General features: G+C 43.5%; 35 protein-coding genes. 5 read left to right on the forward strand and 30 right to left on the reverse strand.

The annotated features are described in order from the left end of the window. The 26 genes from ACTRWI_RS11080 to ACTRWI_RS11205 all read right to left on the reverse strand — a co-directional run. Nucleotides 1–156: DUF3291 domain-containing protein (locus ACTRWI_RS11080; RefSeq protein WP_499131394.1), on the reverse strand; the 156-nt coding region annotated here is incomplete at its 3' end. A gap of 56 nt (nucleotides 157–212) precedes the next feature. Beyond that, on the reverse strand, nucleotides 213–1,163 hold the full coding sequence (locus tag ACTRWI_RS11085) for a GNAT family N-acetyltransferase (RefSeq protein WP_499131334.1): 951 nt from the start codon (nucleotides 1,161–1,163) through the stop codon (nucleotides 213–215). Nucleotides 1,164–1,194: 31 nt separating this feature from the next. Beyond that, nucleotides 1,195–1,659: a cupin domain-containing protein gene (locus tag ACTRWI_RS11090; RefSeq protein ID WP_499131336.1), complete on the reverse strand. Its 465-nt coding sequence runs from the start codon at nucleotides 1,657–1,659 to the stop codon at nucleotides 1,195–1,197. A 294-nt stretch (nucleotides 1,660–1,953) separates the two neighbouring features. After that, a complete protein-coding gene (locus ACTRWI_RS11095; protein ID WP_499131338.1) occupies nucleotides 1,954–2,721 on the reverse strand; it encodes an alpha/beta hydrolase family protein in 768 nt (255 codons plus the stop codon). A gap of 44 nt (nucleotides 2,722–2,765) precedes the next feature. Next, nucleotides 2,766–3,191 (reverse strand): GNAT family N-acetyltransferase, encoded by a 426-nt coding sequence (locus ACTRWI_RS11100; protein ID WP_499131340.1) that lies wholly within the window; start codon nucleotides 3,189–3,191, stop codon nucleotides 2,766–2,768. 50 nt (nucleotides 3,192–3,241) lie between these two features. Beyond that, nucleotides 3,242–3,826 (reverse strand): nucleotidyltransferase domain-containing protein, encoded by a 585-nt coding sequence (locus tag ACTRWI_RS11105; protein WP_499131342.1) that lies wholly within the window; start codon nucleotides 3,824–3,826, stop codon nucleotides 3,242–3,244. Between the two features lie 73 nt (nucleotides 3,827–3,899). Beyond that, on the reverse strand, nucleotides 3,900–4,049 hold the full coding sequence (locus ACTRWI_RS11110) for a hypothetical protein (protein ID WP_499131345.1): 150 nt from the start codon (nucleotides 4,047–4,049) through the stop codon (nucleotides 3,900–3,902). A gap of 155 nt (nucleotides 4,050–4,204) precedes the next feature. Then, complete coding sequence (locus tag ACTRWI_RS11115) at nucleotides 4,205–5,083, reverse strand: transglutaminase-like domain-containing protein (protein WP_499131348.1); 879 nt, start codon at nucleotides 5,081–5,083, stop codon at nucleotides 4,205–4,207. 769 nt (nucleotides 5,084–5,852) lie between these two features. Next, the gene (locus ACTRWI_RS11120; protein WP_499131350.1) at nucleotides 5,853–10,304 is read right to left on the reverse strand and encodes a S41 family peptidase; all 4,452 of its coding nucleotides are present in this window, start codon (nucleotides 10,302–10,304) and stop codon (nucleotides 5,853–5,855) included. Nucleotides 10,305–10,880: 576 nt separating this feature from the next. Beyond that, nucleotides 10,881–11,402, reverse strand: coding sequence for an HAD family hydrolase (locus tag ACTRWI_RS11125; RefSeq protein WP_499131352.1), 522 nt, complete (start codon nucleotides 11,400–11,402; stop codon nucleotides 10,881–10,883). A 42-nt stretch (nucleotides 11,403–11,444) separates the two neighbouring features. Beyond that, nucleotides 11,445–11,945 carry a GNAT family N-acetyltransferase gene (locus ACTRWI_RS11130; RefSeq protein ID WP_499131353.1) on the reverse strand — a complete coding sequence of 167 codons (501 nt, stop codon included), beginning with the start codon at nucleotides 11,943–11,945 and terminating at the stop codon, nucleotides 11,445–11,447. Between the two features lie 31 nt (nucleotides 11,946–11,976). Then, on the reverse strand, nucleotides 11,977–12,927 hold the full coding sequence (locus tag ACTRWI_RS11135) for a D-2-hydroxyacid dehydrogenase family protein (protein ID WP_499131356.1): 951 nt from the start codon (nucleotides 12,925–12,927) through the stop codon (nucleotides 11,977–11,979). Between the two features lie 97 nt (nucleotides 12,928–13,024). Further along, the gene (locus ACTRWI_RS11140; RefSeq protein WP_499131360.1) at nucleotides 13,025–13,489 is read right to left on the reverse strand and encodes an ASCH domain-containing protein; all 465 of its coding nucleotides are present in this window, start codon (nucleotides 13,487–13,489) and stop codon (nucleotides 13,025–13,027) included. A 223-nt stretch (nucleotides 13,490–13,712) separates the two neighbouring features. Next, nucleotides 13,713–14,768 (reverse strand): glycerophosphodiester phosphodiesterase, encoded by a 1,056-nt coding sequence (gene glpQ / locus ACTRWI_RS11145; protein WP_499131362.1) that lies wholly within the window; start codon nucleotides 14,766–14,768, stop codon nucleotides 13,713–13,715. 82 nt (nucleotides 14,769–14,850) lie between these two features. Then, a complete protein-coding gene (glpT, locus tag ACTRWI_RS11150; protein ID WP_499131364.1) occupies nucleotides 14,851–16,215 on the reverse strand; it encodes a glycerol-3-phosphate transporter in 1,365 nt (454 codons plus the stop codon). A 444-nt stretch (nucleotides 16,216–16,659) separates the two neighbouring features. After that, nucleotides 16,660–16,914 (reverse strand): DUF3297 family protein, encoded by a 255-nt coding sequence (locus ACTRWI_RS11155; RefSeq protein ID WP_004739610.1) that lies wholly within the window; start codon nucleotides 16,912–16,914, stop codon nucleotides 16,660–16,662. A 157-nt stretch (nucleotides 16,915–17,071) separates the two neighbouring features. Beyond that, nucleotides 17,072–18,355, reverse strand: coding sequence for a lysine N(6)-hydroxylase/L-ornithine N(5)-oxygenase family protein (locus ACTRWI_RS11160; protein ID WP_499131365.1), 1,284 nt, complete (start codon nucleotides 18,353–18,355; stop codon nucleotides 17,072–17,074). A 75-nt stretch (nucleotides 18,356–18,430) separates the two neighbouring features. Then, complete coding sequence (locus tag ACTRWI_RS11165) at nucleotides 18,431–19,408, reverse strand: GNAT family N-acetyltransferase (RefSeq protein WP_499131367.1); 978 nt, start codon at nucleotides 19,406–19,408, stop codon at nucleotides 18,431–18,433. Then, nucleotides 19,398–21,605 carry a TonB-dependent siderophore receptor gene (locus ACTRWI_RS11170; RefSeq protein ID WP_499131369.1) on the reverse strand — a complete coding sequence of 736 codons (2,208 nt, stop codon included), beginning with the start codon at nucleotides 21,603–21,605 and terminating at the stop codon, nucleotides 19,398–19,400. Before ACTRWI_RS11170 ends, ACTRWI_RS11165 begins: the two co-directional genes overlap by 11 nt. A gap of 145 nt (nucleotides 21,606–21,750) precedes the next feature. Beyond that, nucleotides 21,751–27,318: a non-ribosomal peptide synthetase gene (locus ACTRWI_RS11175; protein WP_499131370.1), complete on the reverse strand. Its 5,568-nt coding sequence runs from the start codon at nucleotides 27,316–27,318 to the stop codon at nucleotides 21,751–21,753. Next, nucleotides 27,315–38,330 (reverse strand): amino acid adenylation domain-containing protein, encoded by an 11,016-nt coding sequence (locus tag ACTRWI_RS11180; RefSeq protein ID WP_499131372.1) that lies wholly within the window; start codon nucleotides 38,328–38,330, stop codon nucleotides 27,315–27,317. Before ACTRWI_RS11180 ends, ACTRWI_RS11175 begins: the two co-directional genes overlap by 4 nt. A 92-nt stretch (nucleotides 38,331–38,422) precedes the next feature. Then, nucleotides 38,423–38,635: an MbtH family protein gene (locus tag ACTRWI_RS11185; protein ID WP_063523278.1), complete on the reverse strand. Its 213-nt coding sequence runs from the start codon at nucleotides 38,633–38,635 to the stop codon at nucleotides 38,423–38,425. 59 nt (nucleotides 38,636–38,694) lie between these two features. Beyond that, complete coding sequence (locus ACTRWI_RS11190) at nucleotides 38,695–40,350, reverse strand: multidrug ABC transporter permease/ATP-binding protein (protein WP_499131374.1); 1,656 nt, start codon at nucleotides 40,348–40,350, stop codon at nucleotides 38,695–38,697. A 191-nt stretch (nucleotides 40,351–40,541) separates the two neighbouring features. Continuing rightward, nucleotides 40,542–42,518 (reverse strand): Fe(3+)-hydroxamate ABC transporter permease FhuB, encoded by a 1,977-nt coding sequence (gene fhuB, locus ACTRWI_RS11195; RefSeq protein ID WP_499131376.1) that lies wholly within the window; start codon nucleotides 42,516–42,518, stop codon nucleotides 40,542–40,544. Next, nucleotides 42,515–43,453, reverse strand: a complete 939-nt coding sequence (locus ACTRWI_RS11200; protein WP_499131378.1) for an ABC transporter substrate-binding protein — start codon at nucleotides 43,451–43,453, stop codon at nucleotides 42,515–42,517. Before ACTRWI_RS11200 ends, fhuB begins: the two co-directional genes overlap by 4 nt. Continuing rightward, nucleotides 43,450–44,229: an ABC transporter ATP-binding protein gene (locus tag ACTRWI_RS11205; protein WP_499131379.1), complete on the reverse strand. Its 780-nt coding sequence runs from the start codon at nucleotides 44,227–44,229 to the stop codon at nucleotides 43,450–43,452. The genes ACTRWI_RS11200 and ACTRWI_RS11205 overlap by 4 nt, the downstream gene beginning before the upstream one ends. 238 nt (nucleotides 44,230–44,467) lie before the next feature. Between ACTRWI_RS11205 and ACTRWI_RS11210 the strand changes: the two genes are divergently transcribed. Beyond that, nucleotides 44,468–45,268: a 4'-phosphopantetheinyl transferase family protein gene (locus tag ACTRWI_RS11210; RefSeq protein ID WP_499131381.1), complete on the forward strand. Its 801-nt coding sequence runs from the start codon at nucleotides 44,468–44,470 to the stop codon at nucleotides 45,266–45,268. A 36-nt stretch (nucleotides 45,269–45,304) separates the two neighbouring features. Here ACTRWI_RS11210 and ACTRWI_RS11215 read toward each other — a convergent pair whose 3' ends face one another. Continuing rightward, the gene (locus ACTRWI_RS11215; protein ID WP_499131395.1) at nucleotides 45,305–45,748 is read right to left on the reverse strand and encodes a GNAT family N-acetyltransferase; all 444 of its coding nucleotides are present in this window, start codon (nucleotides 45,746–45,748) and stop codon (nucleotides 45,305–45,307) included. A gap of 518 nt (nucleotides 45,749–46,266) precedes the next feature. Here ACTRWI_RS11215 and ACTRWI_RS11220 point away from each other — a divergent pair. From ACTRWI_RS11220 to ACTRWI_RS11235, 4 genes are all read left to right on the forward strand, one after another. Continuing rightward, the gene (locus ACTRWI_RS11220) at nucleotides 46,267–46,644 is read left to right on the forward strand and encodes a universal stress protein (protein WP_499131383.1); all 378 of its coding nucleotides are present in this window, start codon (nucleotides 46,267–46,269) and stop codon (nucleotides 46,642–46,644) included. 247 nt (nucleotides 46,645–46,891) lie between these two features. Further along, on the forward strand, nucleotides 46,892–48,250 hold the full coding sequence (locus tag ACTRWI_RS11225) for a DASH family cryptochrome (RefSeq protein ID WP_499131385.1): 1,359 nt from the start codon (nucleotides 46,892–46,894) through the stop codon (nucleotides 48,248–48,250). Then, complete coding sequence (locus tag ACTRWI_RS11230) at nucleotides 48,247–49,806, forward strand: cryptochrome/photolyase family protein (protein ID WP_499131386.1); 1,560 nt, start codon at nucleotides 48,247–48,249, stop codon at nucleotides 49,804–49,806. Before ACTRWI_RS11225 ends, ACTRWI_RS11230 begins: the two co-directional genes overlap by 4 nt. Next, nucleotides 49,806–50,546, forward strand: coding sequence for an SDR family oxidoreductase (locus ACTRWI_RS11235; protein ID WP_499131387.1), 741 nt, complete (start codon nucleotides 49,806–49,808; stop codon nucleotides 50,544–50,546). Before ACTRWI_RS11230 ends, ACTRWI_RS11235 begins: the two co-directional genes overlap by 1 nt. Before the next feature lie 597 nt (nucleotides 50,547–51,143). On the opposite strand, the gene ACTRWI_RS11240 is transcribed toward ACTRWI_RS11235, so the two are convergent. From ACTRWI_RS11240 to sbcD, 3 genes are all read right to left on the reverse strand, one after another. Continuing rightward, nucleotides 51,144–51,287 carry a DUF2256 domain-containing protein gene (locus tag ACTRWI_RS11240; protein WP_499131389.1) on the reverse strand — a complete coding sequence of 48 codons (144 nt, stop codon included), beginning with the start codon at nucleotides 51,285–51,287 and terminating at the stop codon, nucleotides 51,144–51,146. A gap of 306 nt (nucleotides 51,288–51,593) precedes the next feature. Beyond that, complete coding sequence (locus ACTRWI_RS11245) at nucleotides 51,594–55,310, reverse strand: AAA family ATPase (RefSeq protein WP_499131391.1); 3,717 nt, start codon at nucleotides 55,308–55,310, stop codon at nucleotides 51,594–51,596. 5 nt (nucleotides 55,311–55,315) lie between these two features. After that, nucleotides 55,316–56,569, reverse strand: a complete 1,254-nt coding sequence (sbcD, locus tag ACTRWI_RS11250) for an exonuclease subunit SbcD (RefSeq protein ID WP_499131392.1) — start codon at nucleotides 56,567–56,569, stop codon at nucleotides 55,316–55,318. Nucleotides 56,570–56,684: the final 115 nt, after the last annotated feature.

Here is a 56,684-nt window from a genome sequence, read left to right on the forward strand (position 1 = left end):
GGTTTCATCACCAGATTCATCTTTAAGACACCACACAAACCCTTCACTACTTTCAGCAATGCTATTTACTAAATCCAAATTATCGACAAAGTCTTTTATCTCTGGAGCATCTAAAGGGTACTTCGCGAGAGCGACGTTTAATTGAGCGAGTTTCACAATGCTTGTCCCTTTTATAATTATGATGAAAATGCAATCGCTTCAATGAGCAATATCTAAGGCGATTCGCTCACCTTAACTTGTCTCTGATACTTCACACTCCAATACGGCAACGACCTGGTCGTTCTGCTATTAATTGTGGTACATAAACGTGTTATGTAGTCGCTAATAAGTTCTGTCGATTCGAATAAAGGGCTAACTGGAAGGGTGAGACTTAATCGTTCTATATCTGCTGCATCACGGCCCTTCAGTCTCGCAAATTCACTCCAAGAACATTTATCGACTTTTTCAATAACGTTTGATTCAAATAAGAGTTGAGCAAACTGTTCTGGGCTATACCCCTTAGTTTCTGCAATAAAGTGCTGCGTTTCCGAAGTTGGGTTTAAGACCAAAAGTAAATAAAATTTGGCGATATCATAAACGTGCACGTATTGATTGTACTCTGTCGACGGAACAGCAACTTGAACCGTTTGTTCAGTAAGAGAATCGACAATTCGCTTTGATTGGCAATTGTCACCGCCATACACCAAGCTCGGGCAGTACACAATATTCCAGTTAGAACTTGCGTTACTAGAGGTTATCTCTTGAAAGCCCAACGTCTTCAACACCGAAGCGCTTTTGTGATTCCAAGAGTGAACACCAGCCCAAATGTCGCCTTGATAGCCGGAACTCTGAACCTGTGATAATAATGCTTTGCACATTTGCGTAGCAATGCCTTTACCCCAACATTTGGAACTAATCCAATAAGATAACGCAAAACAATTTTCCAAAGGGAGTAACGTGACCTGACCAATAACTTGCGAATCGTTTAAATGCCGACAACTCCAAACATAGCACTTACCCTCTTCCCACTCTAAAGCACGTTGTTTGAGCGTTTTGATGTCTGCTAAAGGAAGCGACTTAGGGAACAAATCTGAACCTACAGATTTGAACAAGTAAAGGGCGTCATCAACGACCACTGGCCTAAATGTAAGGTCTAAGCATTCGAATTCTCTTGTGAGTGTCAAAATTCCCTTCCATCTACTAATATGAAAAATGCTAATAGCGCGTGCCGTCCTTTCTGCATGCCACCCAATTACCAGAACTTACTTCTACCCACTTAAAATCGTCGTCCGGATAATGAGCTTTATCGCCTGCTACGCGGCTACCTATTACAATAAACTTTGCTTGTTTGTCACTTCGGTTTACTAAATGATGCCCATTCTCGACACCACCGGGAAAACCAACGCACATTCCTCGCTTCAAAACTTGCTCACCGCCATCCATGATTAAGCACAGCTCACCTTCAAGCAAATATAGGAACTCGTCGGATTTTGTGTGCCAATGTCTTAAAGCTGATTGCGCCTTGGGTTCAAGTATCTCTAGGTTCACTCCAAACTGGGTTAAGCCAAATAGGTCTCCCAGTCCCTTACATTCAGAGTCCCCCAGGATTGATTTGTATGGCTCTGGAAACGGGTTAAAAGTGTCACCTATTAAGCTTGCAGTATCTTTTACTTTCGTCATATTTTCCCTCAGTGGGATGTGATGCAAAGCTCGACAGCGAAGATTAATATGCTTCTCTAGCCTCAAGACTTAGCGAACTGTTAAAATGCTTTTAATCGGAATCCCTCAAGCTTGCATATTGAATCGATAAATCACTCTTTACATTAGATTTTTTTGTACTTTGCCGATTTTTAAAAACACATTGCCTTGAAATATTCCAAACTGAACCCTTCACCGGAAACAGAATCACCAAGCCTTATGAATCAGGATGGGGACAGTTGTTAGCTGTTTTTCGTTCCAGATATAAGTGGTAGTTTACAGATATTTATTCAACCAACATATCGTATGATCACGCATATCATTCGAAAAATAATGTGATTCGTCAGCCAAATTGAACGCAATTTCAGTATTATTTTTATCGTATTTACTCTTAACCTTTTCAAAAAAGTCTTTCGCGAACTTGGCTGGAACCCAATCATCTCTCTCGCCATTTATAATTAGCATTGGGCGACTTTCATTTTCAAGAAGATACAAACATGGATCGATCTCTTTCATATACCTAATTGCTAACTTTTCGTCTTCGTTGAAAGTCTTATTGTCCGAATCTGCTTTTAATGCGAACTTCTCCAAACCGACGAAATCAGGAGAACCAAGAATAGGCACCGCAACTTTAATCTGGTTATTTTGAGTCAGCGAATAGAATGTAGACAGTGCCCCCATTGAAATGCCGACAAGAGCTATCCTTGATGGGTCAATCCGAATATCTTCTTGATAATGCTTAATAAGTGTATCAATGTCGTTTGCGTTCTGCTTGATAACCTGTGTCACCCTTTTAATAAAACGCGCGTGGCTATCCATGCTCTGAGCATTGCCATCATTCCTCTCACCGTGGCTATCTGAATCAAAACAGATGACTGAATAACCCTGGAGAGCTAGGTTTAACGCCAAATTAGAACCTTCATACTTATCATTGTTCCAACCATGACAGATGATGACTAAAGGGCTTTTCAGCAACTCTTTATTGCTATAAAGCAAATGTACAATCTCACCTAAATCAACTTTTTCGACAAAAACACCTTCCATGATTCCTCTTGCCCTTAGTTATAAGTCACTTACGCTTCCATTTGTTAGTCGTTTATTAATGCTTTTTGATAAAAGATTTTGTCTACTCCTTCTTTCAAATAATCCTTATAACGACCTACCTCCTTAAAACCATGAGACTCATAAAAGTCGGGGGCTTGGAACGTATAAGTGTCAACTGCAATACTACTTATTTCTCGCTCTTTACAATACATCTCTATCTTTCGTATTAGTGCAGCTCCATACCCCTGACTTCTTTCCTTTTCTGTTAACCACAAAAATCTAATTTGAACTGAAGTCATATAGATATAACCAGTTAAACCTCCGAGAATTTCTCCTGATTTATCGCGAACAAAAATTGCAAAAGACTCATCTGTGATTTCTGGTAGGAATCTTCGATTGAAATCACCTAGCCCTTGGTAAATCTGATCGATATCTTGAGGGCTCGGCGAGTGAGTAAAAGTGATATCCAATGATTTTTCCTTAATTTGGTTGAAAAAATAATACTCTCGCAAAGAATAAACTATCGTTCTTTTTTTAATGCAGTCGGTTCAAGTTTATCGACAAGCTTCTTTAAATGGTTCTTAGCCAACTCATGGTTCCCTCGACTCATCCACTTAATGCAATTAAAAAGTTCCCAAGTAAGGCCTTTATCACCATTCGTATAGGCAGGAGAATCCTCATGTTTTGGAGCGGGTTCACTGGTTACCCTTTGTTCGATGATGCCTGTTTTATCGAATAGAACTTTGAATGGCTTTGAAATACTGAACGGTTCACTCAAATCTAAGCAGTGAACTTCGATACTCGTTAAATCATTGAAGATATACTTTTTAAAGTAAGCATTATCATTGTGAAAGCCGTCAAGTAGGTAAAATATTTCCTTGTCGTGTTCAAAAAATGAGAAGCACTTATTGGCAGATTTATGGAAGTTGTTCTTCGTAAAAATAAGAATATCAGTATCCGAAACTCGGTCACCTTTCCCTGCTGCTAATGAGCCTAATAGCACAGCCGCTACTACGTTACTTTCTACCATAAAGGCTGAGCAAACAGAGCGAATAAGTTCACTTTGAAGGGGAAGATGCTTTAAATCTAGCTTTTCTGTTCTCAAAGTTACCTCCATTTTGATAGCAAAATATTTTCATTAAACAAAGCCGTCAAACCTGATCTTGAGGATAGATATTTCAGCCAGATCTCAGACTCAAATACGGAGTTCGCTTCTCTTCTGCTGATATGCAATATCCCAAAGTAAGACGAATAATCTCTTCAGGTGACCAACGAACGACGACATTGCCGATGTCGAAAACAATATTTTTTATCCTTTCAGAACTCACTATTTACTCCTTTAAAATGAATTAAATGGCTCAAAAATTCACCAGGCACCAAACTAAAATACTCTCAGAACAGTGTTCACCTATCACCTTTCAACGACTGATAAAATCACTGGAATATGAATCAAGTTTTATTTCTTTGCTTTCGTAGGCCATAGCTACAGTGAAGCATAGAGCTCACTCAATGTAGGAAACTGAGAACAATCCCAGCCGCTTGGAAGCCTTATTTCATTACACGACTTCACTAACTCAAGAGCTTTAACACTATCTGAAGAACAACTGACCTCTGCAAGTTCATCTAGCAGAGTTAATTCCCAATCTCCAGAAATAGGGGTTATAAATTTAGGCAGTATGCCCCAACCGGTATCCCACGTATGCATTTCAAATTTTGATAATGCATATAAGTCTCGAATTAGGCTCCCTTTGATAAAGGCTAATCCTTTGAAATCTCGAAAACCAAAATTTTCATCAGACTCAGCGTTTTGACGGCATAGCTTCCAAGCCCGCCCAGCTAGGATAAAGCTTGATGACGGTACATCACACGGATCAAATTCAAAGTTCAAGACTTGGCGATGAATATCGTCTAACTGAGCATCGACGGCTATCCACCCTTTTTCTTTGTTCCAATACTCACATACCCAGTGATCTTCAAAATGGTTTTGAGCTAAATAAGTCGCAAAGCCACTCCTTAGTCTCGCTGGTATTCCTTTTGCTCTCAATACTGCGCAAACTAATAGTGAAAAGTCTCTACAAATACTGATCACTCTATGGTTTGGTTTCTTGAAAACGTGTGAAGGCTCACCTGATTTCGACATTGCTAAAGAGACTAAATCTTTAGCATACCGAGTCTGCATTTCGGTCAGCTTGTTTAACGGATCAGCCTCAACACCGTAGTGCTCTAACCAATATGCGTGAATAAGATTCCCTTGAACAAACTTACATATACCCACTATATCATCAGATATTTTACGGATGTCTAACAGGTCATTAGTTAGCTCTGTAAACTCCGTGTTTTCGGTATAGTCATTGATAAACATCTGTTTCTAATCCTTTGTAGATATCTGTACGCATAGGTTGAAACGAGATTTACAGAAACAACCTCAAATTGAACGTAACCCGGTTCAGAGTAAAAATACCAAGCGTTGTGAATCACCCTTAAACGTTTGCCATTCACGTTCTAGCTTACATGCTACATTATTCTTTTTGCAACTTGCTCAGGTGTAACGTTAGAGTTATCAATTTCAATAGTGTTAAGTGTCATTATCGGAACCTATTCACATTACTCCAAATAGGATGAGAGCCGGTTAGCACAGGATATTTTGTGTGTGGGTATACGTTCTTCAGATTCCACACGAAGAAGCAACTCTGATTTGGCTGGTGACAAATGTGCAGGGTAAAAATCATTAGCTTAAGGTATAAACACATCTTGTCATGTGATCAAATGGTTTCGCCAAAAATCAATAACCAAACAACAAGATATGAGAACTCGATATTTTACACGACTCTCCTTACCAATTCTGCCCTGAATTACACTTAAGACGACTCAATAGCTTAACGCTGGTAAGACAGTTCTGGAACCAGTTTATCCTCAAATTAGTTCTTATTGTCAGCTAAAAATCGGCCAGATCAGATCATAGTGCAAGGCTTTGAACCAAAGGTTGAGATTCATAGATAAACAACATTGCTCAATATTCCTATGCGAGTTAAAGAGAAGGTACAAATATCTGAGCAAGGGTTGCTACTCAAGCCCAGTCAGGCAATCACCTTGCCATAACTCTTTCTGTCACGAAGTGTTCGTTCACATTTTTACAACCATGGCGGTATAGCATTCAGTTTGTAGAAAGTCTTTTGGTTATGAGCACCGCTGAGCGTTGACGAGATGATGAATTTATCCAAGGTTTGGATATCAGTTGCGTTTGACCCAGCGTTAACACATTGATTTTGGCTCATGATGTTTAAGGCATTGCTGATCATCGGTTCATCTGGGGTACCTAAAAGGAAGTTTAAGTCATCGCCAACAGGGCAACCTTGCACTTGATGTGAGAGGCCCATCTCAGAGGTTTCAGTTTCGACAGGCGCTAAGCCATAAGTGTAATCACCGTAACCTTTCTCATTTTGGCCAACAAACTGCACAAAATAGTAAACCATGCCACAGTTCATATCGGGTAAGAAGCCGTACGGTTTACCATAGGTTTGCTCACCAATCAGTATAACTTCGACATCAATGCCTCTTAACCCGTTGATGAGAGATTCACTGGCGGAGGCGGTAGATCCCGTCGCAAGTATAAAGACTCGATCTAGATTAAGCGTTGGTAAAATGTTGTTAGTAATAACGCCTTGATCCCAATCGATTTCTCGATTAATGAAGTACATGTCTAGGTTTTTATGCGTGTTTTTGTCGTTGTAAATAAGTGATTCAAAGACTCGATTGAGTGAACTATCGCCAGCAATCATGTAAGCAAGTTGCGAGGCCATGTAAAGCAAACCGCCTTGGTTGTATCTCAAATCGATAATCAAATCACTGATACCGTTTAGAGAAAAGTCGTTGAAAGCGCTGATGAGTGGCGCTTGAGCAGAAGCGTGAAATTCATTGAACATAAAGTAACCGACTCGATTATCTGCAAGGGACAGCTGTTTGACATGCATTACTGGCGAAACGGTTTCATTACTAGGTCTAAGCAGTAGCGTTTTTAGTTCTCCACTGGGAGATTGGAATTGAAATTGGTAGAGAATGTCTCTGGGATTAAATAAAGTTTCATTGATGTAATAAAGCTCCTCGTAAACATTGGTATTGACGACATCGATGCTGTTAATTTTGATTAACTTATCACCACGAGCGACTCCGGCCATGCTGGCAACGGAGTTTTCATCCACATAACTGAGCACAAAGTTACGCGGCGCAGTGGCAGAGAGAAAAGACCAATTGAATCCGAATCCATACACCACTCTTTCGATAAAGCCAGACATATATTGTTCGTAGGTTTGGCTAAAATGGAAACGATCTTTTGCAAGATTATTGTCCAAGGTGGCTGGCGTTTTTAGGCTACTAAAATAACTCAGAGTGGAAGGATAACTATTGGGGTCTGTATCGTTGATTTCATCGTACCAAAGATATTCCTCATGCTGGATTGATCTCAGATACAGTTTTTCATGTAACGACGAGCCCAACATATCCGGATAATTTTGGTTAGTGAAAGGGTCTATGCCTTCTCTTGGCGTAGCACAATAATTCTTATATAAATCCGATGGGAAAAAGACGCCTTCATTCCATACTTTTGGGTTGGAAGACGTGTCGCTTACTGCATTGTCTATGTTGAAGATGAGTTCTTGTAACGCTTCAATATTCTCAATTGTGTTTTGCTCAAATAAGCGCTCTTTATATTTTTCAATGTTACCTTCTATATATTGAAAATCAATTAAGTCGGCAAAGGTATCAGACGTAATGTCTGAAAATTCACTGTTATTAATGGCCTCATTTATGCTGCTCAATGCATTGTTATGCGCTGACCAAGCTTGATTGATATTATCGATCACCGCTTGGACCTGTGTCAGCAGCTCTAAGTTTTCCAGTTGTGCAATGGCATCTAAGTAGTCAGTGAAATGCTCACTGATGATGCCGTTTAACTTTAATGGTTTGATGGTGTCTTCAGTGATGCTTGAGAAATGGTTGTTTGACCAAGCGTCTAGTAACACTTGCCATGTTTGAAGGAAAAGCGTTTTTTCTGAGTCAATGTTGTCGATAATGTGTTGAAGCTCCTCAACATTATTTATTAACGTGATGTTGCTGATGGCTTCTAAGTAATCAGTGAAATTTTCTTCTTTAAAATTTAACGTATCTATGTCGTACAGCGTTTGAATATTTAACTCTTCAATGTCTTTATTGATAACTGCCCGTTCAATCACATCCCACGCTGTGGCATGCCGTAATCTTTTGGCATCAATGTCATCAATGATCTGTTGAAGTTGCTCTAAATCATCGATTTCATGCAGCATTGATAATTGCATGAGGTAATCATCGAGGTGTTGGACATTTAACGATTCTAACCCAGGTAAGGTCAGGATGAGTTGTGTTAGAGACTCTTTGTTTTTATTTTTTTGCGCGGTTTGGAATAACGTCCAAGGGGTGGGCAGTTCGGTGCCTTGCCATTGATGCCATTGGTTGATTGCTTCGAATGTATCAATATTGTCCGTTGGCACCAGCGTGAAATGGGCGGGGTCAACAACGTTACTGGAGTATGCGGGGCGTGCTTGTTGCTCAAGGTGTATTTTTCCGTTCACATAGCCGTTAATATCCCACAATAAATCGGCAAATTTTTCACAATTGCTTTCGTTTTGACATTGCTCGGTACGATAAGTCACTCGCCCATTATCGCTGAACTCTTGTATTTCTGTAATGTCGAAGGTCACTCGTTCACGATTTCTCACCCAATTCGCTAAGTACTTTGTGGCAATATTCTTTGTGCTAACCGTTTCAGCGCTGCTATCGACAAACCAGAGGATGGCCTCGCCTGTTTGATTCATACTAAGAAAACTTTGTTGCTGCTCATTGCTGTAGCTAAGAACGACATAGTCTCCGCTAAGATCGCCTTGGGCATTGTTATCAATGTTTTCTAACAGTCGGCCGCTAGCAGGATAAATACGATCATTCGATTTAAACAAATAATCTACACGTTCACTTAAAAAGTTTAAAAAATGCAGTTCAATATTATCTCTAATGAATAATGTTTGATTCTCATCATTCCAGTTAACTGTTTTTTCTCCAAGTTGAAATGCCTCTTTTTCCTCATTGAAGGTCAAAGCGAACATTTCGCTGCAATCTGCTTGTTGATGATGACACGGTGGCTGTATTAGGGTCAGTTTGTGTCGCTGGGTAAGACGTTGGGTTACGTACGATTTCTTCTTGTATGAGGTTTTATCAGCGGTATATAAGCGCTGCTGACTAGTCAATGGAACGGCATTGCCTAACTCGTCTGAACAATTCACGGTGACATTGACCAAAGCGTTATTTTTTTTAGCGTAGACCTGGCGAATGATTATCTCGTCACAAAAATGAATGTTAGCGCCCCCCTTTTGACCGCTTAGCGTACCACTTAAATTTTCAAGACTAAAACCCAAGTCACTTACTGCTTTGATAACCACTTTGTCAGCATGGTTCGATACCTCGACTTCATCGACCATCACGGTGCTCGACGATAAGGTGGCATTGTTGTCCTTGCGGTTGACAACGAAACCGGCAACAAGATTGTTAATCGGGATAAAATAATTTTCACCAACCGGTAGTTTGAATTTGCTAGAAATCACCTCTTTATCTGCAAGCATTTGTTTTTTAGCATTGGAAAACTGAGATGTATTAATTACGTTGTATAAAAATGCTTCTCTTTTGTCTTTTTTTGTAACCAATTCTAATGTATCTGAGACACTGCTTGGTAGCGTTGTCTGGGGCGTTTTAATGGGCTCATCAATGATGACTTTTATGATAGTGGCGACCTCAAGTAACGTATTTTCGTCAATTTTCTCTGCTTGTTCGATATAATTTTCGTAGGACGAGAACGTTTCTCCGTTGTTGACTTCCTTAGCTAAGGCATATTCAGCCGTAGTGAGGTTAGTCACGTTGTACTTTAATTCTTCTTGTGGGTTATTCTTTTTTGACTCACGCAAACCCCCAATCATCCGGACAAGTTTAGCATTGGATTGGTTTTGTTTGCCGAGAGCTTCGATATAAATAAGGGAAGATTCATCGTCATCTAAAATAATGTCGGTTTGATAGCGACCATCGATATCGGCTATCACCTGAACTTTTCTGTCTGAATTTAGGATGTTAAACGTTATATCGGCCTCAGATATTGGCGAGTCAGTAATGATTCCATTCAGTGAAAAAACTTCGGTGATGGGTTCGATTTGAACATCTGAGATGGTTTCAATCACAGAGCCCTCATTCATTCCATGAGCATAAATAGAAAACGTACCGCCATTCATGTCCGTACTGGGTAACGTGATCATTAAAGAATTGGAATTACTGCTTTGACTAACAACAATATCCTGATGTGAAAAGTTCCATTGAATGGCGTTCAAATCGAAGCTGCTATCAACAGACACTTCTATTGTACTTTTCTCATTTGCTCGATCTTGATGAGTCAATTTGATGTATGAAGAAGAAGACGCAGTGTTATTTTCATCGCCGGAATCATTACAAGCGATCAAAGTTAAAACTAAAGTCAAGTTAATGGCATATCTAGTGATTTCCGAAATTGCAGTCATTATAAAGCCCATCTTGTTGACCAATAACATTGACGTTGTTTTATTAACTGATTAATCTTCATACAAATAAATATTAGTAGTTTGGCAATATTTTTCCAATTGTCAGTCCCGCCATGGCTTTGTGCAGGTGAATTCGGGCATAATTTCAATTGAAAGCGAAGATATCTAGAGTTGTGTGAATATTAAACGCTTTGAGTGTTGGGCGTACCTAGCTCTGTAAGTTTGTTCAGCGCCTTAATCATTGTCTTAGTCTAGAAAACCTGAACGTTTGAATTGCTTAGGCTTAGCTGTCCACCTAGCACCTGTTTCATCTAATGCATTACTGACTCTGATAGTAAGGGCTTATTGTTGACCTTTCGGGGCTGTGTGTTTTTTAGCCAGCAGAGGAATTAATAGACGTGAAGTCTTTTGGGAGCAGGATTTCACACCTTATCGAGCAAGTTTGAAAGCTCTTGGGTGAATTTGGTTCAAATTTACTAAGTTTAACTTCGCCTAATCTCAACAACAGAGTATGTATGCCAGTGCTTCATCTTCTCTAAAGCTTTTTGATAATACTGACGCCAAACCTCTGGATGATCATCCATTGCATACCTTCAGTAGTTCGATCAGGTTTTGAACCTCAACAATAGATAAATTTGTATCTGTGATGGCACCTTCTGTGTTGAGCCAAACAGCCTGTAGGCCAGCTTCAAGCGCTGGGTAGATATCTTTTTCTAGGGTATCGCCAATCATGGTGATCTCTTGTGGCTTTATCCCGAGTTGCGAGATGATCGCAGGATAGAAGCCCTGTTCGTATTTAGATAAGCCAATACTCGCCTTACAGAAGTAACCATCAATGTATTGTGACAGGCCAACTCGCTCAAACGCGCGGATGATGTCAGTTTTGCTTGAATCAGCCGCATTAGTGGCAATGTAGATGTTGTGATGCTTGGACAACTCAGCGAGTAAAGCTTGTGCTCCACTCACTTCTTGTACGATTTCCCAGTCACACATTTTCCCTTGTGCGTCTGGGAAGTCGGTCATTAAGGTGTTGCCCCAATCAAATAAGACGGTTTTGGTCAGCTTGGTTGCAACCGTTGATTTTGTACCTCTGTTCATCATGCCTCCTGCATCGATGATGTTACGAATGTTTTGCGGTACTTATAAGAATTTCTCGATGAGTATCTCGTCAAAGTACTGCTCACCAATTTTGGCGTGTTTCTTTGCAATTCCGACAGTTTCAAAGCCTTGTTTAAGATAAACCGCCAATGCTCGATCATTGTCCGCTATAACATAAGCAAAAAGCTTTTCGTAGCCTTTGGCTTTTGCGACTTCGAATGTGTGATCAAATAGTTGTTTTGCTACTCCTAGTCCACGGCTGTTTGCATCAACATACGTCCCAATAATACCAACATGATCAAAGGCTTTCGTATAAGAGGCAAACGGCTCTACGTTTTGAAAACCAATTAATTGATTCGTCGTTTGATTAACAGCAACACTGAACACGCCACGTTCGGGAAACGACTCAATAAAACCTTTCTCTTCATCCAACGTAAACATCTGATCTAAGATGGTATAACGCCCTTCGATGATGATTGGGTTTAATACATCGATAATACCCTGAGCATCATCTACTGTAACTTGTCTTATTGTTAAGCTCATACTTTCTCTACCTTTTTTCCTTGGGCAGATTCTAGCTCGATATGCCATCCCTTTGATAGGACAGAATGTTATCGAAAGCGATATCAAAGTAGAGTTCGTAGCTATTTTGTTCAACGTAGCCTAAATGCGGCGTTGCTGTCACGTTTGGTAGAGACAACAGCGGTTCGTTATTCGGCGTCGCAGGTTCAATATCAAACACATCAATTGCTGCTCGTTTACTTGGTACTTTGGTGAGTTCATCAAATAACGCATTAGGCTCGACTAACTCCGCACGGCTGATATTCACGAATAGCGAGTCAGGTTTCATTACGCTGAGGTCATTAGCAGTAACACAGCCTTTAGTGACATCGTTTAAACGAAGGTGTAATGAGAGTACGTCCACACTTTCGAAAAATGCCTGCTTGGTTACTGCCGCTTCGAATCCATCGGCTTGTGCTTGCTCTCGCGAGTTCTGGCTACCCCACACCGTTACATCCATCCCGAACGCTTTAGCGTATTGCGCGATGCAGCGCCCGATTTTTCCATAACCCCAAATACCAAGCTTTAGCCCCCTAAGCGTTCTGCCTAAACCGAGTACACCTGAACTTTGCCATCGGTTCTGTCTGAGGTTTGAAACGTAAGTAGGAATGTGACGAGATGCCGCCATAATCAATGCCCAACAGAGCTCAGAGGGCGCGACAGGTGAACCTCGTCCTTCTAACACTTTCACACCGAAACGTTCACACAGCTGTGGATCGATGTGATTACTGACTTTTCCGGTTTGACTTATCACTTTTAGGTTTGGTAGTTCAGATAGCAGCGACTCAGTGATTTCAGTACGCTCGCGGATGAGTACAAGCGCCTCAAAGTCGTAAAGCTTCAACACTAGTTCATTTTCTGGATAAGTCTCGGTGAATACGGTAACGTCATGATCTTGCAACTTTCGGTAACACTCGAGACTTTTTACTGTATTTTGGTAATCATCCAGTATCGCAATTTTCACTACACACTCCTTGTTCTATTGCTTTGCTATTTTTGAGCGTTCAGTGCCACGGGTTAAGATTCATTTAACTTGTGGCACTCTGTACAGATAAGGTCAATTATTGATGGACGACTTTGAAACGCTCGAGCACCAACATCATGTCTTCACTTGGTGTGATCTTTAAGTCTTCGCATTCACGAGAGAAAAAGTTCCAGTGCGCTTCTCGCCACCATGCCAACGTTTTATCACCCTCGCCTTCAGCGGCAGCAAACTCAGCCGTCACCTGGTTATATGGGCACAATGACACCGATGTAAGTTCAACAATACAGACAGGATTACCGTTCCAATCAGTGACCACCTGTAAATGTCCAACAACGGGCATGGTTTCGCCTTCATGGCTGTACCAATATTCCATGCTGCACGAGGCTTGTTTTTCACCTTTCAGTATCAGCTGCGCGCATAGATTGGCGTTGTACTCATCCGCGCAGTAATAGTCGGCACTGAATGAGGTGTATTGTTTGGCAACATCAACCGGCAGTGAATTGAGATAACTATCTAGATAGACTTTGCTTCTTTTTTCCATAATGGGTCCATTTTCAATATTTATTTCAGCCAGAAGCACTATATTGAGCACCTGACTGCATTGCGCGTAACCTATCAAGGAGTGTAAACGGTGTAAACCAAGTAACGATTAAAGTGTGTCCTCAGAGAGTAGATTTAATGCAGGACTGTTAGATCAAAAAAAGAGCTAAAAACACCTTCAGGCAATGCTTTTAACTCTTTGTATTTTATTGTGGATTAACCAATTAACGGTTTAAGAAGTTTACCGCTTTATCTGGGAAGTCGGTAAACACACCGTCGACTTTCACTTGGTTATAAAACACGTCCAACATACCATCGAAGTTATCGACATAACCTGGAATTCGGTCTGGATCAGCGCGGAATGTATATGGGTGAACATCTAAGCCAGCGTCTTTCGCTGATTTCATCAATGGCTTGATGATGATTTTGTCTTTGGTTGATGCATCGTCCACCAACATAGGTTTCCAAGGACCAATACCGTCAGCATAAGTCGCCACTTTTGCCATACCGCCCTTCTCGAACATCCAATCATAACTATAAGGCGTCGCTACATCGCCTTTGTAAGTCATTGTTTCATTCCAGTCCGTGTAAGCCATCAGCTGAACCAGCTTGAGGTCCATTTCCATCGCAGGCATGAGTTCGTCGTTTATACGTTTTAGTTCGTTCGCATCGAAACACTGTAGGTAGACCTTATCATCTTTAGATAGGTAACCATATTGATGCAAGGTAGCCAGTACTGCTTTAGAAATGTCTTTGCCTTCATGACGGTGGAACCAAGGTGCTTTGATTTCTGGGTAAATACCAACGTCATAACCAAGGGTCTTATTCAAGCCTTGGATCATTTCGATTTCTTCTGCAAACGTTGGTACTCGGAAATCAGACTGCCACATTGGGAAGCGTGTTGGATACCCTGCGACTTTGTTCCCTTGCTCATCAAGCTTAAAGCCCTCAGTCACTCTTAATGATTTGATCTCAGCGAGTGTAAAGTCTATCGCGTAGTAACGCCCATCTTCACGCGCACGGTCAGGAAAGCGCTCAGCAACATCGGTAACGCGATCTAGATAATGATCGTGAAGTACGACGAGTTGGTCGTCTTTGGTCATAACAACATCTTGTTCGATGTAATCCGGCTTCATTGCATACGCAAGAGCCTTAGCAGGCAGAGTGTGCTCAGGTAAGTAGCCCGATGCGCCTCGGTGAGCAATAACCAAAGGATCGGCAAATGCGTTAGCCGATAAGCTTAGAGCCAATAGAGTCAGGGACAGTGACGTTGTTTTCATTGTTCTATTCCTTGATAAAATAGAGGCAGGTTATCCCTGCCTCGTTTAATTATTAGTATGATGCTGTTGAGTTAAAGAATGATTAAGCTATTGCCTCTTGCTCACGGCTTTTCTCTTTATGATGCTTACGCTCACCGATAAACGCGTACAGCAGACAGATGATTGAAGCAACACAAGCACCAACCAAGATAGTGAAACCACCATCCCATCCGTAATGGTCAACCATGAAGCCTAGCACCGCGTTTGCTGCAACTGCGCCACCTAAGTAACCGAATAGACCTGTTAAACCTGCGGCTGTACCTGCAGCTTTCTTAGGTGCAAGTTCAAGTGCGTACAGACCAATTAGCATTACCGGACCGTAGATTAGGAAACCAATCGCAATCAGTGCCACCATATCAATGGTTGGGTTACCTGCCGGGTTAAACCAGTAAACTAGTACCGCGATTGTCACCAGTACCATGAACAAGATACCTGCTGGAGCACGGCGACCTTTGAATAGCTTATCTGAGATCCAACCACACAATAGCGTGCCAGGAATACCAGCCCACTCGTACAAGAAGTAAGCCCAAGAAGATTTATCTACAGAGAAGTCTTTCGCTTCTTTTAGGTAAACAGGAGCCCAGTCCAGTACACCATATCGGATTAGGTAAACGAACGCGTTTGCAATCGCGATAGACCACAGCAATTTGTTATTAAATACGTACTTAAAGAAGATCTCTTTCGCAGTCATCTCAGTTTCGTGAGATTTGTCGTAATCATCTGGGTAATCGTTTTTGTGCTCTTCAATTGGCGGTAGACCACAAGATTGAGGGGTATCTCTTACTGTGAACCAAATGAAAATAGCAACGAGAGTGGCAAAAAATGCAGGAACATAAAAAGCGGTTCGCCAATCGTCGTTAAAAGCCCACAGACCCAGCAAGAACATTGGACCAATCAATCCACCACCCACGTTGTGAGCAACGTTCCAAACTGAAACGATCTCGCCACGCTCTTTACGTGACCACCAGTGCACCATGGTTCGTCCACACGCTGGCCAGCCCATACCTTGGAACCAACCGTTCAAGAAAAGAAGAATAAACATTGCTGTGATGCTGCCGGTTGCCCAAGGCATGAAACCAAAGCAGAACATAACCAGTGCCGACATTAACAAGCCACCACTGAGGAAATAACGAGGGTTCGAACGGTCAGAAACGCTACCCATTAAGAATTTAGATAAACCGTAAGCAATAGATACGGCTGCTAATGCCACCCCTAGCTCACCACGGCTGAAACCCTGTTCAATTAAGTAAGGCATTGCCAAACTAAAGTTTTTACGGACTAGGTAGTAACCCGCATAGCCAACAAAAATACCGATGAACAGTTGCCATCGTAATCGTGTGTAAGTGCTATCGATCTTATCTGATGACAAGCGATCGATATGCGCCATAGGTTTGAATATTCCAAACATAGGAACCTCGTAGTATTGGGCATAAGAAAAATAAAATGTTCGAACGAAAAAGTTAATGCTCATTCGAAAACAGGTGGGATTGTATGTGCTTCAAGAATAATTTCTGTGACGCGTATAGCTATTAACAATAAATTTGTTTAAATACAGCAAATTACTTTAATTTAATTAGGTCATGCTTCATATTTTTGAACGTTCGTTTACTATTTAATCAATTAAAAATCGATCAAACACTAGCCAAGGATGAGCAATCGAGCATTAAGCGAGCACAGTACGTCGTATTATTGCCCTAGCCGTATGTTGAATACTGCGTTTTATGATAGCGACAAGACAACTTTCTATTTCTCGAAAGCATATTTAGGACGGTACAAAGACAAAAAGGGCCTAGATTTCTCTAGCCCCTTCTGTAAACAGTATTCCGCAGCTGATTTCAGCTACAACAATCTATTATTCTTCGATGTAGTAAGCTTCTACAGTGCCTTTAAGAGTAATAAGCATTGGCTGACCGAAACGATCAAGTGCTTTAGGAGAAGGAATCTTCACCCAACCTTCGCTGATGCAGTATTCTTCAACATCAGTGCGCTCTTTACCATTTAGACGGATACCGATTGGGTATTCGAAACACTCAGCCACGTGGTGTGGGCTGCGTGGGTTGCCTGCAAGATGATCTGGTAAAGCTGGTCTTGAATTAGTATCGCTCATGTTCATTACCTGTATGTAAGTAAATAAAAAAGTGCGTCATTCTAGTCAATATAGGCTTTGTGCTCAACAACTGCTGTAATAAATCGTATTGATAGCTTTAATCAGCGCCTAGTTGTTTGATTTAACGACAAACTAGGCACTATTCACATACTTAAAATTATTCTTTTACTAGAGTTAGCTCCTCGGTTTCAAGAAGCGCTTCTACAATCTCTCGAGAACGAACAGCCAACACTGAAAGCAACGTATCACTCAGACCATGTGAAGACTCACAGCACCCCTGTAGGAAAATCTTAACCCCGCAGTTTGACTTCATATCTAATTGGTATGAACGCCCTACCGATTTACTATCAATCAAGGGTTCAATGGAGCTGAGCATTTGGTTGAACTCATCGTATCGATAACCAGTAGCAAGAATGATCGCGTCGTATTCATTCCATGCCTGCACCTTGTTGATTGTGTCACTCAAGCGCAACGCCACTTTGTCGTCTTTCACTGCTACTTCTTGAATGTCGTGGCAACGTAGATGTTGATGTTTACCTTCACCTGTTACTTTCTGTAAATAAAGAAGCTCATAAATTGCATTGAGTTCTTCTGTATCCACAACGGAATAGTTAGTTGAGCTAAAGCGGGAAAGAATATGGTCACGTTGTTCTTGCGTGCTTTCATACATGTGGTCTGTAAATTCAGGGTCAAACACCTCGTTTACAAACGGGCTATCATCGGCTGGGTGCAATGCAAAGCGGCGGTTAATCATGTGAACTTCACCGCCGGAGTATCGGTTCGTCAGATCAACAAATATTTCAGCAGCACTCTGCCCTGCGCCCACAATTGCGATCTTAGGCTTCGATTCTGACTTAAAGGTTTCACGCCACACCTTATACTTCGAAGAGTGAATAATATTTTCGTTATCATGACCTTCAAACTGTTTCGGAAGCTTTGGCATGCCGCCCATACCAACAATGAGGTTCTTTGCAATTCGAACCGTTTGATTGCCGTGAATGTCAGTAGACGTGACCTTCACTTTAGAAGTATGACCATCTTCTTCCATTGCCTCAATATTAATGACTCGTTGGCCGTAACTTACTCGATCTGAGAATTGATTTGCGACCCACGTCAGATAGTCATTAAACTCGAGACGGGAGGGATTCATACTACCTAGGTTAATGAAAGCGTTAAGCCTGTCTTTGGTGTGCAAATAGTTAACGAATGAATAAGGGCTCGTTGGGTTGCGCAATGTCACCAGGTCCTTCAAGCACGATATTTGCATTCTTGTACCATCAAGCAACATGCCGCCGTGCCATTCAAAGTGAGATTTTTGCTCCAAGAAGCAATAACTTAAACCATTATCTTTAGCCAGCTCTTCCAGTGTAATAGCTATCGATAAATTTGCAGGACCAAAGCCTACTCCTAGAACATCATATTCCTTAATTTGTCTTGTCATACATAACCTTATGAAAATTTTTGGGAACGAAGCCCCCTATTCCGACTCCATTCTTCAGCACTGACTATTTAACGGCTAAAACTCGTTGCTGAAGAAGGTGTCTTTCAACTGACACATCAAAGCCGCACGCTTATGCGGAAACTCAAATTCTTTAACTTTTGCAAAACCGTATTTTTGTAGGTACCCGATCATCTTGTCGTTATCGGCTCGTGGCTCACTAACAATCTTTTCAGTTCGGGGGTCGGATAAGTAAATGAAATGACAAACAGAGGGTAACCAAGCCGCAACTTTATGAGCGCCACGGTGAGACTCTTCCCCTACCAGCATGTGGATTCCACGGTCATAATCACCTGCAGCGTAATACGGGGCGATTCGATCTTCTTTGGTCCAGTACACTTCGATGTAGGCGAAAGGCTGATTGTCTAAACAAACAATAAGAAGCTGATTCTTATTGTTTTTTACCGACTCTTCTAAGTACAGTCTGTGCTCTTCCAGTGAACCCGTTTGCTCCCAGAAATTCGCTACACGTTGGCTGTTTTGCCACTTATTGAAGAAGGTTAAGTGCTTGTCGACATCCAAGCCCTCTAGAGTGAGAACGGCGTTAAGTTCAGGAATATAACGACGATATAATTCACCCAATAAGGGCTTTGGCCTCGCGGGATGATAACCTGCCGCATCGAGAACTTGCTTATGGGGGTAAAGCGTCCGGTGTCGATTCTTAAGCCAAAGTTCAGGAACTTGCATAATGGCTTCACGCCAAAGCACCTTTAAGCCCTCAGCAGTTTCAAAGCACAAAGAATCCAATACTTCACTTCTAAACAGCCCAAGTTCAATCGTTCGAATTTCGGGGTTAGCAGAGAATAGAAGTGCAAAAGCAGAAAGTTGCTCCGTGTTTAACGCGGTCATTTGAGTTAAACGCCAGAACTGGTTTGTTTCCCGCACAACTTCAACCACACCAGAACTAACTTCAACGCAGTAACTGTCTTGTGCCTCTCTTAACGAAACACCCTGTCCATCGGACAGAGTGTTCAGAGGCTGGCTCTTACCAGTCATAGGTTACGCTCGCAATCACGTTACGGCGATCGCCGTAGTAACAGGTACCAAATTTCGTATCACTACAAGTTGCGATATAGTCTTTGTCAGCCAAATTCTTCGCTGCAACTTGGAACTTGTAATCTTCGATTCGGTAACTCAGTGTTGCGTCAAACAATGTGTAAGAAGGAACGACGTTAGTTTCTGTATTATCGGCATACGAATCACCAACGTAACGTGCACCCGCACCAACGGTTAGTCCATCTAGGGGACCACTCAGGAAACGATAGTTTGCCCAAGCCGAAGCCAGTTGATCAGCAATTTGTGACGGCGTGTTCCCCACATAACTGCTGTTAGCATCTTCAGTAATTTCAGAATCAATGAACGACACATTACCAATCAAAGTCAATGCTTCGGTTACGTTTGCCACCGCTTCCAGTTCAATGCCACGGTTACGAACTTCACCGATTTGAGTGAGTTGACCGGCAACTTCACGCGCTAAGTTTTCTTTCGCCACTTCGAATGCGGCAATGTTGAAGTAACCATCGAAGCTACGCGGTTGGTATTTCAAACCCACCTCGTACTGCTCGCCACGTTCCGGCTTAGCGGAATTCCCATTTTGGTCTAATTGAATAATTGGATTAAACGACTGTGCATAGCTCGCGTATGGTGTAAAACCACTATCCATCAAGTAAGCAACACCAAAGTTAGTTGTCCATTCTTCGTTATCAACCTTAGTCTTAGTTCCTGTTGTTGTGTTATGTGTCTTATTTTCAGAGTCATCATAACGAACACCAATCTGAACAGCCCACTTGCCCGCAATCATCATTTGGTTCTGTAAATACAAACCTAACTGATGATTTTTAGTTTTCGTGGTTTCACGACTTGATTCTGTATAGATCTGGTTTTTAGTTGGGTCGAACAGCGAAATGTTTGTACCGTAGCTTGGATTGAATATATTGAACAATGGGCTGCCGCCAGACAGAACAACAGGATCCCCTGTTAAACTGTTTAGGGGGTAGTCTTTACTGTCGATATTAATGGTTTGATAGTCAATACCAGCTAAAAGAGTATGATCTACAGCACCGGTAGTGAACTTATGAACTACACGATTATCAATGTTAAATGCGTCAGATGTACCCTCTTCTGTCGTTGCACCACGAACAACTGAAGTATTAGTTGGGTCTAACGGGCCATAGCCCAAATCTTTCGCATAGCCAATCGTGTACATTTGACGAAGGTTGATGTCCATCTTGCTGTAACGTGTGTTCTGCATGAAGTAGGTACTGTCATTAAAATGATGTTCAAATTCATAGCCTACTGACAGTTGTTCGCGCTCGAACGTTTCCCAATCTGAATTACCTACCGAAGTGCTATCACTGATTTTCCCGTTTGGATTCGACGTTAACGTCCCTTCCATTGGCAAGAATTGTAGGTACGGATCAGAATCATCTTTCTGATAGCTCGTTAGTAATGTAATTTTTGTGTCGTCTGTGAACTTGTAAGCCAGAGAAGGAGCGATAAAAATGCGTTCAGCTTCGACACCATCGACACGACTACCATTTTTACGACCAAGAGCTTGCAGGCGAAACGCCATTTTGTCATTAACTTCGGTGTTTACATCTAAACTGATTTGCTTGCGATCGTCAGTACCGTATTCAATAGCAAACTGACCAGAACCACCATCAAACTGCGGACGTTTGCTCACTACGTTGATCACGCCACCTGGTGGAGTTTGGCCGTACAATGCAGAACCTGGACCACGTAAGATTTCTACTCGCTCCAGTCCAAACGGGTCGATCTGCCAGCTGTAAAAGCCCGATGAGTACAAACGCGTTCCATCTTGATACAAGCCGCTATTTGCTTGCTTAAAACCACGGATAACAAACCAGTCTTGCTTGTTATCTTCACCAAAATAGTTTGCTTGAATGCTTGGCGTGTACTGCAGTGCATCGGCGATACTGATCGACGCTCTATCGTCCATTTGTTCGCGAGTCACGATCGAAATAGCGCGTGGTGTCTCACCTATCGCAACGTCTGTTTTTGTTGCTGTTCGACTGCTTAACCCTACGTAACTAAAATCTGGACCTACTGAGCTATCTTCGAGTTGCTGCCCAATAACAACAACGGTTTCATCTTCGTTGGCCTGGACCATTCCTGACGATATAACTAAAGCGACCGCAAGAGCTGTTGGGGTGCGCATAAAGTGCCGATTCATATATTTCTCCTTCAATACGGCTATGAACCAATTGTAATGAAAACACAAAAAACAACGATAATAGTTATCATTGCGATTAATAATTTAACGGAGTGTACCACGTAATTTTCAAAATAAAACATCTCAGCAATAGTTATTCATAATATTATTCACAATACAAATGCCCGTATAAGTCATTGATTACTGTATTATTCTGCACGATCCCTAAATGATCGGTGTCTACAACGGCGGAAAATTGGAGGTCGTTGTGCTTAATCAACTCTTTTGATAACAGCTCTGAGCGCCCATTTGGCTGCCCTGCCCACCAACAATGCAACTGGGTTTTTATGTTTGGTAATTGATACCCACGACACAGTGCACGCATGTGTTGTTCAACAGCCCAGCTATAGAGCATTTGTTTCGCGTTATCTGCCATGTATCTATCGAACTGATTTTCCGATAACCATGTATTAAACACTTCTGGCCATCTTGATGGCACCACGGAATCAAGCAACTGCACACACCGTTTTCCTTGGTCTTTCGTAATGGAGCCTAATAGCAATGTAATATGTTCTATAAGCTTGGTTTTCGAGGTTGGTGAGTCCCACTGATCTTCAGCGATTTCGGTACCTGGCACATAACAATCAAGTAAACCAACGAACGCAATATCATCGTCATTTTTCTCTAGACGACTTACGATTTCTTGGGCAAGAGCCCCGCCTAACGACCAACCTACTAGCCGATATGGTCCACATGGCTGCATCTGCTTGATTGTTTGATAATAGGTTTCCGCCATATCAGCAAACGACGTATCAAAAACATCATCTGAAATGAAGCTCTTCGACTTGATTCCAAACACGCTTCTTTCACCCTCAAGAGCCTGTGCAAGCCTTTGGTAACCAGTCACGCGCCCTGTTACAGGGTGGATGCAGAAAACAGGTTCATTCTCGTCAGCAGTAGTGTTGAGTTTTTCAATCAGTCGCAGGTTAGGTGAGCATTCATTGGTTTGTACGGTTTGCGCTTGCTCATTCATTGCCGCGATAAGAGCCTTTAAACTCGCAATATATCGAGTTGCGATCTTCTCAATGTCAGCCAAAGAATAATGCGTCGTTGCGAACTCCCATGACAAACTCAGTTTGCCAGATACAACTTGTGCGTTTACTACAAGCGGTGTCAGCATCTGATTTACCCCAGATTGAGGCAAGCTCCCATCTTCAATAGGTGCACACCAGTGTACGAAGCCATCGCTTGTATATTGGCCAAGATAATTAAAGGTCGCGCTTGCACGATATATATCATTTGTATTTTTGTTTAGATACCTCAAGCCATATCCGATACCACCGTCTTTTTTAACGTTTTCTAGATACTCCCGAGTTTGGTTAAGCACACCGAGAATATCAGGCTGAAAATGCCCAATCATCGGATACAAACTCGTTGTCCACCCTACCATTCGTGAAAGGTCGACGTTCGAAAATACAGAAGATTCACGGCCATGCCCCTCTAAATAAAGAGGTACATCTGTTTGATCTTCACTCGCTAGTGCTAACACTAGTGCAGTAATCAACACGCTCTGTGTATCTCCATGACTGGTATTTGAAACACGTAACAACGTTTGGCTGAGTTCGCTTGAAAGTTCGATTTTATAGGCCTGTTTGTCTTGATAAAGCGCCGGAGCGATGTCTGGTCCGTTTTCGAGTAAATTAGACGAGTTTTCTGCCAGTTCATGCCAAGCGTATTGCATCAACTTACCTTGCTCGCTTGATGACCACTGCTCAATCGACTGAACAGTTTCATCCATTGCACTCGAATTTGGCACCAGTTCGATAACTTGCCCTGCAACTTGCTGTTGATACGCTTTCCAGAGGTCATCTAATAGAATTCGCCAGGACACACCATCCACAGCTAAGTGATGAATCGCGATCATCAACCGATTCGGTGATTCCGAAAGTTCTGCATAACCGGCTTGAATTAGCCTGCCAGAAGCAATATCCATACTTTGCTGTATCTCTTGCGCAAACGCTGAAAACGCTTCTTCAGAATCCACCGAGGTGCGCCATAGGTACTCACGTTCCTGATAAGGCTGATACTGTTGTTTCCAATGACCTTGCTGTTGATTGAACGCCAATCTCAAGCTTGGGTGCTGTTTTACCAAGGCTTGAATCGCTAACTCCAAATAGTCCGTATTCATGTCTTGTTTAAGCTCGACACAAATATGCTGGTTCCAATGATCGGGCTCAGGAAACGCTTGAGCAAAGAAGTGAGCTTGTATTGGCATTAACCCAAACGCTTCTTCGGTTAACACGCGTTCTTTCGCGGCTTTATGAATATCCAACGCTTCGGCTAGGTCGGTTAGCGTTTTTGCTTCAAATACTTGTTGTGGGGTTAGGTTGTATCCTGCAACGCGTACTTTGCTCACCATTTGTAAACAAAGAATCGAATCACCACCCAATGCAAAGAAATTATCCGAGCAGCTCACTTGAGCTGTGCCTAAGAGCTGTTGCCATATATCCACAAGTAACATTTCTTGCTCGTTTTTTGGTAACACAAGTGTCGCGACAGAATGGGCTTTTCTATCCATAGCTGGAAGTGACGCTCTGTCGACTTTTCCGGCAGGGGTTAATGGCAGCTTATCCAAGACCATCAATTGGCTTGGTACCATGTAATCAGGTAATTCTCTTGAAAGCGCTTCGAGAATATTATCAAGTTCAAAACGCTCAGGTTCACTACTCTGTAAGTAACCAAACAACTGTTTTTGCTGGCCGAACTCTTTGACGACGACCACACAGTGTTCGACTTTAGAGATAGATTGCAGACGACTTTCAATTTCACCCAACTCGACGCGGAATCCTCGGATCTTAACTTGTTGGTCTACACGGCCGATATATTCCATCACACCATCGTTATTCCAACGAACCAGATCCCCAGTGCGATACATTCGTTCGCCCATTGATTCGTTACTGCCATTACCTGCAATAATAAAAGGATCGGGTATGAATCGCTCCGAAGTTAGGTCAGGCTGTTCCAAGTAACCGCGGGCAAGGCCCACTTCTCCACCAATGTACAACTCCCCAACTTTCCCAACCCCCACTTTGTTGAGCTGCGCATCTAAAACGTATAAACGACGTTCACCAACAGGTTGTCCAATCGGCGCATAAGCACTGTTTAACTTGTCCTGCGGATACGCGCGCCAAATCATGGGAGTGATCACTGTTTCTGTTGGACCATAGCCATTGACAATACGAGGAGGTTTTACGATCTGTTGCAAACGCTGATAGGTTTCCGCAGTGAAGGCTTCGCCGCCAAGTGTCCAAGAACGAACGTTGAGTGACGGCTTTTTGTATTCAATCCAATCAAGTAATGGCCCGACATAGCTAGGAGGGAAACAGGCAATGGTAATATTGTCATCACACAGCACTTCGCAGGTTTTCTCGACACTCCACAACTCTTGATCTCGAATGACAAGCTTACTACCAAACGCTAACGGTACAGTCCAACGCTCAACGGCACCATCAAAGCTAATTGAAGCGAAGTGAAGCTCAATATCCTCTGGCGTCATGCCGTACTGCTGACCAATGGTTTGAACGTGCATCGACAAACCTATGTGATTGATTGCCACGCCTTTGGGCTTACCAGTAGAGCCTGACGTATAAATGATGTATGCCAGTTGTTCCGGAAGTAGCTTCGGCTCTAATTCTGCTTGTTCACATTCTCGCGTGTCTAAAGGTTGAGTTAAGTCTGACGGGCAATAAATGAAAGAGCTGACTTGAGGTAATAATGTGTCAAACTCAGATTGAATATTCTGCCAACGTGACTCTAGCCCTTGCTGGGTAACCACAAACCCAGCCTTAGAATCCTGAATCATGTATGCCAAACGCTCAATTGGGTAGTCAGGATCAAGCGGCAGAAATGCCCCACCGGCTTTCATTACCGCCACCATAGTGACAATCATTTCCACTCCTCTTTCAAAGAGCACACCGATAGCTTGATCGCGCTGCACGCCTTGAGCAATGATTTGGGACGCTAATAGAGATGACGCTGATTCCAATTGTTGATAACTCAACTCAAGGTCTTGATGCTTTAATGCGATGGCATTAGGCTGTACAAGTGCTTGTTCAGCAATTAATTCAACGATCGACTGGAACGCCCAGTCACCTTCTGGTTGCGAAAGCTTCTCTAACACTGAAGCATCGTGTGGTGTTAAATGACTAATTTGAGCTAGATTTTTGCCCGCCTTGATCTCTAAATCGCTGATCAAACTTTCAAGTACAGCATTCAGCTCAACCATCGTATCTGAATCAATTCGATCCTTCGAATAGGTCAACACCACACCTGTTTTTCGCTCAGTCTCACGCACATCCAATGCAATATCGAATAACGCAAATTGACCACTTTGTTCCTCTGCCGACAGAGTAAGTTGGTTGTCTAACTGAATGTCATCAGCTAATGAGTTTTGATGATTAAATAGCACTTGAAACAAGGGAGTTTGTCCAGCTTTTCGCTCAAGAACCTTTTTCTCACTGGTCTTTTGTTCATTCATCAGAGCATTGACTAGTTGATCAAACGGCAACAATTGATGCTCTTGCGCCTCAAGCACTTTGTGATGAGCCCCTTCAATAACATCAGATAACCGACTGCTAGGCGTTACGGATTGCTGAATCACCATGGTATTCACAAAGAATCCAATCAGATTAGAGACTTCATGACGTGTGCGATTCGCCATTGGTACACCAACAGAAATATCTGAGCGATGCGTCACCTTCGCTAATGCGGCCTGCCAAACACCCAACCAGAGGCTTGAAGTTGTCACCGACAATTGGCGTGCAATCTGTTTGAGTTTTTGAGACTGCGACTCGCTTAATTCATAGCTAATGGAATCAGCTATACGCCTTTGATTTGGGGTAACTTCACTATTCCAAGGGAACAGTAGGCTTGAATCCGTTTTCTCAAGTTCACGCCTCCAAAACTCAATGTGTTGTAGGCCTTTCCCCGCCTCCAACAAAGCACTTTGCCAATGAGAGTAATCATGATATTGAATAGGTAATTCAGGTAACTTGCCTTGTTGATAAAGGGCTATAAGCTCATTCAAGAATACACCTATAGACCAACCATCAGATACAATATGATGCATAACAAGTTGTAGCTTCCATGAACCCTCACCAAACTTTAAGCACTGCATTCGAATGGGCAAATCAGTCTCAAGTTCAAAGGCCTTGGCGATAAATTCTTGCTGTACCTCTTGTACTTGATCTTGGCTCCAGCTTTGAACATCGATACTGACCGGATACATCGCAGCAGCCTTATCAATAAACTGAATAACCTGCCCTGTTGCATTAGTAATAAAGCGCGTTCGTAACACATCATGGCGCTCCAACACTTGGTTAACGAATGCCGTTAAGCGTTCAATATCCAACTCTCCATTTACATGGAACGTACCGGACATATGATAGGCGCTGTTACCCTTGTCCAAGCAATAGATATCCCACAAGCGCTGTTGTGCCGGTGACAACTCCACTTGCTGTTCACTACCGACTGATACAATCGGTAGCTTTTCAAAATCTAAGCCTTTGTTACTAAGCAGCTCGATAAACTTTACTTGCTCTGGCTTGCCCAGTTGTAAAAAACGTTTTGCTAACGCATGTTTGTCTATTTTTCCTTGACTAGCGGCTTTAGGTTGGGTCGTCATTTTAGAGTGATTCTTTGTTTGTATATGACTCTTATCTTTTAAGTGGCTCATAGCAGCTCCAGTTCGTCCATCAATGCTGCCATTGCATCGAATTCGTCTTGTTCATTTTCGTTTAGTGTTTGATACTGCGCTTGCAAGCTGTCCGTTAGTGCTTGCAAACTATTGGCGTCGAAAAAGTCTTTAAGCGCGACTTCCAACCCAAGTTCTTGATGTGCCTTTGCGACCACGCGAGTCGCCAACAAAGAATGACCACCTAACGCAAAGAAGTTGTCATCCAAGCCCACTTGAGGGATCTCTAATACCTCTTCCCAATTAATGGCGAACCAACATTCCAATTCCGTTTCTGGCGCGCGGTACTCTATCGACTGCCACTCAGGTGCAGGCAGTGCCTTTCTATCTCGTTTCCCATTCGGAGAAAGTGGCATCTCACTAAGACCAATCAGTATTGATGGAACCATGTAATCGGGTAAATGTTCCGATAAATGCTGTTTCACCAACGTTTGTTTGTCTTCACTCCAACTCGCATCAACAGCGTAACCAACCAATTGATCACCAGTCTGATGTTTAAATGCAATAACCGCAGACTCTTCAACCCATTCAAGTTGATTGATTACATTCTCAATTTCTTCTAGCTCAATTCTTAAACCACGGATTTTCACTTGGTTGTCTAGGCGGCCCAAGTATTCCAATCGACCATCGGCAAGTTGAACCACCTGATCACCTGTGCGATACATTCGACTGCCAGGTTCTCCAAATGGATTCGGTACGAATCGGTCTGCGGTAAGATCGGGGCGAGCTAGATATTCACGCGCGAGTCCAATACCTGCTAAATACAGTTCACCTGGCACGCCCATAGGTACTGGGTTCCAGTTGTTATCAAGTACATGAAGCTGAGTATTGCTTATTGCATAACCTATAGGGATACGTTTGGCTACTGGCAGCTCACAAGGCCAATACGTTACATCGATGGCGGCTTCCGTTGGTCCATAAAGGTTATGCAGCTCGACACGTGCGTGGCTGAGAACTTGTTCAACAAGGTCGGCAGGCAATGCTTCTCCACTGCAGATGATGCGTTTGAGGGAAATACAATCTGAGATATTGGTTTCCACCGCGAATGCATTCAGCATCGACGGCACAAAGTGAAGTGTCGTCACCTGCTCTTTTTGAATCACTTCGGATAGCACATTTGGTTGACGATGAGATTCAGGCGGGGCAATCGCAAGACGTGCTCCTGTCATCAGTGGCCAGAAGAACTCCCACACAGAGACATCAAAACTGAAAGGTGTTTTCTGTAACACACAATCCGATTCATTCAGTGCATATTCTTGCTGCATCCAATTCAATCTGTTCTGTAATGCAGCTTGAGTATTCACCACACCTTTCGGTAAACCAGTAGAACCAGAAGTAAAGATCACATACAGAGCCTGTTCAGGTTGCCAATGTACCAGTGGAGGTAATGAAGATTGTTTCGATACATCTAGCTGAGTTAAGTCAACGTACTCGCAAGCATCGCTCTCAGGCCATAAGTGTACTGAGTTAGAATCAGTAAGCAGCAAATCAATGTTAGCCGACTGTAGAATGTATTGAAGGCGTTCCGCGGGATAGCTCGGATCCAATGGCACGTAAGCACCACCCGCACGCGTGATAGCATGCAGACCAATGACTAAATCAAACGAACGCTCAATTCCCAAGCCAACACGGGTTTCGGAGTTCACTCCTTTATCACGTAACCAGTTCGCTAGTTGATTAACACGCACATCAAACTCTTTATACGTTAGAGTTTGACCTTGCATCGATAGCGCTATCGCATTAGGCGTTTTCTTTACTTGAAGTTGCATTTCTTGTGACGGCGTCACGAAACCACCCCAATCAAGGGACGTGTCATTAAATGCTTGGTTTTGTTGCCCAGCCGTCTCGTCTATCAAATGGAGTTGGCTGATTAACGTATCGTTATTGGACGCAACTTTATCTAGAAGTAATAACCAATGATTAAGCAACGACTGCGCAAAGTCTTTTGTGAATACTGGAGACACATAACTGACAAAACCAAGCCACTTATTCTCGGACATCTGTTGAATGTCCATGCCTATCTCAAGTTGAGCGTTGACCACACCTGGATCAAACGGTTCAACATCAAGGCCCTGCCAATCAAAGAGCTCTGCTTCATCTAAGCGTTGGAAATTGAAACTGGTTTGGAATACAGGGTGGTATTGCAAGTTCCCAGTAATACCCAGTGATTCGACCAACATTTCAAATGGGAAGTCTTGCCTGTCCAAAGCTTGCTCAGTGAAAGATTTCACCTGATGCAGTAACTCAGCGAAGGATTGCTCACCATTAAATTGAGCCGGAATCACCAAGCTATTAATGAAACACCCTTGCATTGCCTGTGTTTTAGGTTGTGTTCGCCCAGCAACCGGCACACCAACACGTACTTGCTCTTGGCCTGAATACTTGTGCATCAATAGATGCCACATCGTCAGCATTATATTGAAAGAGGTGGTGTTATGTTTCGCTGCCAATTGGGTGATATTTGAAACTTGCTCACTACTAAGTTCGAAGTGAAGTCGATTTCCCTCAGTTTCGGTCTGCTCTCTTGGCACTTCACTGTAAAGTACTAGAGGGTCTATATCGAATTTCAAAGCATCCAACCACCACGCTTTTTGGTCACTCGCTTCTTCAGATTCAAGCCACTGCTTCTGCCAATTCGCATAGTCTACATATTGAACATCATTCGTAGTTTCAGACTCGAAAGTTGATGCTACGCCCTCTTCCGTATAACCAGAGATCATCGATTGGTAACAGACAGCCAGCTCTTTCAGCAATGACTGCATGGAGATACCATCTGAGATAATATGGTGTACGACAATTAGAAGCTCTGCTTGTTTTCTTTTGGCTACATGCTCAGTGCTAACTTCATGGTTAACGGTAACTAACTGCTCTGATAGCCCAGCAATCCAATCAAATCGAATCAATGGACCTTCTGAGAAATCAAACGGCTTAGCGATGAGTTCTTTATACACAGAGAGCCTTTGTTCATCGGACTCCGAGCTCTGGTGAATACCAACGCATATTTCACGCTCAGCATGAATAGACTGCATGAGTTCACCTTCAACTTGAGTAAAGTTGGTTCTCAAGATCTCATGACGGGCAACTAAAACATTAATGGCACTCTCAAGCACAGCAATATTCACATCGCCCGTAAATTTAAGTCCTAAAGGCATGTGATAAGCGGCACTGGTCGGCAACAGCTGTTGAACGAACCATAGTCGTTTCTGTACCGCGGATGCTGGCATATGCGGTAACCTTGAAACCCGCTCCAAAAAGGCAACTTCTGTGTCATTTTTAACATCGGTAAACCTACATTGAGCAGCCAGTTCTTTAAGGACAGGCGTATCGAACACTGCCTGTAATGACAGCCTAATGTTGTCTTTTTGATTCAACCTTCCGACAAGTTGGGTTGCCAGTAACGACTGACCACCTAAGGCAAAGAAATCATCCTCACGACTTATCTCTTTTTTATCAAACAGCGCTTGCCATTGATTCGCTAAAGCTAATTCCATCGCACCATTCGGCGCTATATATTCTGAGCTTGATACCTCTTGCCAATTGGGTAGCGGTAAGCGTTTTTTATCAACTTTACTTGCCGGGGTTAACGGAATCTTGTCCATTTTGATGACTTGGCTAGGCATCATGTAATCTGGAAGATCCTGACTAAGGTCTTTTAAAGCGTCTTCAGTGGACAATGCGTTTTCGCTTTGAATATAGGCGACCAGCTGTTTACCTGATAGGCTGTCACAAGCTATTACCGCGCATTGCTCTGAACCTGTGATCTTTTGTAGTCGGGATTCGATTTCACCAAGTTCGACCCTGAATCCACGAATCTTAACTTGTTCATCGCTACGCCCGAGGTATTCCATCACACCGTCTGAACGCCATTTAACTACGTCACCGGTTCGGTACATTCGCTCACCATTGCTTGCAAATGGATCCGGAATAAAACGCTCTGATGTTAAATCAGGACGTTCAAAGTAACCCCTAGCGAGCCCGACTTCTTCGCCAATATAAAGCTCTCCTGCTACTCCTGCTGGTACACGATTAAGCGTGGTATCCAACACATATAAAGTTCGGTTTCCAACCGCTTTTCCGATAGGCGCATAAGCACTTTCTAGTTCGGTATCCGGATACGCCTCCCAAATCATCGGAGTCACAACCGTTTCAGTCGGACCATAACCATTGATGATTCGTTTCGGCTTTAAGACTTGCTGCAGTTTGAAGTAGGTATCACGAGTGAAGGCTTCACCACCTAGCGTCCATGAACGCACAGAGAGAGCTGGATTGCTGCCTTCTATCCACTCTAATAACGGCAGCACATAACTCGGAGGAAAACACGCAATGGTTACCTGCTCTCGCTCCAATACATCACAGGTTTGTTGAGCGCTCCATAACGATTGGTCTCGAATGACCAAACGAGAGCCGAACGCTAATGGTACAGTCCAACGTTCGATCGCTCCATCAAAACTGATTGACGCAAAGTGCAGCTCAACATCGTTCGTCATCATGCCATATCGTTGACCTATAGTTTGAACATGCATGCTCAAACCTTGATGTGATACACAGACCCCTTTCGGCTTACCGGTAGAACCGGAGGTATAAATCATATATGCCAGTTGATCTGGCAAGATGACAGGCTTTTCAACAAGTCTTGTTGTTAAATCAAGCGAGTCGTAGCCAATAGTTTTAGCTTGGTTCGCGATCTCATTGGCTAATTGCTCACTCAGATCATCATGAACTAATGCACACGCCCCACTGTCTTGAACCATGAAGTTTAAGCGTTCTTGGGGATACGCCGGATCTAACGGCAAGAACGCGGCGCCAGCTTTCATCACACCCATCATTGCAACCAACATATTACAGCCACGTTCAAACAACACACCAACGATGTCATCACGTTCAATACCTTCAGCGATCAACCTTGAAGCGACTGCATCGCTCTGCTCAACCACTTGCTGGTACATTAACGCTTTTCGCTGTTGGCCACTCTCAGCAGCAACGTTAGATACTAATGCTTCACTGTTAGGGCGTAACAAAGCCTGCTTTGCAACTAAATCTGTAAACGGTTCAAACATCCACGCTTCTGGTTGACGCTCAAATAAGCCAAGTTCATTCAACTGGTTCTCGGCTAAGTCAGGTAATCGGCCTAAATCTTCGGTTAGATGTTCAACTAGCTGAGTCAAATAATGACGATTAGTCGAGCGTAGTGTTTCAATTTGTTGAGGTGTGAACTTACTTTGATCGTAGGCAAAAACAATACGAAGCGATTCACTCGGCAAAATCGCCAAAGTTAATGGGTAGTGTGTAAATTCATAGCTGTCAGGCTCGCCAATACTAAACTCATCACTGCCGTTAGGATTCAAAAGCGATTCATCTAACGGGTAATTTTCAAAGACGACCAAGGTGTCAAATAGGTTTTCTCCTGACCAGCCCGTCTGCGCTTGGATGTCAGACAAAGATGAGTAGCTAAATTCACGTTGGTCACTTGATGAGGCTTGAATATCCAGCAGCCATTCAGAAATAGGCTTAGAAAGATCGACTCGATGTGCAATCGGCAATGTATTGATAAACAAACCAACCATAGAATCGCTATGAGCAAGCTCTGTCGGACGACCCGCCACTGTATTACCAAATACAGGTGTTTGTAGCCCAGTGAAGCGATGCAAAGTAAGTAGCCATGCGGCTTGGGTTAACGTGTTGAGCGTAACCCCTACTTGGTTCAATTTAGGCAGCCATTCACTTATGAGCTCTTGAGAATAATCATCATTGTATCTTTGGAAACTAGACACCTTGGAATCAGTCATCTCAGAATTCGATTGCCCGAAGGATTCAACCAAACGCGTTGGCGACTCCATGTCTTGAAGGTAACGCTGCCAATAGTCATTAGACTGCTGATTGTCTTGATTTTGTACCCAAGCAAGATAATCAGAAAACTCACCTTTGACTGGCGCAATAGAACGACCTTGGTACAAGGCGAACAAATCGCTGAGTAGAACACCCGTACTCCAACCATCCATCAAAATATGATGAATAGTAAAAATACACTGCACTTGATGGTCGTCTGTTTGAATGAAATCCACACGCCACAAAGGTTTTACTTTTGAACGATCTACAACCTGTTCTAACTCAAAACCACGCTCGACAATTTGTTTCTTGTATTCACCAAGCTCAAATTGGCTGCGCTTCTGAACATCCAACACCTGATAGTCCAATCTAAGTTCAGACCACTCAGCTAGATATGCATTACCATCAAATGAGAACAGCGTTGAACGAAGCATTTGGTGCCTTTGCATAACTCCTTGCCAAGCTTCTATCATCTTTGGCAGATCGACATTGTTGAAAGGTAAAGTGATTTGGTTGACGTAAGTGCTGTGGCTATTAGATAACTTCGCATGGAAGTACAAGCCTTGTTGTAAAGTTGATAACGGGAGAATAGTGTTAGGTAACGAATCGGTAGAACTCACACCATTGCAAAGCTGATTTAGCTGGCGTTGAGACAAATGAACCAACGGTGCATCGGCTTTCGTTAATACCGAATCCACTTCAATAAACAGATCATGTAAACGTGCAATACTGCTGTTAAATGCCGAGTGTAACACCTCAACTTCGGATTCATTAAAACAGTAGCTATCTAACTCAACATCCCACAATAGTTGCTCATTGTTCACTGATGCGTTAATCACAATCGCAGCATCAGCTGAGTTGGAGTCATCTCTCCATAAACCTACATTTGTCACCTCTATAGCATCATTTAATTGTTGAGCAGCGTTGCCAAAATAGTTGAACAACACATCCATATCGCCAACATGAGGCCACAGGTTTTGCATAACGCCTGCGTGAAATGTCACACCACCAAGGTGGTCGGCATGAAAACTGTCTTTTAAGGATTTAACCCACTCTTCAAATGAGTCAAGCGCAGGAATAGCTTGTGGGTACAACGAGGTGTACCAACCAACGGTTCGGCTCAGATCAAGCCCAGTATCATCGGTAAAACGTCCATGAGACTCACGGTGAATGGTTAACGCTTTGCCTTGATTTAGCGTACTTAATGTTAAAGCACTCACTAGGAACACTATTTGCTCTTGTGTGAGACGAGCAAAGCCAAAACCCGCTTTAGTAAGAGCTTCAATTTTTGATAACGGCGTATGCCAGTGCGTAGAAATAGGTTTGCCGCGATTTTGCGGGTAAAGTAAATCTTTCTGTTGTTCTGCCCAATACGCTTGCTGGTCGTCTGATATCGACAATGTATTTAAAACGTTGCCCCAGTTTCCTTGATGATGCGTTTTGTGACCAAGTAAGTGTTGAGATAATGAGAGCGCGCTAGAAGCCACCTTGCTGCTAGGCATCAGATCAGTGCCGTAAAGTTTAGCGAGATCTTCAATAATCAATGGCCATGAAAGTGCATCGACGACCAGATGGTGAACGGCAATGAGCACTTCACTACGCTGATCAAACTCTTCTCGTGCATCTGGTTTGTTCAAGCTGCGTATTCCAACCGCGCCAATAACACCATAGATTAAGTCGATACTCGCTTGAACTTGTTCAACATCTATAACCTCATCAAACACGTGAATCGCAAACTTAGCATCGTCTCGATAATTTGCAGTCATTTCAAATGAAGAATCGGCAGGTAATGAGTGATTGAATTGCAATCTCAACGCGTCGTGATGTTCAACCAGACAATTGAAGGCATGAGTCAATCGCTCAACATCGACCGGGTAGTCCCATTTAAACTGGATATATTGATTACAACGGCTCAACTCAAAGTGTTTGATGTATCTTTGCTGCATCGGCAACAGTGCCACTTCACCTCGAAGTTTGCCTTGCTCAGCTATGACAAGTTGTGCTTCTTCTAAGTTCTCAGCCATATCTTGTAATTTTGGGAAATCGAAGACTTGTTTAGGTGATAACATGAATCCCCGTTGGCGCAACTTTCCGACCAATTGAAGTGCCATAATCGAATCACCACCTAACGCGAAAAACTGGCTATTTACCCCTACACTCTTAACCTTTAGTAATTCGCGCCATATCTCTGCAAGCATCACTTGTTGGTTGTTCACAAGCGAACCTTGATCGCTGTCAACCTCCATCCAATCAGGCGCAAGCAGTTGTTTTCGATCGACCTTACCTGCCGGTGTTAGCGGTAACTTGTCTTGGACGATAATACAAGCGGGTATCATGTAGTCAGGTAAAGTTCGTCCTAACTGCTCAAGCCATTGCGCTTCATCATTACCACCAGCGTCTTGCGATAGCGTATTGTTTGACTGGTTCTTGTTTTGCTCAACTTTGCTTAGCTGAACATAGCCGACCAGCTTTTTACCCGTTGGCGATTCATGATCGACAACGGCACAAAATTCAGCTCCGGAAAGCGCTTGAAGTTGGGATTCAATTTCCCCTAGCTCAACACGGAATCCACGAATTTTAACCTGCTGGTCAACACGGCCTAAATACTCCATGATCCCATCTTCACGCCACTGAACTAAATCGCCCGTCCGATACATTCTCTCGCCATTGTTTGAGTACGGGTCTGGCAGGAATCGTTCAGCCGTTAGGTTGGGTTGTTTCAGGTAACCTTCAGCCAAGCCTACCTCAGAGCCGATATACAGCTCACCACTGCAACCGAACGGTACTTGGCTTAGCTCTGCATCGAGTACATACAACTTCCTATCACCCACTGGCGTTCCGATCGGAGCATACGAACTATCCATAGTATCGTCCGCATAGGCTTCCCAAATCATTGGAGTGATGACCGTTTCAGTCGGGCCGTAACCATTAATAATCCGTGGTGGCGCTAACACCTCTTGAATACGCTCAAAGGTCTCGCGGGTGAAAGCTTCGCCACCTAAAGTGATTGAACGTAATGCCAGTTCAGGTTTCGTCGCTTCAACCCAATCGAGTAGCGGACCAACATAACTAGGAGGGAAACACGCAATAGTGACTTTTTCTTGCTGCAATACATCGCAGGTTTGTTCCGCAGTCCATAGTTCTTGGTCTCGAATCACAAGTCGAGAGCCAAACGCTAATGGCACAGTCCAACGCTCAACGGCACCATCAAAGCTGATGGAAGCGAAATGTAATTCTACGTCCTCTTCGCTCATGCCATAACGTTGACCGATGGTCTGAACGTGCATGCTTAAACCTTCATGCGATATAGTGACACCTTTTGGCTTTCCAGTTGAACCAGAGGTATAGATGATATAGGCCAGTTCCTCAGCCAACGGTCGCTTAAAAGAATTATCTGACGATAAACCTGCAAACTCAGCATTTTCAATACAGAATTGAGTGACACCGTTACTACCATCCAATACATCTTTGCATCTATCATTAGATTTAGGATGTGTAAGGAGCAACTCTGTGCCACTGTCTTCCAACATGTAGCTCAAGCGTTCTGTTGGGTAGTCAGGGTCTAAAGGTAAGAATGGAGCTCCAGCCTTCAGAACAGCGATCATAGAGACGATCATATCGACGCCACGCTCCATCATTACACCGATTGGCGATTTTGATGTTGCACCTTGAGATAAAATCAAATTCGCCAATTGATTCGAACGAGTCTCCAACTCTAGGTAACTCATCGACTCGTTTTGGTGTTTCAACGCAATACTGTTCGGGCACTTAACTGCTTGCTCAGCCACCAAGTCAGTGAATGGACGATATTGCCATGAATAGTCACCTGAACCATGTTGGTCAATCAACCTCATGTCCTTGCTCGAAATTGCATTAACGGACGCCACCTCAGCGTTTGGCGAATGAATAATACTTCCCAAATTAACCTTAAAGCTTTCGATGAATTTAGTTATAAACGGACGCGTGAACTTTTCCTTTGCGTAGACAAAGCGCAGCGGTGCGTTGCCTTTATTGATGACATCCAACACTAACTCAAACGGTGTCTCTAATACTGGAAATTCTTCAAATTCCGCAGATACTCCGTTAGTACTAATCGATAATTTATCACCGTGATTTCTGAAGTTTAAAGCGGTTGTAGGTATCGGTAAATCACCCACTAATGTCTCTAATGGCGTGCTTTCAAATGCCAAAGACGCTTTCATCGACGCATGGGTCTTGTCAACTAGCTGAGACAGAGTCATCTCTGCATCAATGCGATAGCCCATCACGGCACTGTTAACATAAAAGCCGACCGTTCTACGGTTCTTAGAATTTCGGTTTAACGCAGGAACACAAATCGAAGGATGAATATTAGAAGAGTACTGGCGCAGTGTAAGCATCATGGCAGACGCTAACACCTCAAACTTGGTCACGCCTAACTCACTCCCTAACTGCTTGATTGAATCATGGATATCACTCGATAAGTGAACAAGCTCATGTCTCGCACCGTAGGCATCTTGAGATTGGTCATTGAGGTTCGATAACGACAACGGTTCTTCACCAATAAACTGATTCTGTATCCATGAAGATTTTTGCTGCTCATAAAACTCTGACTTTTCCGCACTGGCCTGCTCTACCGCGTAATTGAGGTAGCTTTGAACCTCTATCATCTGGTAGGTTTTACCCGCTACAGTGTTTACTAGCATCTTAATTGTGATCTGAAACGACCAGGCGTCAGTCACAATGTGATGAGTAGCAAGCAACACCGCAAAGCGATGTTCAGTGACTTTATAAATGCAGCATCGTACGAGGTTACCTTCCACTAGATTGAACGGCTGTTGCCAACGTTGGCGAGCATCATTATTGATAAACTCAACCGTATTTGAGTCACCTTGCATGTCGATATAATCATATTCAACAGGCTTAAAAGGCATCACTCGTTGAGCCGCTTTTCCCTCAACTTCAGAAAACTGACTGCGAAACGAAGGAAATGCCGACACCATTTCATTTAGTGAGTGTTGAAGTTTTTCAACCGTAACATCTTCGCCTTCAAACCAAAGTAAACCACCTAGGTTATACGCCAGGCTCATCGGTTGTAATTGCTGAAATAACCACAAGCGCTGTTGAGAGTATGTGAGAGGATTCCAAGGGGTTACGGAATCCAAAATTTGTTCATCATCAACTGACATTTTATTACCTAAACATGAAATTTGGTTGTACAGACCCTCTCTTCGCCCATGACAGGCGAAAAGTACAGGTATTGGCTAAAAGTTAAATAGGTTTAATTTTCTAGGGCAGCTATAGCGTCGCGTAAACTTTTCGGACGCATATCTGTCCAAACTTCACGGATATGCTCAAGGCAATGCTCTTTGTTGCCTTTTACACCGACCTCAGTCCAACCATTTGGCACTGAGTGATACGTTGGCCATATGCTGTATTGTTCTTGTGCGTTTATCACAACGGTAAATTCTGTATTTGGGCTATCAATACTCATTCTTTCCTCAACTAACTTTGTTTTATTGTGTTTTTGAGCCTAACTTGGCTCTTAAAAACTCAAGCCACAACAGTCTCTAGTGCTTGGTGTGCTTGTGCTAAATTCCCTTTACTCAACTCAATAAGATTGCCGGTATCCATTTTAAAAATGCGGTCAGCGGCATCGAAATAAGCGTCATCATGAGTAATCGCGATAACAGTCACGCCCCGTTGTTTAAGCAGTGGCAATAACTGACGGTAAAACAGTTTTCTGAAACGTGGGTCCTGATCAGCGGCCCACTCATCAAGCAGAATACTACCGCGTTTTTCGAGTACCGACATCATCAGCGCCAGTCGTTTTCGTTGACCTTGTGAGTAGCGAACGTCACTCAACTTACCTTGCTGGTGGTCAACCTTATGTGCCATTTCAAGACGAACCATCCATTCGTCAACATCTTTGCTATCGATGTCTTGACCTTCGCCATCAACAATTTGATGGAATAGATGGAAATCACTGAACACTGCCGAAAACTGATGGCGATAATCTTGCCAATTCGCTTGAGTCACCTCATCGCCATCGACATAAACTTGGCCAGAATGCGGTCGGTAGAGTCCAGTAAGCAAACGCGCAAAAGTCGATTTACCACTGCCATTACCGCCAATAATGAAGATGTGTTCGCCACGTTCGATCTTGAAATCAATTGGGCCTACGCCAAACGAGTCACCATCAGAATCTGAGCGGTAGCGATAGCTAGCCCCCACGAGTTCTAGTGAATTGAATACTTTGGTTTTTGCCGACTTCGGATTTAGGCTTCGATCGGTACTCAACTCTAACGACGACAACTTCTTCATTGAAATATTCGCAGTAATCAAGGTTGGAATTGAACCGACTGCAGACATTAGCGGGGTTCTCATAAACAACACGACCAATGCAAATGTAGACGCCACCTCTAACGTCGCCCAACCCAAAGCAGTCGCGAGGTAAAAGTTCAGGCCAATCAGTGCCAATACAACCGTGTTCGCCATGTTGGCAGCAAAACCATTTAGGATATCGGCCTGTGTCACTTCATTTCTGTAACCTTCAGCATTGACTGAAAACGTCTCATCAAAGTAACGCTTAGCTCTGAATGGGTTTAAAGAAAGTTCCTTACGGCCATCGATTAAGGATTGGTAATCGTGATACAACTTGTCGTCGTACTCACGAACCTGTTTAACGTGTTTAGTGATGCGCGTAATAAGCAGATAGCCAATGACACCGGTTAAAGAGAGCATTAAAACGCTAACCCCAAACAGTGGCATAGATAGAAAGGCCAAGTAGACTAATGCCACAACCGTTAGTACCAAGCCGTAGATCAACTCAGGTAAATGTACGAATGCAATGGTAATGTTGCGAATGTCGGTGTTCAGTGACGCGAGTACACCTGCACTTCCCACTTTTTCGACCTGTTCAATATCGGTATTTAATAGTTGAGAGACCAGTTCACAGCGTTTGTAGTAAACGAACTTGTGGCCCAGTTTATGAAGTGCTACCTGAGCAACAGTTGCTGTCACCAACAAACCAATCAACAATGACGCAAACTGAATCAAGGTATTGGAAAGTGGCCCATTGCTTTCAAGTAATTTGTGCTGAATAAACGCAATCACGCCTACGCTCAAGAACGCACTCGCAATACTCAACAAGATCACGAAGGAAAGTGATTTTTTCTGTTTTTCAGCCAACAATAGGATCAAACCCATTTCATACACACCATTTAATTAATTGTTATTGTTGTTATCATTTTCATTATCACTTAAGAGAAAGATAATCCCATATAATCCGAACTCGATAATCTTGTTGTTTAGTAATGGCTCTAAAAGCTCAACCTGTTTCTAACAGACACCTGCTAACAAGCGTCAGTAGTCACTTTAAGTAACGACAAGTGACTGAGCTATAACCTTCTCAACCCCCACATCAGGTACATACCACCGATAATCGAAGCCACCAAACCTGCAGGAATCTCTTGTGGGTAAAGCCACTGTCTACCGAGCCAATCCGAGAACAACATTAACGCCATACCAATTAACGACGAACAGATCAGATGTTCTTTCGCACGACTGTAGCCGAAAAGTCTCGCCATGTGAGGAGCCATCAAACCGATAAAGCTTAATGGCCCAACCACCAGAGTTGCGCTCACAGTTAAACATGCCACTAAGAGCAGCAATAGTATTCGAGATCTTGGTACATTAATGCCTAGAGATTGCGCACTCGCCTGTCCTAAAGGCAACACATCCAACCACCGTGCACAGAGAAAACCTAGCGAGATAAATACAATCGAAGATATCAGTAACGGAACGAGTGTTGACTCTGTGACGTAATAAGTTGAACCTGCCAACCAAGCCAAAACTTGGTAACTTCTTGGGTCTCCTCCCGCCAATACAAAACTCTGGACCGCATTCATCAAGGCCGTAATCGCAACGCCCGTCAGTAACACCCTTTCTGGTTGGAAGCCTGACTTTTGATTGAGTAGTACAATGATGCCTAAAGTACATGCTGCACCAATAAAACCACCGATATAGAGCCCAACAACGCTGCTGCCAAGCCCCGTAAAAATCGTGATGATCAAACCTAATGCGGTACCAGAGCTGATACCAATCACTTCCGGGCTAGCCATTGGGTTACCACTCAAACGTTGTACGATCGTGCCCGCTACCGCCAACATTCCACCCGCCAATGCTGCAGCGGCTAACCTAGGTAAGCGCCATTCGAGCAATGCCCAGTCTTGAGTTTGAAATAACCAACGCCAACCTTCTGTTTGTACCGAGAATAAGCTGAATACAACGAGTGACAGAACAATAAACAAGCTAGCCAGAACAACTGAATGTTTGTTTAATCGTGAAGCCACTTCCTTATGACGCGTGAGCACGGTTTGTGTTTGAGATTGGCTTTTCATTGATAGCTTAGGCAGCAACCACAACAACAGAGGAGCCCCCAACGCTGCCGTTGCTGCACCTGTCGGAACAAACATCGACATGATGCCCGGTAGCTGTTGGATAAGTAAGTCAGTAAGGCTCAACAACAAGCCACCCAACATCATTGATACCAATAGTTTAGGAACTAGACGATGTACTCCCATCAAGCGCGCTAACGCAGGAGCAGCTAAGCCAACGAAGCCGATGACACCCACAGCACTCACGACCCAAGCTGTCAGCAATACTGCTAGCCCGAGACAAGCAATTCTTAATTTAGCTAACGAAACACCTAAGCTCTTAGCGCCCTCTTCTGATAACTGAAGCAAGCTAAGTGGTTTTACAAACAGAAATGCCATAAGAGTTGCAACCACTAAACGTGGGGCTAGATACTGAACATCTTCCCATCCACTCTGGACTAATGACCCTGCGCCCCAAATCATCAAGCCATTAAGCTTGTCTTGATTCATCATCAGCAACACTGTGCTTACAGCACCAAAATAAAGGTTCACGACCAAACCTGAAACGATCACTACGGTTGGAGACAAAGCACGTCGCCACGACAGTGCAAACACTAAACCAATAGTGCTAACGCCACCAATGAGAGCCACTAACGAATAAGACCACTCCAAGAGCCAAGGGGCATAAAGCGTCGCCAACATGAGTGCAAAGCTTGAACCGCTGGCAACACCCAATGTAGACGGCGAGGCAAGCGGATTTCTGAGCACTTGTTGCATCAAAACACCCGCGACTGCCAACGCTGCGCCACTTAACAGTGTAGTGAATAACCTTGGCCACCAAGCCAAATGCAGTTTCACTGAATCTGGAGAACTAAAATCAGTGCTCCACAAACTAGAAAGTCGGCTCAGTCCGAACTGAGATACAGATAAATGTTGGCCAATTAACGCTAATGTAGAAAGCATCAACAGTGTTAAAACAACAAACGAGAGAACTCTCATAACACGTCTCTTTGGTTCAACTCAGAAACAATGAACCTTGCAAAGCGTGTTGCAGAAGGTATAGCGCCGAAGCTCCACACCGCTGGAACTTGTAATTCGGAATAACCAGACTCTTTCACTATATATTGCCAAAACTGATTAGTTTTAAGGCGCTCTTCGGTGCCCGCAGGCATCGGAGAAATAATCACGATTTGCCCATCGACACCGATCAATTGATCAATGCCAACCAAGCTGTATCCCCAGGCATTGGTTTGCCCTTTCCACGCTGATTCAAGGCCAATCTTGTTGATCGAGGCTTTATAGAGGCTGTTATCTCCAAATACACGAACGTGGTTTGTATCCATGAATTGCACCATTAACATCGCAGGGGCATTGTTTGGTACTTGTGAACCTAGAAGCTCCATTTCGTCGTTAGCTTCGCGAATCAGCTCTTCTGCCTGGGATTCTTTTTCAGATACTTCACCTAACTTCCGAGTGGCAACCTCTAACGCGAACCAGTCAACGTCACCACTTCGGTATAAGCCAATAGTCGTAACTGGCGCAATCTTGCTGAGTTGAGCCTCTAACGTTGAAAACATTGGAGATAGTAAAATCTTGTCTGGTTTAAGCTCATGGATACGTTCAAGGTTTGGCTGCGTTCGCAAGCCAACATCAGCAACTGTTTGAGGAATTTCAGGTGATTTCACCCACGAGTTGTAATCAGGTATTTGCGCGACTGCGACAGGGGTAACGCCCAACGCCAAAAGCGTTTCAGTGTGAGTCCAATCAATCGAAACCAATCGAGGTTGATCGTCATCATTCATCTCAGGCGTTTTTTGCTTGGCTAACGAGAGTGGAGAAAATACCAGCAAACTCGAGATGAAAACACTAGAGATAAGCGCACGAGTAACGTGCGAGCGTTGTAATCTTGATTGAAAAGGCTGCTTGAACATCATGCTGACTCCAAATCACCAGGCATCGCGACTGGGTAACCTGCAGAGTGTTGAGTAATGTGCATAGGTACACCATAGATATCTTTCAATATCGACTCTTTGAATACCTCGTCAACCTCACCTTCGACTAATAGCTTACCGCTATGAAGGGCTATAATGTGGTCGCAAAAACGAGCAGCCATGTTGATGTCGTGAATGACAATGATCACCCCAATTCCCAATGTTTCACTCAATCGCTTAATCAATGTCAGCATTTCAATCTGATGGCCGATATCGAGCGCGGCTAAAGGCTCATCCAGCAAGAGGTATTTCGTACGTTGAGCCAACAGCATCGCAAGCCAAACACGTTGGCGTTCGCCACCCGATAATGTATCAACCAAACGATCAGCGAATTGCGCAGTGTCGGTAAGTTGCATCGCATCTTCAACATACAGCTTATCTCTCCTTGAAAGTCGACCCAATAAGCCATGCCATGGGTAGCGACCAAAGTTCACGAGATCTTTTCCGGATAAACTGTCAGTTGCAGGTAAATGTTGAGGCAAGTAAGCAATTTGCTGTGCGAAGCCCTTATCTGGCCATTTAGTGATTGCTTTATCTTTCAGGTAAATATCACCAGAAGTAGCGCGCTGTTGCTTCGCTAACAACTTTAATAAAGTCGATTTTCCCGAACCATTATGCCCGACCAAAGCGTAGGTTTTTCCTTGCTCAAACGACACATTGAGTCCCTTAAGCAACTGTTTATCCCCTACGCTAAAACCGAGTCCCTTTGCTTCGAGCATACCTTCAACCTTTAAACACATCATTCACTAAAAATTAGTGCAATACGCACATATTCATAAAATCATTAACAGACACGCTTTTATACACTTGCAAAAAAGCGAATGCAAACAATTTTCATTTAGATTAAAGTGTATGCCATACGAGCTTTTTCCCTATATTATAAGGGGTTAGAGGTTTAAATTTGAAAAATGAAGGCTTGGCAGTAATTGTTATCCTTGTTGCAAAATGGTTAACCTAATGATGAATAAAACTTTTCGCGTACTCTCTAAAGATTTTGGCCTTCTGAGTAACGGACTAACCCTTCATGCAGAGTCAACGTTATTGCTTTGTGAAAAGGCCAACACCACTTTGAATATTGGAACCTCGCAGCGCGAAGGTATCGAAATCCACGTTACACAGTTTGACGGAACACGCTTTTACGATGTCATGTTCGAACAAACCAATATTTATTGCCCTGATGTCATCGCTCACTCCATTAATAAGAGAAAAGCTGAGTATTTTGTTGGCCGCTATTTAGTCGCGAACAGGCTTAATGAGTTAGGGTTTGAATATTGCACTCTTGAGTCGAACATCGATCGCAGTCCTAGATTCCCTTGTGGCGCTATTGGCTCAATTTCACACTGCACAAATTTGGCATGCGTTGTAGTCACCCCCTCCTGTTGTCCAGACCGAGAAAACCTTGGTCTCGATGTGCAAGAGCTCATTTCGAGCGACGTTTGTAGAGAGATTGAAAGCATGATTGTGGCCGAACGAGAAGTTGATTTAGCGGTGAGTGTTGAGTTAACCAAAGAACAAGCCATAACACTGCTCTTCTCAGCCAAAGAGGCGATATACAAGGCACTGGCTAAGTTCTCGACACGAGGTTTGAATTTTACTGATGCAAAATTGAAGCAAATAAACCAAAAAACAATGGAGTTTGAGCTAAGTGAAAGCATTAAACTACGAACTAACACGTTGAAGGAAATAAGCTGCGAATACTGGTACTTAGCACAACACAAAGCCTTTTTAACTTTGTGTTATTACTCACGTGATTGCTAGCTGTCGCGCTTTATAAATTCTATTGGGAAATGCTCACTACGTGGTGTGCTTGGTCAGTATCGACACTCGATCAATCGAGAGACAAGTACAAGGACGGTATATTGGTATAGGCATAAAGATGAGACGCAGAATCTTCTGCAGCTTTCGATTGGTAAAAGGTTGACATTCTTGAACCGCTCGCAAGATCAATTCACTCGCAATGCCTTGGCCTCGCCATTTTTCATCAACATAAACAGCGTTAATCCAGACGACATCTCTTACTTGATGAGGTCCTTGAAAATGGGAATACGCTAAGCTACCAATGACGATATTTTCTCGAATGACCACGATCACTAGCGGGAGATGAACATTGGTTGGGTCCGATTGTTCTGAATAGGCTGATTTAAACTCAAATTCCAACCATTCACTTTGAAAAAGGCGTTTAAGCTCTTGCCAGTTTGGAGAGTGCTGGGCACATTGTCTAGAAACGACTTTTTGTATTTAAATTTCCTTTTTAAATACGAGCAATTGAAATAAGAGCCACTCAGTTAAACAATTCACTCAAAAGACTGTATTAACCTACTTTTCATCCTCATAATGAATGTAATCGGCGTCTTGATTGATCTCTTCTCCACAACCTAAACAGTCGGCTTGTAAGTCTGTTGGCATCGTAATAACAAACCACAATGTGGGCATAAATCGCCTTGTTGATACATATAGGTTCCCTTCTAATTCATCCAGCCTACTTTAGCCAATGTTGATTGGGGTACGTTTGCTTGCTCTCTTCCAACCAATCGTGAATCACTTGGCGAGCTGCCTCAGTTGGTGGCGCGTTTCCTTGCTAGCGCTTCATCCACTATATCAACCTTTTGTAAATTTCTTATCAATCAGAGCGCTATATACAGGATAGCCTTTATAAGATCTTTGAATGACGATTTACCCTAATATGGGACCTCTTCGATATCATTTGTGCGAAAAAACTATGCTTGTTACATAATCCACAACAAAAGGCTTAAATTGTGGAATACCGACATATTCTAGTCGTAGTTGAACTGTCTGACGACACCAAAGTACTGATTGATACAGCAACTTTCTTCGCTGATAAATTCGATGCGGGTATTTCGTTTGTCTACATGGATGGTACGCATAGCGAAATTTACCCTGAGCTGGTAGATATTCAAGCAAACGACGGAGATTTACCTATCAATCAAGATGCCGTTAACAACTTAAAGGAGTTCGAAGCTTACGCAAAGCACCCAATTAAGCATATTTTTGTAGGTACGGGCGATTTGAATGATAAGCTCAAGAACACTATCTCAGAAAATAACGTTGACCTATTGATGTGGGGCCATCACCATGATTTTTGGCATAATCATTTCCCACTCGGAAACAGATAATCGACACCTCTCCGATTGATATCTTAGTGGTTCCGATGGAATAGCAACTTTTGTTAAACGGTTAAAACGTTAAGTCTTGCCAACCTCTATCGGTATTATTGGTTGGCATATTTCGGTTGGCTTAATACCCTCTTGTGATCGTCCCTTTTCCTCTGGCTCAGGTCTACCGATTTCCCTACATCATTTGTGATCTTGTTAGCGTATCGACTCGTAAGCGTCTAATAAATAACAATTCACGAGTGTAAGCATGAAAAAGATTGGTCTCTATCTTTTTACAAATGATTTAAGAATCAACGGCAACACACTACTTCATCGGGCGTCGCAGCTCGTTGATGAGCTAGTATGTGTCGCAATCGAACCAAGGCTTTCTACCTACTCTGTTAGACTTTCACAAGAACAGGAAAACGGGGCGCATCGTCACCTTTTCATTAAGCAAGCTATAGATGATTTAGCCTTGAGTTTGGCGCGTCTTGGACAACGCCTTTTTGTATTAGAGCGAAATACGAGTGAGAACTTAGTTCAACTCGTCAAATCTCAGCAAGTGACACACTTTTTTGCCAGTTCGCATTGTGCCCATGACGAGCGACAGTTAATTAAGGATACGCTAACGCAATGTCCTGGTTTATCCATCTCTCAGCAGCATCACACAACTCTGTTTGAGAGTGATGCGTTCCCCTTTGAACTTACCAAGCTGCCTCGCTCGTTCACCAAGTTCCGTCTTCAAGTTGAACGTCTAGGGATCAACACAGAAGAGAGTGTAATAGCGTACCTTCCACCAGTGCCACAAACCGCTACTAAGTCTTATAGAAAGCCGTTACCTGAGTTAAACGACTCAAAAACAGGCGACTACATAGGCGGCGAAACGGCAGGGTTAATCCACTTAGAAAACTACTTTTCAAATGACTATGCTGGAACCTACAAACAGACACGAAACGCATTGGATGGCATCGAGAACTCAACTAAGTTTTCGCCATGGCTAGCATTAGGGTGTGTATCGCCAAAAACCATTTACCGCCACTTAAAGCAATTTGAAGCGCATTGCGGCGCGAACGATTCTACCTATTGGATTTACTTTGAGTTGTTGTGGCGCGAATATTTCTATTGGAAGTGTCTAACGCTCGGGACGTCGCTGTTTGGTCGAGATTCTAATGCTCTGTCGAACGAACAATTGTTCGATACCAATACGGGATCAAGCTTCGCCAGATGGAAAAGCGGCAACACCAACTACCCTATTGTCGACGCCTGCATGCGCCAGCTTAACGCAACGGGTTATATGTCTAACAGAGGCAGACAGCTAGTCGCGAGCTGCTTGATTCACGAGCTTGGTATTGATTGGCGCCACGGTGCCGCCTACTTCGAGACCCAACTCATCGATTACGATGTCGCGTCGAATTGGGGGAATTGGGCTTATATCGCCGGAGCTCTAAATTCACAGGCTACTCAAAACCCTAACAAACAAAAGTCAGCCAATCAATCACAATCTAAATCCCGTCATTTCGATCTTGTTAAGCAGACAGAAATGTATGACCCAGAGCACGCCTTTATCAACAAGTGGCACCGGGACGATGAAGCTTCGGCGTCAACTCGATATCAGGACGTAATATGAAATACAAAACTGTACGCCTAATTTTAGGTGACCAGCTCAATATTGAGCACTCTTGGTTCGATCATGTCAGTGATGAAGTGATCTACATTATCGCCGAACTTAAGCAGGAAACCGACTATGTTGCCTCACACATACAAAAAGTGGCAGCGTTCTTCTCTGCCATGGACTATTTCGCTGAAGAGCTGACACAACTTGGGCATCAAGTGTTGCATTTAACCTTGGATGATACGACACAATTCAAAGATCTCGATGCCGTTCTTCAGCACTACACAAACGAGTTTGACGCTGAGAAATTTGAATACCAGAGACCAGACGAATATCGACTATTAGAACAGCTCAACAAACTTAAACTATCTAACACCGTCAAAGGGTGCTACGACTCCGAGCACTTCATGTTTCCTTTTGCCGAAATCGAAGAACAGTTTCCGAAAGACAAACATATCATGATGGAGCATTTCTACCGCCGAATGAGAAAGCGATTCGACATTCTCTTAGACGACGGAAAACCAGTCGGCGGTAAATGGAACTATGATGCAAACAACCGTAAAAAACTCAAGAAACAGGACATCGAAAATCTGCCGCAACCTTTGATGTTTTCCAACGATATATCTTCCATCCTCGAGCGTATTGAACGACATCAAGTTGCGACCATAGGGCAAGTTGGTGACCAACTACTTTGGCCTGTAAATCGTGCACAAAGTTTGTCTTTGCTCGCTCACTTCTGCCAAGTTTGTCTGCCACTGTTTGGCCACTTTCAAGATGCAATGACAGTGGAACACGACTCAAAGTGGAGCTTGTATCACAGCCGACTGTCGTTCTCGTTAAACAGCAAGCTTCTTAGCCCTAGCGAAGTCATTGAGGCTGCTCTTTCTGCTTATCACGCTTCTTCTAAGCAAAATGCACCCACTATCGATATTGCACAGGTCGAAGGGTTCATTCGTCAGATATTGGGTTGGCGTGAGTACATACGCGCGGTGTACTGGGCGAACATGCCGGCTTACGCGACCAAGAACCACTACTCAGCAGACCATGCGTTGCCGCATTACTTTTGGGATGGCCAAACTAAGATGAATTGCATGAAACACGCGATTGATCAGTCGCTAGAGTATGCTTATGCCCACCATATTCAAAGACTCATGGTAACGGGAAACTTTTGCTTAATCGCAGGTATTGCGCCAGACCAAGTCGACAATTGGTATCTCGGCATTTACGTTGATGCGATTGAATGGGTTGAAATGCCCAATACGCGAGGTATGGCACTATTTGCGGATGGCGGCATCGTAGGAACCAAACCATACTCTGCCAGCGGTTCGTACATTAATCGCATGAGTGACTACTGCAAAGGCTGTCATTATAAAATTAAAGAGCGTAGTGGTGATAACTCATGTCCGTTTAACAGTTTGTATTGGCGCTTTATGAATAAACACCGCGACGCCTTAAACCGAAACCCTCGCATGGGAATGCTTTATCGTTCTTGGGACAACATGGATGAAAAAGAACAGCAAGTAATACTCGATACCGCTGAACAACGACTGATGAATTTGGAGAACTTATAATGGTGCAGCAACTCAGATTACACATATTGGTTATCGGTGGTAGTGGTGGCATTGGACTCGCCGTGGTTAAGCACCTACTGTCGGAACTGTCTCGCTTTGATTTTCTCGATATCCATGTTGCAGCGACTTACCATACCCAAAAGCCTGAGATTTGTGATAAACGCCTAACTTGGCACCAAGTTGACGTGACTCAAGAATCCGATATCGTCGAATTACGCGCTCAATTTGATCAACTCGATTGGCTAGTTAACTGTGTTGGGATGTTACATACGCCAGAACGTGGGCCAGAAAAGAACTTGTCGTCTATCGACCCAGAGTTCTTCCTCAAAAACATGTCTGTGAATACCCTACCAAGCTTGTTGCTCGCTAAGCACTTCACTCCACTACTCAAAGCGAGTGACAATCCCAAGTTTGCGGTGGTGTCCGCCAAGGTTGGCAGTATTTCAGATAATAGATTAGGTGGCTGGTATAGCTACCGTTCATCAAAAGCAGCCCTCAACATGTTCATTAAAACCATGTCGATCGAGTGGGGGCGAACCATTAAGAAAGGCACAATATTAGCGCTGCACCCAGGGACGACTGATACTGCGTTGTCGAAACCCTTTCAAGCAAATGTACCGGAAGGAAAGCTGTTCGATTCGGCTTACGTGGCTCATCAACTCGTCGACATTATTCGCACTGCCACACCCAAGCAAAGTGGACACTTCTACGCGTACAACGGTGAACAGTTACCTTGGTAAAGTAAAAGTATAAGGTTGGGAAGAGTGGAGCCGCACTGAGATTCCCTATCACGCTCGCCCGTCAGTGTAGGGAATGACGACATTAAGTATGTCGAACCCTTATATAAATACCCAAGAGGCAATTAAACATCCAAAGTCTATTACACTCACGCGGGACATCCTCACACATGGGCATGACGATTACTAAGTACTGTGCAAGTAGGAAGTATACGAAATAGTCAACTCCAGAACCTTTCACCGTCATTCCCGAGAAGAAGGAATGGCTGAGACGGGAATCTCTTAAAGACTTTGGCTAAACGTTGGTGAGATTCCCTACCACGTTCGTCCCTCGCTGTAGGGAATGACGAAGATTGCGCTAACAAAGCTACCATTACTTTTATTCAGAATATAAGCAGTACTCGCAACCTATTGAGCGAAACCAACATTCATTTAACGAGTACCTTACAGCACTCGACTTCATTCCCGAGAAGGAGGAACGACTGAGTCAGGGATCTCATTAAGACATTCGCTTAACGTTAGTGACATTCCCTATCACGCTCGTTCCTCGCGGTAGGGAGTGACGAAGGTTGTGCTAACAAGATCTAGCCTTGCTACAGTCTAGCTTTGCTTAGGTTTGTTACGGCGACAACGCTCAGAGCAATACACGACTTCATCCCAACAGCGCTCCCACTTCTTGCGCCATGCGAATGGCTTCTGACACACAGGGCATGTCTTTGAAGGCAGGTGTGGCTTTTTGTGCATGAATGTTCCTTGTGTCTTAGTCTATTCATTGAAGTTCTAACAGAGAGATTCCCTATTAAGCGCATTCCTCGCTATACGGAATGACGGCAGTTGTCATATCCAAGCGAGCTTACCTCACTTAAAATAATGGCCGGAACTCTCTATCGTCCGACCGTCTCGTCTAGCCATTGGTATACAAGTGAGAGCCCCACTCCGTCCCCCCAAGAAGGAGGAGCGACTGAGTTGGAGATTTGCTTTTGTTGAAGCTGAAACCATTTCAACTCAACACACTAGGGTTTTGATACCAGCCGACCAATCTTGAAGATATCAGGCTACCACTTTGTACTGCTTTTCCATCTCGCTAACGCCAAGGCCTGCATGCTTGGTCACTTTCAACTGCACAGGCACACGCTCTTTCAAAGCTTCAACGTGACTAATGACACCAATCATTTTGCCTGATGCATTCAAGTTATCGAGTGCGTTCAATGCGATGTCTAGCGTGTCACTATCAAGCGTGCCAAAGCCTTCATCTAAGAATAGAGAATCAATACTGGTTTTATAACTAACAAGATCAGATAACGCGAGTGCCAACGCCAAACTCACCAAGAAGCTTTCGCCACCAGACAGAGTTTTGGTATCGCGCATTACGTCGCCCTGCCAGGTGTCGAGTACCTGTAGCTCTAGGCCATCGTCGGCTTTGCGTTTTAATTCATAGCGTCCATGTAAACGCTGCAATTGCTTGTTTGCCAAGTACACCAAGTTTTCCAATGTTAGCCCTTGTGCAAACTTACGGAACTTGTCGCCATTCTTAGAGCCAATCAGCGAGTTCAAGCGAGAGATATCATCGAACTCAACTTGTTGTTCAGAGATCTTCTTAAACAAATCTTGCTGGTTAATTCGGTTCTGACGATCAGTTTCAAGGTTGGCAGAGATTGCGCCAATTTTACTCGCATGGCTTTGCTGAGCTTCTTGGCAATCAGCCGTCGCCTGCTCCACTTTCTGTTGGTCTTGTTCTTGCCATGCTTGCGCATTTTCGTGGTTTTGTAGCTCCACTTGCGCTGCATTTGCCGCATTCAGCCTTGCTTTTGCACTGACAATTGCTTCATCCAGAGACTTTTTAAGGTTTTGTAATTGAGTGTGCACCTCTTCATCGAGCAATGCCGCTTCAAAATCAACTTCCGCTTCAAATGGGCTCACTTGCAAAGCTTCAACCCAAGCATTGGTCGCTTCTGTGTGGCTTGTTTGCTTCGTAGTTAATTCATCAGAAAAACCGGTATGTTTCGTTTGTTCGGTTCGATGTTCCAATTCACAGCGATTAAGTACCAACTGAGCCACGTCAAACGCTGCAACTGCATCTGTTACCTTTTGCTTCATTGCTTGGCTTGCGACTTGAATGTCTTGCTCACCAAACAACTGTGCTCTTTCACCGCTAATACGAGCTAACTCCGCTGTTAGCAATTCGCTTTCTTTGCTTAGCGCATCCAGCTCTTTTTGCACACTGTTTAGTTTATCATCCAGTGTTTTTTGCTCAGCACATTGGGTAATCAAACGCTTTTCTAGCTCAGTCTGTTGCTGTTTGGTTTGCAGCCATGTATTTGAGGCTTGCAGTTTTTCAGCAAACCAAGCATCAATATGCTCAAGTTCAGGAGCCTCAATCGAGGTTTCTACAATGCTCTCTTTGAGTGAGTGCCACTGTTGCTCTTTAGCTTGCACGGTTTGACTTGCTTGCTCATTCGCAGCTTGGTTTTGCTTATTGAGGTCGTTGAGACGCTCCTCCGCTAACACAAGATTAGCTTGCGCTTTATCAGCCATAACGCTAGCTGATAAACGTTGTTTCTCGGCCTCGGCATAGCTGTTTTTTGTATCCACTAAGACTTTCAGCTGCTGCTGGGTTTGATTTAAATGAAGCTCGCATTGCTCAACAAAAGTCGTCACTTCAGGTTCATTCCCTAGGTCAGCCACGGAAAGCAGTGTGAACTCCAGGGTCACTGCAGGAAAGTCAGACAAACTCTGTTGAAGCTTACCTATTACAGATTGCCAGTTAAGTTGCGCTTGCTGAATATCCGCTTGTGCACGTTGAATATCATCGCTTAGTGCTGTGATCATAGGAGCAAGAGAATCCAACTGTTGACGATGTTCTTGACCATCTTTCTTAATAATCGCTAACTCATATTTTTCTCGCTCTTGCTGAGCAATCAAGTTCGCAATATCTTGCGACTGCTCAACCGTATGTTCAGTAGAACCACACAGTGGACATTCAGAGCCAGGTTCCAACTTCGCACGGTACTTAGCTAACTCTCCCTCTTGCGCGATTAATAAGGTTAAGCGCTCAAGTGATGTCTCTTTCTCTTTGTATCGCTCTACCAGTACTTCACGCTCTTTCGATAGCTTCTCAGCTTGCTGAGCGTTAGTTTGGTGTGCTTGTGTCTTAACACCTAGCTGTTGCTGTGCGTTTACAAAACCACGATTAATTTCGAACAACGAGTGAATGTTGCGATTCCAAAGCTCCAACAGCTCTTTTTGGGAAAGTAATGCTGTTTCACTGGTTTTAGCGTGTAGAGCTTCCCATTGCTGCTTGGTAGCGTTTTCGGCCAGCACCAATTCAGCTAGAGCTTGATCTTGCGATGCTTTGGTTTGTTTTGCGTTTTTAATCACAGATTGTTGAGCTTCTAGTGCCGTATAGGTTTGCTTCGCTAGGTTGAGTTGTTGCGAATGCTGCGACTCTAACGTGCGTACTTGATCAACTTTGGCTTGCCACTGACCTAGGTGCTTTTCGAGGTGTTGGTCCGCCTGATGCGCCTCTAAATAGTCAGCGCTCAGCTTTTCTCGCTGTTTCAACTCGTCAATCTGTTGCACCAACATAAGCTGTTGAGTACGTTGCTGTGCGTGTTGTTCATTCAACGTATTTGCGGCGTTAACTGCCAAGGTATGCTTGTCTTTGAGTACCGATATTTGATTGTCGAGTGGGCGGACTTGCTCAATGACCTTTTCTTGATCTTGTTGCTCGGCTTTTACGTTTTCAACCGCTTCGTTACTTTGAGTCAGTTTAGTTTGGGCATCTAACTTCTCGGCCTCGCGCACTGTGAGCAACTTAGTACTGTTATCTAGGTTAATTTGCGTAAGATTGAGCTCATTCTCGCAGCGTTTTAGGTCTTTGTGCAGCGGTCGTAATTTCTCAGCCGGTTCGCTGTTTGCCAAACGCGTCAAGGATGGTTGGTTTTGCTCTAAATCGCTTTGTGCTGTTTTTAGGTCTTGTTCACTGGTCGCAACAGTATGCTGCGCTTTGGTCACGTCTTTCCACCAGCTAAGGTGAGCTTGCCACTCTTTTAGCTGTTCTGCTAAACGCTTCTGTTCAGCTTCTAACGTGTCACGCTCTGTTGTCAGCTCTTGAATCTGCTCATCAGACAGTAAACTCATACCCTCAGCTTTTGCCTTTAGATGATTAAGCGACTCTTCACTCAATTTGAAATGATCGTAAATACGTTCTGAAATCAGGCTATAGACTTCAGTACCAGTAAGTTCTTCCAACAATTCGGCACGGTCATTCGCGTTGGCATTCAAGAATGCAGCAAATTCGCCTTGAGAAAGCATGATCGACTTAGTAAAGCGCGAGAAGTCCAAACCAGTCACCTGCTCTACCAACTTAGTTTTCTTGGTCAACATGGTCTCTAAGACTTTATCGGTGTCTGCATCCGCAAATTCACATGTTGGTGTTTGCAGTGCACCATCATGCTTGCCACGAGCTCGCTTTTGGTGGAAGTTAGAACGGTACGTTTTGCCCTGCACTTCAAATTCAAGCTCAGCAAAACACTCACCCGTACCGCGAGTCATTAACTCGTTATTGCCCTTCGCTATACTTTTCAAACGAGGCGTGCGGTGGAATAGCGCTAAACAAATCGCATCCAGAATTGTCGTCTTACCCGCACCTGTTGGACCCGTGATTGCAAACAGGCCGTTTTCTGCAAACGGTGATTGGGTGAAATCGAGCTTCCAACGCCCTTTCAAAGAGTTTAGGTTTTCAAATTCTAGGTTTAAAATCTTCATACTCGTTACTCTTCTACTTTGTTTGTTGCTTGAGCGCTTTCAAACACTTCGACCATGACTTGCTTAAACTTGACCGTCATTCGCTCTAAGCGGGCTTTTTCAGACTCAGTTTCGAACTCTTCTAAGGCAATACGCTTGGTAAACACGTCCATCGGGCTCAGTTCAGACAGAGTTTCTGCTGATTCTTGCGCCAACGCTTGGTTGCGACGCTCTCTTGCACGGCGCAGTTGTAATACTTCAACATTCAAGCCTTCAGTCAATGCACGCATACGCTCTTGTAAATCAGATAGGTAATCTTGAGCCTGAACCTCTATCGACAACCACACGCTCTGTTCGCCATCCAAACCAAGATATTGATTCAGTTGAGACTCTATCTCGCTCAAGTCGCCTTTAATTTCGGCTAATGGCTGGAAAGTTGGAACGGCCAATTGAGAAATGGTGCGCTCGCCTTCAGAAAATTCAACCACGCACACCTGCTTCTGAGATTTAAGCTCATCAAAGCTCAGTGGGATTGGAGAACCGGAATAACGAATGTATTCACGCTTAGCAACCACTTGAGGACGATGAATATGACCAAGAGCAATGTAGTCAGCATCTGGGAAACCATCCGCTGCAAAGCCATCTAGGTTACCAACGTAAATATCACGTACAGAATCTGACTGTTGGACGCCCATTGCAGTAAGGTGCCCTGTAGCAATGATTGGCATGTGCTCATGGTTTTCATAAGTAGCACGCTTGGCGACTGCCGCCTCATAAACACTTTGGTAGTGCTGCTTGATTGCATCACCAAGCTGTTTTTGACGCTCTACGCCAGAAACACCGGCTTGACTGGTAAGTACATCACGAGGACGAATAAAGGGAATAGCACACACAAGCGCTTCTACATCGCCCGTTTTACCCTTGAGTTCAAGAACCTGAGTTGCATGATCTTCGTTGGTATTTGGAATGACGTCAGCGCCCATGTATTTGAGCAGCTGTTGTGACTCTTTCAGAACTGAAACTGAATCGTGGTTTCCGCCTAGCAGTACCAATTGACAGCCGATCTTGTTCGAATCGACAACAAACTTGTTATACATCTCACGAGCGTAACTTGGTGGCGTACTGGTATCGAAAATATCACCAGCAACGATGATCGCATCGATATCATATTCGGTAACTTGCTCAAGTAACCATTGTAAGAACCGTTCATGTTCATTCTTACGACTTTTATTGTAGAAGTTTTGGCCAAGGTGCCAATCGGACGTGTGAAGAATCTTCATTGCTGCTCACTGGAAGTCGGTAATACCTATAATCTACCAAAATCGCTCATACAATTCCCTTTTATAAGCTTGTGAAAAGCAGATAATTTTATGCATGATCGCATCATAAGCTATA

Source organism: Pseudoalteromonas sp. G5_S1_14_S5 (assembly GCF_054968605.1).

Bases quoted from the DNA above. Each gene is read 5' to 3' on its own strand.
- ACTRWI_RS11235 (WP_499131387.1), top strand. From the start codon at position 49,806: ATGGTGCAGCAACTCAGATTACACATATTGGTTATCGGTGGTAGTGGT.
- ACTRWI_RS11245 (WP_499131391.1), bottom strand. From the start codon at position 55,310: ATGAAGATTTTAAACCTAGAATTTGAAAACCTAAACTCTTTGAAAGGG.
- ACTRWI_RS11165 (WP_499131367.1), bottom strand. From the start codon at position 19,408: ATGACTGGTAAGAGCCAGCCTCTGAACACTCTGTCCGATGGACAGGGT.
- ACTRWI_RS11155 (WP_004739610.1), bottom strand. From the start codon at position 16,914: ATGAGCGATACTAATTCAAGACCAGCTTTACCAGATCATCTTGCAGGC.
- ACTRWI_RS11115 (WP_499131348.1), bottom strand. From the start codon at position 5,083: ATGTTTATCAATGACTATACCGAAAACACGGAGTTTACAGAGCTAACT.
- ACTRWI_RS11095 (WP_499131338.1), bottom strand. From the start codon at position 2,721: ATGGAAGGTGTTTTTGTCGAAAAAGTTGATTTAGGTGAGATTGTACAT.
- ACTRWI_RS11090 (WP_499131336.1), bottom strand. From the start codon at position 1,659: ATGACGAAAGTAAAAGATACTGCAAGCTTAATAGGTGACACTTTTAAC.
- glpT (WP_499131364.1), bottom strand. From the start codon at position 16,215: ATGTTTGGAATATTCAAACCTATGGCGCATATCGATCGCTTGTCATCA.
- ACTRWI_RS11140 (WP_499131360.1), bottom strand. From the start codon at position 13,489: ATGGAAAAAAGAAGCAAAGTCTATCTAGATAGTTATCTCAATTCACTG.
- glpQ (WP_499131362.1), bottom strand. From the start codon at position 14,768: ATGAAAACAACGTCACTGTCCCTGACTCTATTGGCTCTAAGCTTATCG.
- ACTRWI_RS11190 (WP_499131374.1), bottom strand. From the start codon at position 40,350: ATGGGTTTGATCCTATTGTTGGCTGAAAAACAGAAAAAATCACTTTCC.
- ACTRWI_RS11160 (WP_499131365.1), bottom strand. From the start codon at position 18,355: ATGACAAGACAAATTAAGGAATATGATGTTCTAGGAGTAGGCTTTGGT.
- fhuB (WP_499131376.1), bottom strand. From the start codon at position 42,518: ATGAGAGTTCTCTCGTTTGTTGTTTTAACACTGTTGATGCTTTCTACA.
- ACTRWI_RS11130 (WP_499131353.1), bottom strand. From the start codon at position 11,945: ATGAGCTTAACAATAAGACAAGTTACAGTAGATGATGCTCAGGGTATT.
- ACTRWI_RS11125 (WP_499131352.1), bottom strand. From the start codon at position 11,402: ATGAACAGAGGTACAAAATCAACGGTTGCAACCAAGCTGACCAAAACC.
- ACTRWI_RS11225 (WP_499131385.1), top strand. From the start codon at position 46,892: ATGAAAAAGATTGGTCTCTATCTTTTTACAAATGATTTAAGAATCAAC.
- ACTRWI_RS11200 (WP_499131378.1), bottom strand. From the start codon at position 43,453: ATGATGTTCAAGCAGCCTTTTCAATCAAGATTACAACGCTCGCACGTT.
- ACTRWI_RS11230 (WP_499131386.1), top strand. From the start codon at position 48,247: ATGAAATACAAAACTGTACGCCTAATTTTAGGTGACCAGCTCAATATT.
- ACTRWI_RS11170 (WP_499131369.1), bottom strand. From the start codon at position 21,605: ATGAATCGGCACTTTATGCGCACCCCAACAGCTCTTGCGGTCGCTTTA.
- ACTRWI_RS11240 (WP_499131389.1), bottom strand. From the start codon at position 51,287: ATGCACAAAAAGCCACACCTGCCTTCAAAGACATGCCCTGTGTGTCAG.
- ACTRWI_RS11175 (WP_499131370.1), bottom strand. From the start codon at position 27,318: ATGAGCCACTTAAAAGATAAGAGTCATATACAAACAAAGAATCACTCT.
- ACTRWI_RS11205 (WP_499131379.1), bottom strand. From the start codon at position 44,229: ATGCTCGAAGCAAAGGGACTCGGTTTTAGCGTAGGGGATAAACAGTTG.
- ACTRWI_RS11185 (WP_063523278.1), bottom strand. From the start codon at position 38,635: ATGAGTATTGATAGCCCAAATACAGAATTTACCGTTGTGATAAACGCA.
- ACTRWI_RS11210 (WP_499131381.1), top strand. From the start codon at position 44,468: ATGATGAATAAAACTTTTCGCGTACTCTCTAAAGATTTTGGCCTTCTG.
- ACTRWI_RS11120 (WP_499131350.1), bottom strand. From the start codon at position 10,304: ATGACTGCAATTTCGGAAATCACTAGATATGCCATTAACTTGACTTTA.
- sbcD (WP_499131392.1), bottom strand. From the start codon at position 56,569: ATGAAGATTCTTCACACGTCCGATTGGCACCTTGGCCAAAACTTCTAC.
- ACTRWI_RS11180 (WP_499131372.1), bottom strand. From the start codon at position 38,330: ATGTCAGTTGATGATGAACAAATTTTGGATTCCGTAACCCCTTGGAAT.